General features: G+C 71.3%; 51 protein-coding genes (1 of these 51 running past the window's edge). 23 read left to right on the forward strand and 28 right to left on the reverse strand.

Translation table 11 applies throughout. The annotated features are described in order from the left end of the window. Positions 1–19: 19 nt before the first annotated feature. Positions 20–250: a CHRD domain-containing protein gene (locus tag E1286_RS10820; protein WP_281282654.1), complete on the forward strand. Its 231-nt coding sequence runs from the start codon at positions 20–22 to the stop codon at positions 248–250. A 53-nt stretch (positions 251–303) separates the two neighbouring features. On the opposite strand, the gene E1286_RS10825 is transcribed toward E1286_RS10820, so the two are convergent. After that, the gene (locus E1286_RS10825) at positions 304–3,258 is read right to left on the reverse strand and encodes a S8 family serine peptidase (RefSeq protein ID WP_132611284.1); all 2,955 of its coding nucleotides are present in this window, start codon (positions 3,256–3,258) and stop codon (positions 304–306) included. 191 nt (positions 3,259–3,449) lie between these two features. Here E1286_RS10825 and E1286_RS10830 point away from each other — a divergent pair, with 191 nt between their 5' ends. Further along, positions 3,450–4,436 carry a helix-turn-helix domain-containing protein gene (locus tag E1286_RS10830; protein ID WP_132611286.1) on the forward strand — a complete coding sequence of 329 codons (987 nt, stop codon included), beginning with the start codon at positions 3,450–3,452 and terminating at the stop codon, positions 4,434–4,436. A gap of 16 nt (positions 4,437–4,452) precedes the next feature. Here the strand turns inward: E1286_RS10830 and E1286_RS10835 are convergent, their stop codons facing one another. Beyond that, on the reverse strand, positions 4,453–5,922 hold the full coding sequence (locus tag E1286_RS10835) for a tetratricopeptide repeat protein (protein ID WP_132611288.1): 1,470 nt from the start codon (positions 5,920–5,922) through the stop codon (positions 4,453–4,455). A gap of 18 nt (positions 5,923–5,940) precedes the next feature. Continuing rightward, complete coding sequence (locus tag E1286_RS10840) at positions 5,941–7,206, reverse strand: hypothetical protein (protein ID WP_132611290.1); 1,266 nt, start codon at positions 7,204–7,206, stop codon at positions 5,941–5,943. Positions 7,207–7,383: 177 nt separating this feature from the next. Between E1286_RS10840 and E1286_RS10845 the strand changes: the two genes are divergently transcribed. Genes E1286_RS10845 through E1286_RS10855 form a run of 3 tightly spaced genes read left to right on the forward strand, consistent with a single transcriptional unit; the run spans position 7,384 to position 12,698 of the window. After that, complete coding sequence (locus E1286_RS10845) at positions 7,384–7,686, forward strand: WXG100 family type VII secretion target (RefSeq protein WP_165969683.1); 303 nt, start codon at positions 7,384–7,386, stop codon at positions 7,684–7,686. Positions 7,687–7,702: 16 nt separating this feature from the next. Beyond that, entirely contained in the window at positions 7,703–12,091 is a 4,389-nt protein-coding gene (locus E1286_RS10850) for a type VII secretion EssC family protein (RefSeq protein WP_223189804.1), read from the forward strand. Between the two features lie 4 nt (positions 12,092–12,095). After that, entirely contained in the window at positions 12,096–12,698 is a 603-nt protein-coding gene (locus E1286_RS10855; RefSeq protein WP_132611294.1) for a hypothetical protein, read from the forward strand. A 126-nt stretch (positions 12,699–12,824) separates the two neighbouring features. On the opposite strand, the gene E1286_RS10860 is transcribed toward E1286_RS10855, so the two are convergent. Further along, positions 12,825–13,406, reverse strand: a complete 582-nt coding sequence (locus E1286_RS10860; RefSeq protein WP_132611296.1) for a TetR/AcrR family transcriptional regulator — start codon at positions 13,404–13,406, stop codon at positions 12,825–12,827. Positions 13,407–13,577: 171 nt separating this feature from the next. Between E1286_RS10860 and E1286_RS10865 the strand changes: the two genes are divergently transcribed. Both E1286_RS10865 and E1286_RS10870 read left to right on the forward strand, forming a co-directional pair. Continuing rightward, positions 13,578–14,699, forward strand: coding sequence for an MFS transporter (locus E1286_RS10865; protein WP_246074705.1), 1,122 nt, complete (start codon positions 13,578–13,580; stop codon positions 14,697–14,699). A gap of 191 nt (positions 14,700–14,890) precedes the next feature. Then, positions 14,891–15,760: an LLM class F420-dependent oxidoreductase gene (locus E1286_RS10870; RefSeq protein WP_132611300.1), complete on the forward strand. Its 870-nt coding sequence runs from the start codon at positions 14,891–14,893 to the stop codon at positions 15,758–15,760. Positions 15,761–15,849: 89 nt separating this feature from the next. Here the strand turns inward: E1286_RS10870 and E1286_RS10875 are convergent, their stop codons facing one another. The 3 genes from E1286_RS10875 to E1286_RS10885 all read right to left on the reverse strand — a co-directional run bounded on the left by E1286_RS10875 (position 15,850) and on the right by E1286_RS10885 (position 17,876). Then, on the reverse strand, positions 15,850–16,764 hold the full coding sequence (locus E1286_RS10875) for a TIGR03620 family F420-dependent LLM class oxidoreductase (protein ID WP_132611302.1): 915 nt from the start codon (positions 16,762–16,764) through the stop codon (positions 15,850–15,852). A gap of 186 nt (positions 16,765–16,950) precedes the next feature. After that, complete coding sequence (locus tag E1286_RS10880; RefSeq protein ID WP_132611304.1) at positions 16,951–17,451, reverse strand: SET domain-containing protein; 501 nt, start codon at positions 17,449–17,451, stop codon at positions 16,951–16,953. Continuing rightward, positions 17,448–17,876, reverse strand: coding sequence for a hypothetical protein (locus E1286_RS10885; RefSeq protein WP_132611306.1), 429 nt, complete (start codon positions 17,874–17,876; stop codon positions 17,448–17,450). The genes E1286_RS10880 and E1286_RS10885 overlap by 4 nt, the downstream gene beginning before the upstream one ends. A gap of 578 nt (positions 17,877–18,454) precedes the next feature. Here E1286_RS10885 and E1286_RS10890 point away from each other — a divergent pair. Then, a complete protein-coding gene (locus E1286_RS10890; protein WP_165969684.1) occupies positions 18,455–20,221 on the forward strand; it encodes a serine/threonine-protein kinase in 1,767 nt (588 codons plus the stop codon). Positions 20,222–20,308: 87 nt separating this feature from the next. After that, entirely contained in the window at positions 20,309–20,914 is a 606-nt protein-coding gene (locus E1286_RS10895; protein WP_132611310.1) for a dihydrofolate reductase family protein, read from the forward strand. A 39-nt stretch (positions 20,915–20,953) separates the two neighbouring features. Here the strand turns inward: E1286_RS10895 and E1286_RS10900 are convergent, their stop codons facing one another. Both E1286_RS10900 and E1286_RS10905 read right to left on the reverse strand, forming a co-directional pair. Continuing rightward, on the reverse strand, positions 20,954–21,853 hold the full coding sequence (locus E1286_RS10900) for a sugar phosphate isomerase/epimerase family protein (RefSeq protein WP_132611312.1): 900 nt from the start codon (positions 21,851–21,853) through the stop codon (positions 20,954–20,956). A gap of 11 nt (positions 21,854–21,864) precedes the next feature. Further along, positions 21,865–23,964 carry a PQQ-dependent sugar dehydrogenase gene (locus tag E1286_RS10905; protein ID WP_132611314.1) on the reverse strand — a complete coding sequence of 700 codons (2,100 nt, stop codon included), beginning with the start codon at positions 23,962–23,964 and terminating at the stop codon, positions 21,865–21,867. Positions 23,965–24,231: 267 nt separating this feature from the next. Here E1286_RS10905 and E1286_RS10910 point away from each other — a divergent pair, with 267 nt between their 5' ends. Then, positions 24,232–24,615: an STAS domain-containing protein gene (locus tag E1286_RS10910; RefSeq protein ID WP_132611316.1), complete on the forward strand. Its 384-nt coding sequence runs from the start codon at positions 24,232–24,234 to the stop codon at positions 24,613–24,615. A gap of 6 nt (positions 24,616–24,621) precedes the next feature. Here E1286_RS10910 and E1286_RS10915 read toward each other — a convergent pair whose 3' ends face one another. From E1286_RS10915 to E1286_RS10925, 3 genes are read right to left on the reverse strand one after another with little or no spacing between them, the layout of a single operon-like run. Next, the gene (locus E1286_RS10915; protein WP_132611318.1) at positions 24,622–25,290 is read right to left on the reverse strand and encodes a response regulator; all 669 of its coding nucleotides are present in this window, start codon (positions 25,288–25,290) and stop codon (positions 24,622–24,624) included. After that, entirely contained in the window at positions 25,287–26,453 is a 1,167-nt protein-coding gene (locus tag E1286_RS10920; RefSeq protein ID WP_132611320.1) for a sensor histidine kinase, read from the reverse strand. The genes E1286_RS10915 and E1286_RS10920 overlap by 4 nt, the downstream gene beginning before the upstream one ends. Before the next feature lie 23 nt (positions 26,454–26,476). Beyond that, on the reverse strand, positions 26,477–27,064 hold the full coding sequence (locus E1286_RS10925; protein ID WP_132611322.1) for a hypothetical protein: 588 nt from the start codon (positions 27,062–27,064) through the stop codon (positions 26,477–26,479). Positions 27,065–27,228: 164 nt separating this feature from the next. Between E1286_RS10925 and E1286_RS10930 the strand changes: the two genes are divergently transcribed. Continuing rightward, positions 27,229–28,458 carry a serine hydrolase domain-containing protein gene (locus E1286_RS10930; protein ID WP_132611324.1) on the forward strand — a complete coding sequence of 410 codons (1,230 nt, stop codon included), beginning with the start codon at positions 27,229–27,231 and terminating at the stop codon, positions 28,456–28,458. A 373-nt stretch (positions 28,459–28,831) separates the two neighbouring features. Here the strand turns inward: E1286_RS10930 and E1286_RS10935 are convergent, their stop codons facing one another. Further along, positions 28,832–29,554, reverse strand: a complete 723-nt coding sequence (locus tag E1286_RS10935) for a hypothetical protein (RefSeq protein WP_132611326.1) — start codon at positions 29,552–29,554, stop codon at positions 28,832–28,834. 449 nt (positions 29,555–30,003) lie between these two features. On the opposite strand from E1286_RS10935, the gene E1286_RS10940 reads away from it, so the two are divergent. The 3 genes from E1286_RS10940 (at position 30,004) to E1286_RS10950 (ending at position 32,681) form a co-directional block, all read left to right on the forward strand. Beyond that, positions 30,004–31,059, forward strand: a complete 1,056-nt coding sequence (locus E1286_RS10940; RefSeq protein WP_132611328.1) for a trypsin-like serine peptidase — start codon at positions 30,004–30,006, stop codon at positions 31,057–31,059. Positions 31,060–31,149: 90 nt separating this feature from the next. Then, complete coding sequence (locus tag E1286_RS10945; RefSeq protein ID WP_132611330.1) at positions 31,150–32,040, forward strand: class I SAM-dependent methyltransferase; 891 nt, start codon at positions 31,150–31,152, stop codon at positions 32,038–32,040. Between the two features lie 65 nt (positions 32,041–32,105). Then, positions 32,106–32,681: a dienelactone hydrolase family protein gene (locus E1286_RS10950; RefSeq protein WP_132611332.1), complete on the forward strand. Its 576-nt coding sequence runs from the start codon at positions 32,106–32,108 to the stop codon at positions 32,679–32,681. On the opposite strand, the gene E1286_RS10955 is transcribed toward E1286_RS10950, so the two are convergent. Continuing rightward, positions 32,678–33,010: a chorismate mutase gene (locus E1286_RS10955; RefSeq protein WP_132611334.1), complete on the reverse strand. Its 333-nt coding sequence runs from the start codon at positions 33,008–33,010 to the stop codon at positions 32,678–32,680. The genes E1286_RS10950 and E1286_RS10955 overlap by 4 nt on opposite strands. Positions 33,011–33,273: 263 nt before the next feature. Here E1286_RS10955 and E1286_RS10960 point away from each other — a divergent pair, with 263 nt between their 5' ends. Further along, positions 33,274–33,681 (forward strand): DUF2267 domain-containing protein, encoded by a 408-nt coding sequence (locus E1286_RS10960; RefSeq protein ID WP_132611336.1) that lies wholly within the window; start codon positions 33,274–33,276, stop codon positions 33,679–33,681. 2 nt (positions 33,682–33,683) lie between these two features. Here the strand turns inward: E1286_RS10960 and E1286_RS10965 are convergent, their stop codons facing one another. From E1286_RS10965 to E1286_RS10975, 3 genes are all read right to left on the reverse strand, one after another. Then, positions 33,684–33,932, reverse strand: a complete 249-nt coding sequence (locus E1286_RS10965; protein WP_132611338.1) for a hypothetical protein — start codon at positions 33,930–33,932, stop codon at positions 33,684–33,686. A gap of 62 nt (positions 33,933–33,994) precedes the next feature. After that, positions 33,995–34,357 carry a hypothetical protein gene (locus E1286_RS10970; protein WP_132611340.1) on the reverse strand — a complete coding sequence of 121 codons (363 nt, stop codon included), beginning with the start codon at positions 34,355–34,357 and terminating at the stop codon, positions 33,995–33,997. 5 nt (positions 34,358–34,362) lie between these two features. Then, positions 34,363–35,313 (reverse strand): DUF6221 family protein, encoded by a 951-nt coding sequence (locus E1286_RS10975; protein WP_132611342.1) that lies wholly within the window; start codon positions 35,311–35,313, stop codon positions 34,363–34,365. A 229-nt stretch (positions 35,314–35,542) separates the two neighbouring features. On the opposite strand from E1286_RS10975, the gene E1286_RS10980 reads away from it, so the two are divergent. Then, entirely contained in the window at positions 35,543–36,877 is a 1,335-nt protein-coding gene (locus tag E1286_RS10980; RefSeq protein ID WP_132611344.1) for an esterase/lipase family protein, read from the forward strand. 55 nt (positions 36,878–36,932) lie between these two features. Here E1286_RS10980 and E1286_RS10985 read toward each other — a convergent pair whose 3' ends face one another. Then, positions 36,933–38,306, reverse strand: a complete 1,374-nt coding sequence (locus E1286_RS10985) for a PLL family lectin (RefSeq protein ID WP_132611346.1) — start codon at positions 38,304–38,306, stop codon at positions 36,933–36,935. 349 nt (positions 38,307–38,655) lie between these two features. On the opposite strand from E1286_RS10985, the gene E1286_RS10990 reads away from it, so the two are divergent. The 3 genes from E1286_RS10990 to E1286_RS11000 are packed head-to-tail and all read left to right on the forward strand — an operon-like array spanning position 38,656 to position 41,076. Then, a complete protein-coding gene (locus E1286_RS10990) occupies positions 38,656–39,228 on the forward strand; it encodes an NADPH-dependent FMN reductase (protein ID WP_132611348.1) in 573 nt (190 codons plus the stop codon). A gap of 19 nt (positions 39,229–39,247) precedes the next feature. After that, positions 39,248–40,237: an ATP-binding cassette domain-containing protein gene (locus tag E1286_RS10995; protein ID WP_132611350.1), complete on the forward strand. Its 990-nt coding sequence runs from the start codon at positions 39,248–39,250 to the stop codon at positions 40,235–40,237. Continuing rightward, positions 40,234–41,076, forward strand: a complete 843-nt coding sequence (locus E1286_RS11000; protein WP_132611352.1) for an ABC transporter permease — start codon at positions 40,234–40,236, stop codon at positions 41,074–41,076. The genes E1286_RS10995 and E1286_RS11000 overlap by 4 nt, the downstream gene beginning before the upstream one ends. Before the next feature lie 191 nt (positions 41,077–41,267). Here E1286_RS11000 and E1286_RS11005 read toward each other — a convergent pair whose 3' ends face one another. Further along, on the reverse strand, positions 41,268–41,462 hold the full coding sequence (locus E1286_RS11005; RefSeq protein WP_132611354.1) for a hypothetical protein: 195 nt from the start codon (positions 41,460–41,462) through the stop codon (positions 41,268–41,270). 409 nt (positions 41,463–41,871) lie between these two features. Here E1286_RS11005 and E1286_RS11010 point away from each other — a divergent pair, with 409 nt between their 5' ends. Together E1286_RS11010 and E1286_RS11015 are read left to right on the forward strand one after the other, a co-directional pair. After that, positions 41,872–42,759: a helix-turn-helix domain-containing protein gene (locus E1286_RS11010; RefSeq protein WP_132611356.1), complete on the forward strand. Its 888-nt coding sequence runs from the start codon at positions 41,872–41,874 to the stop codon at positions 42,757–42,759. A gap of 36 nt (positions 42,760–42,795) precedes the next feature. Next, a complete protein-coding gene (locus E1286_RS11015; protein WP_246074708.1) occupies positions 42,796–43,002 on the forward strand; it encodes a DUF397 domain-containing protein in 207 nt (68 codons plus the stop codon). A 132-nt stretch (positions 43,003–43,134) separates the two neighbouring features. Here E1286_RS11015 and E1286_RS11020 read toward each other — a convergent pair whose 3' ends face one another. The 3 genes from E1286_RS11020 to E1286_RS11030 all read right to left on the reverse strand — a co-directional run bounded on the left by E1286_RS11020 (position 43,135) and on the right by E1286_RS11030 (position 49,037). Further along, a complete protein-coding gene (locus E1286_RS11020) occupies positions 43,135–46,362 on the reverse strand; it encodes an ATP-binding protein (protein WP_132611358.1) in 3,228 nt (1,075 codons plus the stop codon). A 50-nt stretch (positions 46,363–46,412) separates the two neighbouring features. Next, positions 46,413–47,615, reverse strand: a complete 1,203-nt coding sequence (locus E1286_RS11025) for a cytochrome P450 (RefSeq protein ID WP_425464751.1) — start codon at positions 47,613–47,615, stop codon at positions 46,413–46,415. Positions 47,616–47,693: 78 nt separating this feature from the next. Continuing rightward, positions 47,694–49,037, reverse strand: a complete 1,344-nt coding sequence (locus E1286_RS11030) for a hypothetical protein (RefSeq protein WP_132611360.1) — start codon at positions 49,035–49,037, stop codon at positions 47,694–47,696. 120 nt (positions 49,038–49,157) lie between these two features. Between E1286_RS11030 and E1286_RS11035 the strand changes: the two genes are divergently transcribed. Further along, on the forward strand, positions 49,158–50,678 hold the full coding sequence (locus E1286_RS11035) for an FAD-dependent monooxygenase (RefSeq protein WP_132611362.1): 1,521 nt from the start codon (positions 49,158–49,160) through the stop codon (positions 50,676–50,678). Positions 50,679–50,688: 10 nt separating this feature from the next. Here the strand turns inward: E1286_RS11035 and E1286_RS11040 are convergent, their stop codons facing one another. After that, entirely contained in the window at positions 50,689–51,099 is a 411-nt protein-coding gene (locus E1286_RS11040; RefSeq protein ID WP_246074712.1) for an RpnC/YadD family protein, read from the reverse strand. 202 nt (positions 51,100–51,301) lie between these two features. Here E1286_RS11040 and E1286_RS11045 point away from each other — a divergent pair, with 202 nt between their 5' ends. Further along, positions 51,302–52,255 (forward strand): NAD-dependent epimerase/dehydratase family protein, encoded by a 954-nt coding sequence (locus tag E1286_RS11045; protein WP_132611364.1) that lies wholly within the window; start codon positions 51,302–51,304, stop codon positions 52,253–52,255. Positions 52,256–52,298: 43 nt separating this feature from the next. On the opposite strand, the gene E1286_RS11050 is transcribed toward E1286_RS11045, so the two are convergent. The 5 genes in view from E1286_RS11050 to E1286_RS11070 are tightly spaced (at most 5 nt apart) and all read right to left on the reverse strand, a layout consistent with a single transcriptional unit that may run on beyond the window. After that, positions 52,299–53,582: an ABC transporter substrate-binding protein gene (locus E1286_RS11050; RefSeq protein WP_132611366.1), complete on the reverse strand. Its 1,284-nt coding sequence runs from the start codon at positions 53,580–53,582 to the stop codon at positions 52,299–52,301. Positions 53,583–53,587: 5 nt separating this feature from the next. After that, positions 53,588–54,601, reverse strand: a complete 1,014-nt coding sequence (locus tag E1286_RS11055) for a branched-chain amino acid ABC transporter permease (RefSeq protein WP_132611368.1) — start codon at positions 54,599–54,601, stop codon at positions 53,588–53,590. After that, positions 54,598–55,479, reverse strand: coding sequence for a branched-chain amino acid ABC transporter permease (locus E1286_RS11060; RefSeq protein ID WP_132611370.1), 882 nt, complete (start codon positions 55,477–55,479; stop codon positions 54,598–54,600). Before E1286_RS11060 ends, E1286_RS11055 begins: the two co-directional genes overlap by 4 nt. A 4-nt stretch (positions 55,480–55,483) precedes the next feature. Further along, entirely contained in the window at positions 55,484–56,200 is a 717-nt protein-coding gene (locus E1286_RS11065) for an ABC transporter ATP-binding protein (RefSeq protein WP_132611372.1), read from the reverse strand. Beyond that, positions 56,197–56,414, reverse strand: partial view of an ABC transporter ATP-binding protein gene (locus E1286_RS11070; protein WP_132611374.1) — the 3' end only. Its footprint extends 541 nt past the window's final position; 218 of the gene's 759 nt are visible here — the last part of the coding sequence; its start codon lies beyond the right edge, outside the window; its stop codon occupies positions 56,197–56,199. The genes E1286_RS11065 and E1286_RS11070 overlap by 4 nt, the downstream gene beginning before the upstream one ends.

Genomic DNA, 56,414 nt, shown 5'->3' on the forward strand with positions numbered 1-56,414 from the left:
TATAAGAGACAGGGCCCACATCCACAGCGGCGCCAAGGGCAAGAACGGCCCGGTGGCGGTGGACCTGTTCGCCGACTCCAACGGCCTGCCCGCGGGCGTGAACGGCCTGGCCGGCACCGCCCCGATCAAGAAGGACACCGCCAAGGGCATCTCCAAGAACCCGAAGAACTGGTACGCCAACCTGCACACCGGCCAGTTCCCGGGCGGCGCCGTCCGCGGGCAGCTCTACTCCGCCAACGGCGCCTGGTAACCGCTCGAAGGGTCGCCGAGCGGGGGCCGGCGACCCTTCAGCGGTTCCGCGGTTCAGCCGACGGACACCACCGTGCCGGTGCCGTCGGGGTATTCGAGGTAGCCGGTGTGCCGCCCGGTGCCGGTCAGGCCGGACCAGGAGAGCGTGAGGTCCATCGGCGTCCCCGGCGTCACCTCGGGGTGCCGGGGCGAGAGCGTGAGGCTGCCGCCGCCGCCCTTGACGGGCACCGTGTTGACCTGCGTGGTGAACGACACATCCGCGGCTCCGAACGAGAAGACGGCGAGCGCGTACCGGCCGGGCTCCGGCTCCACCACGGTGATCGCGGGGTCGGCGGGGTCGTCCGCCGACGCGACGATGACGCCGCCGTCGAAGATGGAGGTCGCGTCCTCCGGCAGGCGGACGAGCAGCGGCAGCAGCGAGCCGGCCGGCGCGTCGGTCCGTACGACGGTCTGCAGCAGCTTGGTGTCCGGCTGCACCGTGAACGTCACGTCCTGCTCGCCGCCCGGCGCGACCGAACCGGCGACCGGCTCGGCGTGTTCCAGGCCGTAGACGTCGATCGGCAGCTTAGGCACGCCCGGGGTGATCTGGAACGTGATGCTCCCCGTGGCCCCGCTCCCGGTGAGCGTCTCCGGGGCGACGACGACCTGCGGCGTGACCACGATCGGGCTGCGCACGGCGGCGCCGGCGCCCGTCCAGGTGAGCGAGCCGCTGTGGGCCTGCCCCGGCGTGCCCTTGCCCAGGGCGAAGGTGACCGTGAACTCCTTGGTCTGCCCGGCCTCGTCGAACTTCAGCGTGGGCGGCTTCACCTTGGCCTCGATGCCCGGGAGGTCGATCTCCGCGTGGTAGACGCCGGGGGTCAGCGCGGTGACCTCGCGGCGGACGGACACCGTGCCCATGAGGTCGCCGACCGCGATGGACGGGTAGTTCAGCGCGTTCGGGGCGATGGCCGGCACGCCGGTGCCGGTGTCGACGCCGCGGCCCTCCAGGTAGCCGAGCCAGTCGTCCTCGCCGGAGTCGTACACCAGGCCGGGGGCGAGCATCTTCGACGGGTCGGCCTCGCCGGCGCCGTACGCGAAGACGTCGGTGCTGACCTCGCCGGTCGCGGTGCTGATCGGGCCCGCGGTGGTCATCAGCGCGGATTTGACCGCCATCGGCGACATGGTGGGGTGCTCGCCGAAGTAGAGAGCGGCGAGCCCGGCGACGTGCGGCGTGGCCATCGAGGTGCCGGAGAGGAAGTCGAAGTCGTGCCCCGCGTAGGCGGGCGGCGCCACCGCCGCGAGGATGGACACGCCGGGGGCGGCGATGTCCGGCTTGAGCAGGTCGCCGTCGTTGATCTCGGACGGCCCGCGCGAGGAGAAGACGGCGACCTGCGGGTACGGCATGTCATCCCCGCCGGGCACGAGGCTCGCCCGCGCGCCCTCGGTGGCCGCGTACGTCCGCACCGTCGTCGCGGCCGGGACGTTGAGGTGCACGGTCGGCACCGCGTGCAGGTCGGGGTCGGTCGTGTAGTCGTAGGTGTTGACCAGCACCATGCCGGCGCCCCCCGCCCGCGCGACCTCGGCGGACTTCCCCGCCCGCGGGCCGGCGTCGCGCTGGCACACGACGATCGTGCCGGCGGCCTTCGCCGGGTCGAGGGAGTCCGGCAGGCAGGCGGCCGCCGCGCCGTCCGCGGCGGCGGCGTTCTTCACCGCGGCGGCGAGCACCAGCGGCCTGTCCTTCACCTCCGCCGCGACCGTGGTGCTGACGCCCGTGAGGCTGCGGCCGTCGCCCAGCGCAACGGTGGCCGTGTACTGCCCGATCGTGGACGCCGCCACGGTGGTCTCCCACGGCGCGGTGTTGTCCAGGCTGCTCGCGTCCGGCCCGCTGTTGCCGCCCGCCGCCGAGACGAACACCCCGGCCGCGGCGGCGTTGAGGAACGCGAGCTGGACCGGGTCGGTGACGGCCGACTCGGCCACGGTGCCGACGGAGTAGTTGAGCACATCGACGCCGTCGGCGACGGCCTGGTCGATGGCGGCGACGATGTCCTGCTCCGTGCCGCCGGTGTCGTCGGACGTCCTGCCCTGGTAGAGGGCCTTGTAGACGGCGATCGCGGCCCCGGGGGCCACCCCGGAGATCTCGCCGAAGCCGACGCCCGCCACGTCCGCCTCGACCCCGGCGTTGCCGGCGGCCGTGGAGGCGGTGTGGGTGCCGTGGCCCTGGGCGTCGCGGGGCGACAGGTAGTCGGCCCGCTGCTCCGGCGGCACCGCGTGCGTCCAGCCGTCGCTGAAGTAGCGGGCGCTGATGATCTTCTCGTTGCACAGGGCGGCGGTGAACTGCTCGCCGGCCTGGCAGGTCCCGGTGAACGTGCCTCCGTCCGCCTTCCGCATGACGACCTCGCCGGCCCGCGCGTACGGCCGGTACGGGTCGTCGTCGCCGGGCGGGGTGGCGGTCAGCGCGGGCGCGGCGAACGAGGCGCTCTCCGGCCACACGCCGGTGTCGATGACGCCGACGACGACGCCCTTGCCCGCCTCATCCGTACCGCCCAGCGCCGACCACACGCCCTTGGGCCCGGAAAGCTTGAGGAAGTCGGCGGAGTTGCGGTCGTCGGCCGGCTTGAGGAGCCTGTTCGGGACGACGGACACGACGCCCCGCGACCTCATCAGGGTGAGCGCCTGGGCCCCGGTGAGGTCGGCGACGAAGGTGTTGGTCGCGACGGCGAAGTGCCGCACGGGCGTGACGCCCACGGCGGAGGCCACCTCCCGCTGCCGGGCGGTGAGGTGGGCGCGGTAGCGCTCGGCATCCGCGGAGCCGACGTCGAGCTTGCGGCCCCTGTCCGGTTTGGTGCGGCCGATGCCCGCCACGCCGCCCGCGTAGGTGGCGATCGGCTTCTCGGCGAGCGTGACGAGGTAGCGGCCGGCGGCGACCTGGGTGGTCGCCGCCTCGGGGGAGGTCGGGGGTGTTGGCGCCGCGAATGCGAGCGCCATGAGGACCACCGCGCCGTACGCGGCGGCGGTTCGATGTGACGTCAAGGCCACGTGGGGTGCTCCGGGGGCGAGGAGGGACATTGCGTGTTATGTAGGTAATCTTCTGCAACGGGTGGTTTTGGCAAGGAAAGTGAACTTCTCCCTGACTGTGGTTGTCGAGATACTGTCGTGACGACTTCTGCCACTGTGGCGAAAGTGGTCAGCCGGAAGAGGTTTAGCGGCCGGAAGGAGCGCCTGTGTTAGCGGCGCTGGGCATCAAGGAGTTCGCGGAAGACGTCTATCGAACCCTGCTCGACCAGGGCGAACAGGGCGTCGCCGAGCTCGCCGCCGCTCTGGGCGCGCCTTCCTCGCGGGTCCGGCACGCCCTGGCCCGGCTCACCGCGCTGGACCTCGTCCGCCGGATCGCGCCCGGCCGCTACCGCCCGGTCGAGCCCCTCACCGCGGTGCCGGCGCTGGTCAGCCGCCGCCGGGTGGAGATGGAGACCGCCCTCGGCAGGGTGCAGGAGGAGGTGGCGGATCTCGCCCACGCCTACCAGGTGGGGCGGCTGCGGTACGACCCCGGCCGGCTCGTCGAGGTGCTGTCCGGCCGGAACGCCGTCAACCAGCGGGTGGACGAACTCACCCGGGCGATCAGGACGCACCTGTGGGTGCTCGACCGGCCGCCCTACCTGGAGCGGCCGGACGGGGAGTCCGACACGAACGAGAGCGAGACGGCGGGCACCCGGGCGATGATCGAGCGGGGCGTGGAGGTCCGCTCGGTGTACTGCCCGGAGTCCATGCAGCGGTCCGGCCGGTTCGACACGGTGGTGAAGCTGGTGGCCCTCGGGGAGCAGGCCAGGCTGCTGCCTGACCTGCCGTTCAAGCTGCGCATCATGGATCGCAAGGTCGCGCTCGTGCCGCTGGTCGGCGGCAGCTACGACAGCCTCGTGGTCGTCCACCCGTCCGGCCTGCTGGACGCGCTCATCGAGCTGTTCGAGGCGTACTGGCGCCGCGCCACCCCCATCGCCCGGCCCGCCCGGGCGGAGAGCCGGGACGAGCCGAGCGAGGACGACCTGCTGCTGCTCCAGATGCTCAAGGCCGGCCTGAAGGACCAGGCCATCGCCCGCCAGCTGGGAGTGAGCGCGCGGACCGCCACCCGCCGGATCGCCACGATCATGGCCAGGCTCGGCACGGAGACCCGCTTCCAGGCCGGCGCCGAGGCGGCCGCCCGCGGCTGGATCTGACGGCGGGCGAGCCCGGCTAGCTCGTTGTCGTCACGCGGCGGCGGAACTCGGCGGTGGCGGTCTGCATGACGGCGTTCAGGTGTTCCAGCTCCTGCTCCGTAGGCTCGCGGCGCAGCTCGACGTTGACGGAGAAGTCTCCGTCGGCGATGGTCACGTCGAGCCCGGCGAGCAGGTCCTGCGGCAGCCGCCCGAGGACGAACTCGCGGAACGCCGCCGCCATCGCGCCCGGCATGTCGCCGCAGCCGCACGACCGGCCCTCCTTGATCGCGCCCAGGTGGCTGCGGCCGACGACCGCGTCGCGGTGTGCCACGTCGAGGGTGGCCAGCCCGGCCTCGACGACCTGACCCGCCTCGGCCAGGCGTTCCTGGTGCTGGAGGAACAGGCCGAGGGCGATCCGCGAGCGTCCGAGCAGCTCCGCGTCGCCGCTGAACTCGGCGGCGGCGACGGCCTCGCGCAGGCACGGCTCGGCCTCGCCCGTACGGCCGGCCTCCGACAGCGCGAGACCCCAGTTCCGCAGCACCTGCGCGGTCAGCTCCGGACGGCCGATGCGCTCCGCACGGGCCCGCGCCCGGGCGTACGTCACCAGAGCCCCGTCGAGGTCACCGGCGTCGCTCTGCGCCATCGCGAGGCCCAGCTCGGCCATGAGCGCGTCGTCGTGCCTGCCCTGCCGCTCGTACGAGGCGAGCACCTTCTGGATCGCCTCGACGCGGCCGCTCTCGTCGCCGCGGTCGCGACCGGCGTTGGCCAGCTGGGACAGCACGTTCAGCGTCATCTGGTGGTCGGGGCCGAGCCGCGCCTCCACGGCCTCGGCGAGGCGGGACAGCACGACTCCGTCCGAGTCGGGGTGCTCGCCGGTCCGGTTCAGCACGGCGCGGGCCAGCTCCTCGACGATCTCGTCCGGCAGCTGTTCCAGGGCGGGGAAGGCGGGTTCCTGGCCTCCGGCGGCCGTCACGATCCGCGCCCGCAGCGCCAGCGCGGTGGCGACCCTCTCGTGTCCGTCGCGCCAGAAGATGCCGATCGTCTCCTCGACGGCCGCGCGGGCTCCCCGCAGGTCGCCGCGCCGGAGCAGCACGTCGGCCAGCGGCTCCAGGCCGAAGGCGTAACCGGCGTGCTCGGGGCCGTAGAAGTCGAGGCGCTCCTGCAGGTTGCGGCGCAGCTCGGTCTCGGCCTCGTCCAGCCGCCCCGACATCGCCAGCACCATGCCGAGGTTGAGGCGGTAGGTCAGCAGATCCTTGGCCGCCTCCGGGTCCTGGGGCCGCGGGATCGAGCAGGCGGCGCGATAGCACTCCACAGCGCGCTCGGGCTGGTCGGAGTTGAGCAGGACGGTGCCGAGATCGCACTGGGCCGACGCCCACTGCGGGGTGTCACGGCCGTGCTGGAGCTCGGTGGTGCGCAGCTCACGCACCATGAGTTGTTCGGCGTCGACCAGGCGGCCCTCCCGGAGCAAGGCGAAGGCCAGATCGAGCGACGTGGGTGAGGTCGGCATGGCGCAGGAGCATATAGGTCAAGGCCGACAAGCCGGAGCCGTCACGGTGACGTTCAGGGTGGGGATGGTGACGTTGCCGTCGTCCGCCGCGTGCCAGCGCCAGTGCGCCCCGTCGACGTCCCCGCAGACCAGGCCCGTCCAGCCGAGCCCGCTCGCGGCGCACACGGCGTGCAGCCGCTCGGTCTCCGCCGCCGTGGGCGTGCCGGTCACCACCAGCAGCCCGCGCAGGTCGCGGCGGCGGGCCGTGGCGCGTACGGCGCCGCCGCCGCGACCGGACGGCCAGGGCGGGGCCTGGTGGAAGAGCTCGGCGGGGTTGACGAGCGTCGCGCCGGGCGGCAGCGCGGCGGGCGGGCCGCCCACGACGGCGACCGGCAGGCCGGGGTCGGTGCGCAGGACGTCGGCCATCAGCCCGTGGACGACGTCCCGGGCGACGTCCGCGTCCCCGGTGAGGCTGAGGATGCCGTCGAGGCGGCCGAGGTTCACGAAGACCTGGCCGCCGTCGTCGCGTACGCCGGCCCGCGCGAGCGGCGCGGCCACCGCCGGCCCGTTCAGCGTCGTACGGGCGGGCGTCTGCCGCGAGGCCAGCCGCCACCGGGCCCGGTCCACCGGCTCCCACGGGGCCGGGGGCCAGGCTGCGGTGTCGACCCAGGCCGTCACGTCCTCGCGGTCCACCACGACGGCGTGGACGGAGCCGCGTGTCGACGGCTCGCGCGCAGCCAGGTCCTGTACGGCGCGGGCGGCGCGGGCCGGGGTGTCCAGATCCTGGGCGAGGGCCGCCGTCAGGGACACCCGGTAGCGGCGCCGGCGTGAACGCCGTACGGGATCGCCGAGCCGGTACGCCCGGCGGCCCACCGCCAGGGCGGCGGCGCGCAGCCTGCGCCGGGCCAGCACCCCGGCCGTGACCAGGCCCAGCAGGACGGCCACCACCGCGGCGATCGCGGCGGGCAGGGGGATGCCGTAGCCGGCGACGGTCGTCGTCTCGCGGGCCATCCGGATCTCGGGGCCGCTCGCGTCCTTGGGCAGGCGTAGCAGCCACCCGGGGTGGAGGTCGGCCGGGTCGGTGAGGGCGCCGCCGTCGTCCTGCGGCCGGTTCTGGTTGAGGGCGAAGATCTCGCTCCACCGCCCGGCGTCGCCGAGGGTGCGCTGGGCGATCGAGCGCAGGTTCTCCGGCAGGCCGCCGTTCTGGTCAGGGCTCTTGACGACGTACACCTTCACGAGGTCGCCGTCGGGGGCGGCGAGCGCGGGCGACGCGGGCCAGAGCAGCGCGCACAACGCCAGCAGCACGGCGACCGTGAGCGGAACAGGCGGAACACGATGGCACACAGAAGTTTTCAGCCTCAAAATTCCCACCTGCTACCTTTCTTCCGGTGCGTCAGTGTACAAAGTGACGCCGGGGGCCGGAGAGGCGTCCCGCCCCCGGTGATCCGCCACCGTCTCGATCCCCCGACCAGAGGAGTCCCGATGCCCGACTTCACCGTTGATCTCAACCAGACCGCCCAGACGTCCGACGCGCTGAGCGCCGCCTTCACCGATCTGCAGGACCGGCTCAACGGCGTGCGCACCCAGGTGCAGGCGCTGCTCAGCGAGGGCTTCCAGACGCCCACCGCGCAGCAGGCCATGCAGGCGAAGTTCGACGAGTTCAGCAAGGGCTTCGAGCAGGTGACGCAGAGCCTGCAGGACATGAGCCAGGTGCTCAAGACCGCCGGCACCAGCTTCCAGGAGGCCGACCAGCAGATCGCCAGCCAGTTCACGGCCACCGCCTGACGAGGAAGTCCCGACCGTGCGCATCAACGTCAGCGTCCGCGACGCGCGGAGCCCGAAGACGCCGGCGGCCGTCGTCGTCGAGGCCGAGCCGTCCGCCCGCGTGGGGGAGCTCGCCGCGGAGTTGTCCCGGGTCCTGTCGCCCCACGGCGTGCCGGAGGTGCCCGCGCTCTACCTCGGCCCGCACCCCGCGGACCCGGCGGCGACGCTGGCGGAGTCAGGCGTACGGGACGGGCTCGACCTGGGCCTCGGCGTCCCGCCGCCCGTGGCGGAGTACGCCGAGGGCACGGTCGAGCTCCGGGTGGTGAGCGGCCCCGGCGCCGGGACGGTCTACCGCCTGCCGCCGGGCGAGTACGACATCGGGAGCGCTCCCACCTGCCGGGTCCGCCTCGACGGGGCCGCTCCCCCGGTGGCCGTCCGCGTCCTCGTCCGGGTGGACGCCTCCGTCGAGGTCACCCCGGTGGGCGGCGCGCTGCTGGACGGCGCGACCCTGTCGGGCGCCGCCGCCTGGCCGGAGGGCAGCCAGCTGGAGGCGGGCGCCAACCTGCTGGAGCTGTCCACGGCGACGCAGAACCGGGCCCCACTGACGCCCGACGGGCTGAGCCTGGAGTTCAACCGGCCGCCGCGCTTCGTCCCCGACTCTCCGGCGCCGCACTTCCAGCTGCCGGCGCCGCCGGACAAGCCGCAGCGGCGCGTCCTGCCGCTGCTGCCCATCCTGCTGGTGCCCGCGCTGGCCGCCGTCGTCGCGATCGTGGTGACCGGTACGTGGGCGTTCGTCTTCTTCGCGCTGCTCTCGCCGATCGGCGCGCTGCTGACCCAGTCCGGCAACCGCAAGCAGAGCCGGATCGGCTACGCGGACCAGCTCGCCGAGCACGAGAAGCGTGTGGCCCGCGTACGCACCGACGTCACCGCCGCCGTGCTGGCCGAGCAGCACAACCGGCGGCTGGCGATGCCCGACCCGGCCTCGCTGCTGCGGATGGCCGCGCTGCCGTCCGAGCGGCTGTGGGAGCGCCGCCGCCGCGACCCCGACTTCCTCACCGTCCGCGTCGGCACCGCCGACGTGCCCGCCGCGATCACCGTGGAGGACCGGGCGCTGGAGGAGTACCGGCGGCGGACCTCGCCGATGCTGAAGGACGTGCCGGTGCCGGTGTCCGTACGCGACGGCGGCGTGGTGGGCCTGGCCGGGGAGGCGGCCGTGTCCCTGGCCGGCTGGCTGGTGGCCCAGGCCGCCGTCCTGCACAGCCCGGCCGACCTGCGCATCTGCGTGCTGACCTCGGCCGCGGGCGAACAGGCGTGGTCGTGGACGCGCTGGCTGCCGCACACCCGGCCGCAGGGCGAGGACACGTACGCGTTCGTCGGCACCGGCGCGGAGTCCGTCGCGCGGCGGCTCGGTGAGCTGGGCAGGCTGGTGGCCGCCCGGCTCGCCGCGGGCGCCGACCCGTCCGCCCCGGCGGTGCTCGTCGTCATGGAGGACGCCCGCCGCGTGCGCACCCTGCCGGGCGTCGTGACGCTGCTGCGCGACGGCCCGTCCGTCGGCGTCCACACCGTCTGCCTGGCGGCCGAGGAGCGGCTGCTGCCCGAGGAGTGCGGCGCCGTCGTGGCCCCCGGCGAGGGCGGTCTCGCCGTACGGACCCGCGGCTCCGTCGCCATGACGCGAGTACGCCCCGATTCGCCCCGCCCCGACTGGTACGACGAGGTCGCCCGCGCCCTGGCTCCCCTGCGCGCGGCGGGCCGCTCGGAGGAGGCCGGGTCCACGCTGCCCGACGCCGTCCGGCTCCTGGACGTCCTGCGCGTCGAACCGCCCACCCCTGACGCGATCCTGGCCCGCTGGACAACCTCAGGACGCGGCACCCGGGCCGTCCTCGGCACCGGGCTCGACGGCGACTTCGCCGTGGACCTGGTACGCGACGGCCCCCACGCGCTGATCGCCGGGACGACCGGCTCCGGCAAGTCCGAGCTGCTCCAGACCCTGGTGGCCTCCCTCGCGGTGGCGAACCGGCCGGACGAGATGACGTTCGTGCTGGTCGACTACAAGGGCGGCAGCGCGTTCGCCGAATGCGCGGAGCTGCCGCACACGGTCGGCCTGGTGACCGACCTCGACACCCACCTCGTCGAACGCGCGCTGGTCTCGCTGGGCGCGGAGCTGCGCCGCCGCGAGCGGGTGCTGGCCGGGGCCGGCGCCAAGGACCTGCCCGACTACCAGGACAAACGCGCCCGTGACGGCTCGTTGGCGCCGTTGCCGCGGCTGCTGCTGGTCATCGACGAGTTCGCCTCGATGGTGCGGGAGCTGCCGGACTTCGTCAGCGGGCTGGTCAACATCGCGCAGCGCGGGCGCTCGCTCGGCATCCACCTCGTCCTCGCGACCCAGCGGCCCGCGGGCGCGGTGACGGCGGACATCCGGGCCAACACGAACCTGCGCATCGCGCTGCGCACCACCGACGTCAGCGAGAGCCGCGACATCATCGACGCGCCCGACGCGGGCGAGATCTCGACGCGTACGCCGGGGCGGGCGTACGCACGGCTCGGGCCCGCCGCCCTGCTGCCGTTCCAGGCCGGCCGGGTGGGCGGCAGGCGCCCGGCGTACGAGGTGAGCGCCGCAGGCGCCGCGCTGCGGGCGGTGCGGGTGGACTGGCGGGAGCTCGGCGGGCCGGTCACCCAGGCCCCGGCCCGTACGGTCGCCGCCGGCCAGGACACCGCCACCGACCTGGCCGTCCTCACCGAGGCAATCGCCGCGGCCGCCCGTACGGCGGGCATCCCCCGCCAGCCCAGCCCCTGGCTCCCGGCCCTGCCCGAGACCCTGCACCTGTCCGACCTGAGCCCGGTGAACGCGACCGCGACGGGACGACCCGCGCCCACCGGCGCCGCTGTGGGTGAGGCCGCGCTGCCGGCGGTCGGTTACGGGCTGGTGGACCTGCCCGGCGAGCAGCGCCGCGCCGAGCTCGTCCTCGACCTCGACCGCGCCGGCCACCTGCACGTCATCGGCTCGCCGCGCACCGGCAGGTCCCAGGTCCTGCGCACGCTCGCCGCCGCACTCGCCCGCGCACACGGCGCCACGGACCTCCACCTGTACGGCATCGACTGCGGCAACGGCGCGCTGAACGCCCTGACCGCGCTCCCCCACTGCGGGACGGTCGTCGACCGCACCGAGATCGAGCGCCTCGGAAGGCTGCTCGACCGGCTCGTGGCCGAGCTCACCGCCCGCCAGGCCCTGCTCGGCGGACGCGGCGTCGCCGACCTGGCCGAGCTGCGCCGCCTCCTGCCGCCGGGCGAACGGCCGCCGCACGTCGTCGTCCTGCTGGACCGGTTCGAGGTGTTCGAACGCGACTACGCCGTCCACGACAACGGCAGCTATCTGACGCGGCTGGTCCGCCTCATGCGCGACGGCGCCGCCGCCGGCATCCACCTCGTGCTCGCCGGTGACCGGCTGCTCGGCTCCAGCCGGTACGCCGGCACGACCGAGGACCGGATCGTGCTGCGGCTCAACGACCGCGGTGACTACAACGTGATCGGGCTCAGCACCAGGAACGTGCCCGAGCACATGCCACCCGGCCGCGGCATCAGGGCGCGGGACCTCAGCGAGGTCCAGATCGCCGTCCTCGGCCCCGACCTGACCGGCGCCGGCCAGGCCCGGGCGCTGGCGGCACTCGGACAGGAGCTGACCGCCCGCGAGAGCGGCGTGCCGCCCGAGCGGCGGCCGATGCGCCTGGACGTGCTGCCCGACCGGATCTCGTACGCCGAGGCCCGTGCGCTGCGCGGCCCCGGCGGGCTCTTCCCCACGCGGCCGATGGTCGCCGTCGGCGGCGACACGCTCACGGCGCTCGGCCCTGACCTGGCGGAGATCCCGACCTTCGTGGTCGCCGGGCCGCCCCGCTCGGGACGCAGCACCGCGCTGGCCGCCATCGCCTCGTCGCTGCTGGAGGCGGGCGCGGGGCTGATCGTCCTGACCCCGGCGCGCTCGCCGCTGCGGCGGCTCTCCGGGGCGTCGGGTGTCGCCGCCGTCCTCGCGGACGCGGAGATCACGCAGGCCGCCTTCCGCGAGACGCTGCGCAAGGTGCCCGAGGAGTACGGCGTCATCGTCGTGGACGACGCCGAGCTGCTCGCCCGTTCCGACCTCGAACCGGACCTGACGCTGCTCGCCCGGGGCGGCGCGGGCCCCGGCTGGGGCGTGGTCGCGGGCGGCAACGCCGAGGTGCTGTCCACGACCCTGGGCGGCTGGATCGCCCAGGTCAAGCGCAACCGGTCGGGCCTGCTGCTCTCGCCGCAGAACTTCGCCGAAGGAGAGCTGGTGGGCGTGCGGTTGTCCCGGGGCGTCATCGGCCGGCCGCCGCAGCCGGGACGCGGCCACCTGCACCTGGGCGACGGCACCCTGCGCACGGTCCAGGTCCCGGACACCCGTTTCGAGGAGTGACACGATGATCTTCACGTACGGCCGGCGCGTACGCGTGGGCCTGCTGGCCGCCTGCCTCCTGCTGGGCATGGCCGCCTGCGGGAAGACCCTCGTCCTCGTCGACTCCGGGCCCGCCGCCTCGGCCCCGTCCTCGCCCGTCTCGAACACCGGCCTGCAACTGGTCGGCGGCACGGCCGCGGAGCACGGCCTGACCGGCGACGGCGGGACCCCGGTGGGCGCGATACCGCAGCCGCAGCCGGCCAAGTGGGTGCAGCTCTCCGTCGCCTCGTCCGACGCGGTGGGCGCGTACCTGACCGATGTGAACGGCTCGACCCTCTACCGCACCGACCACGACGCCCCGGACGTGTCGAGCTGCGCCGACGCGTGCGCGCTGGTCTTCCCGCCGGTCACCATCCGGGAGGGCGGCAAGGTCTACCTCTCCCCGGGGGTCGACCCGTCCGCCGTCGGCGCCATCCGGCGCGCGGACGGGACCATCCAGCTCACCGTCGGCGGCCGGCCCGTCTACCGCCACACGGGCGACACACGACCAGGTGACATGCACGGCCAGGGCGCCGACGGCGCCTGGTACCCCATCGCCCCCACCGGAGCCAAGGCCACGCCTCACTGATCCCCCACTACGGTGACCGTCGTGGGAACAGGCTCCTCCGACACCGGCAGGCCCGGCTGTCAGAACCTGCCGAACGGCGGCGGGTGCGGCCGGTCCCTCATTGCTCCGCGACCGGGATGGGCGTGGTCAGGTCGCAGATGTCGCGAGCGTTTTGATCGTGAAGTCGATTGCTGTGGTGAGCCGTTGGGGGTCGTGTCCGGCGCGTTCGCGTACGCGCAGGCCAAGCACCGTCGTGAACAGCAGCTCCACTGCGGCGTCGATGTCCAACGCGGCGGGCAGGTCGCCGTCGCGGATCCCGCGGCGGAGCAGTGACGCCAGGGTTTTCCTGGTGACGTCGAACGCGGCCTCGGTTTTTCGCTGGACCTCAGGGTCGGTGGTGCCGAGTTCGGCAGCCGTATTGACCACGAAGCAGCCGCGACCAGCCTCGTGTGTGATCATCCAGATGAGCCACTCCCGCAGGATTTCGAGACTGGGGCCGGGGGCGCTGAGCTGTTCCTCGGCTTGTGTGGACTCCGTCGCCCGATAGTGATCCAGCGTCCGCAAGAACAGTGTGCGCTTGTCGTTGAAGGTGCGATACAGGCTGCTCTGCTTGAGTCTGAGCTCGGCGCCCAGATCGCGGACGGACGTGGCGTTGTAGCCGCGACGCCAGAACAGGTCGGTCGCCTTGGCGATCACGTCCTGCTCGTCGAACTCCCTGGGCCGTGCCATGCTCACCACTCTACCGACGTTGTGGAGCGATCGCTCCCGTATTAGGGTGTGCCGTCATATGGGAGCGATCGCTCCCGAATGAGAGAGGGGAGATTCGACGTGACGGCAACGGACCCTGCGATCACCGGGCGAGACGCGTCAGCGAGGAATCATTGGATCGCGGTGTCCGCCGTGGCCTTCGGCACATTTCTCCTGGTGACGGCCGAGCAGCTCCCCATCGGGCTGCTCACCCCTGTCGGATCGACACTGTCGGTCTCTGAGGGTGCGGCGGGCTTGATGGTCACGGTCCCCAGCATCGTCGCCGCCGTCGCGGCGCCATCGGTCCCGGTACTCGTCGGCAGGATGGATCGCCGGCTCTTGCTCGTCGCCTTGATGGGTCTCATGACGCTCGCCAACCTGGCCTCCGCCCTGGCCCCGAACTATCCGCTCCTGATCGTCGCCCGCGTGCTGGTCGGGGTGGCGATCGGCGGGTTCTGGGCCATCGCCGGCGGTCTGGCCGTCCGGCTCGTCCCCGCCCCGCTCGTGCCGCGGGCCACGGCGATCATCTTCGGCGGCGTCGGCGCGGCGAACGTCTTCGGCGTCCCCATCGGCACGATGATCGGCGGGCTGGCGAGCTGGCGGATCGCGTTCGGCGCGCTGAGCGCCCTCGCACTGGTCGTGCTGGTCGCCTTGCTGGCCGTGCTGCCACCGTTGACCGCCGCTCAACCCGTCGGCCTGCGGCGGCTCGCCGACCAGTTCCGCAACCAGGGCGTCCGGACCGGCATCGTGGCGACCTTCCTGATCGTGACCGGCCACTTCGCGGCCTACACGTTCATCAGCCCCGTGCTGCGGGATCTGTCCGGCATCGACGAGCAACTCGTCGGACCACTGCTGTTCGGATTCGGCATGGCGGGCGTCGCAGGGAACTTCATCGCGGGTGCCACCGTGGCGAAACGGCTCCATCGCACGGTCCTCACCATCGCCGCCACCTTGGGAGTGACCGTGCTGCTCTACCCCATGGCAGGGCTCACCGCCGCGGGCGGGGTGACGCTGCTCGTCATCTGGGGCCTGGCGTACGGCGGGGTCTCCACCAGCCTCCAGACATGGATGATCAAAGCCGCGCCACAAGCGGTCGAGGAAGCCTCCGCTCTATGGGTGGCGGTGTTCAACCTCTCGATCGGTCTCGGCGCGCTGGCCGGCGGCACAATCGTCGACGCCCTGCCACTCCAGGGCATCCTCTGGCTCGCCGGCGTCCTCATCCTGATGGCCGGGCCGGCAGTGTGGAAGGCACGCCGAAACGACAGCCTTGGATGACCCGTCTCGCCGATCCGCGGCGATCACGTTCGCCGCCATCGATTCCCCGAGGACGGCCGAGCCGTACGGCGTGTCCTCCACGAGGCCGCCCTGACCGCCGACCGGCCGTCCCGGAGCGTCGATGGGCGGTGACGCGTCGTCACGGGCGATGATGGTCGTTCATCGAGCAGGATCTTCGGGCGGAGCCATATATGCAGATCGGTGTTGTCTTTCCGCAGACCGAGATGGGCGGGGACGTCGGCGCGGTGCGCGCGTACGGGCAGCAGGTCGAGGAGCTGGGTTTCCGGCACATCATCGCCTACGACCACGTCGTCGGCGCCGACCCCGCCGTGCACAAGGGCTGGCAGGGCCCCTACGACGTGCGGTCCACGTTCCACGAGCCGATGGTGCTCTTCGGCTTTCTCGCCGCGATCACCTCGCTGGAGCTCGTCACCAGCATCATCATCCTGCCGCAGCGGCAGACGGCCCTGGTGGCCAAGCAGGCGGCCGAGATCGACCTGCTGACGTCCGGGCGGTTCAGGCTCGGCGTGGGGCTGGGGTGGAACGCGGTCGAGTACGAGGCACTCGGCCAGGACTTCGGCACCCGGGGCAGGCGCGTCGAGGAGCAGGTGGAGCTGCTGCGCCGGCTGTGGACGGAGGAGTCGATCACGTTCGAGGGCCACTTCGACCGGGTGACGGGCGCGGGGCTGGCGCCGCTGCCGGTGCAGCAGCCGATCCCGCTCTGGTTCGGCGGGCAGTCGCCCCGGGCGTACCGGCGGGCCGGGCGGCTGGCCGAGGGCTGGTTCCCGCAGATGGGGCCGGGCCCGGAGCTGGACGAGGCGAAGGCCATGGTCGAGCAGGCCGCCTCCGAGGCGGGGCGCGACCCGTCGGCGCTCGGCATGGAAGGCCGCCTGGCCTGGACGCGCGACGCGGACAAGCTGGCGGCCACGGCCCGCGAGTGGGAGGAGTCCGGTGCCACGCACCTCGCGATCAACACCATGAACGCCGGTCTGCGCTCCCCCGACGACCACCTCGCCGCCCTGGAAACCGCCGCCGAGGCACTGGGCCTGTCCACGAAGTGACGTCCCTCAGGCGACGCGAAGGGCTACCCCTGCGCGAGGGGTAGCCCTTCTGCGTGATCGGCCGCCGCCGGTGCGGCGAGCCGGTCGGGTCAGGAGGCGATGACGTCGGATTCGGCGAGGATGCGAAGGTGTTCGAGCACCTGCTGCGAGGTGTCGGCGAGGGGCTGGATGCAGACGTGGTCGGCCCCCGCGTCGAGGTGGGCCCGTACGCGCTCGATCACCTTCTCCGGCTCGCCCCACACCACGATGGCGTCCACCAGCGCGTCGCTGCCGCCGTCGATGAGGTCGGCGTCGTCCCAGCCGAGGGCGCGCAGGTTGTTCACGTAGTTGGGCAGGGCCAGGTAACGCGAGGTGAACCGGCGCGCCACGTCCCGCGCCCGCTCAGGGTCGGTCTCCAGCAACACCGTCTGCTCGGGAGCCAGCACGGGCTCGGGGCCGAGCGCCTCGCGGGCGCGGGCGGTGTGCTCGGGGGTGACGAAGTACGGGTGCGCCCCCTGCGCCCGCCGCGCCGCGAGCTCCAGCATGTTCGGCCGCAGCGCCGCCAGCAGCCGCGGCACCGGCTCCGGGAGCGGGCCCATGTACTCGGCCTGGTCCATGCCGTCGAGGTAGGCGCGCATCGCCGAGACGGGCTTGCCGTAGTCGTGCCCCCGGGTGTTCACCAACGGCGCGTGGCTCACGCCCAGGCCGAGCACGAACCGGCCGTCGTACGCCTCGGCCAGGGTGTTCGCGGCGTTCGCCGCGGCCACCGCGTCGCGGGACCAGATGCTGGCGATGCCGGTGGCGACCATCAGCGACCGCGTCCCGCTCAGCAGCACCGCCGCGTGCGTGAACGCCTCCTTGCCGGACGGCACCTCACCGATCCAGAGCGTGCCGTAGCCGAGGCTCTCGATCTCGGCGGCGGCGTCCCGCTCGAACGCCGCCGACTCCCCGCCCAGCGTGCCGTTCCAGACCCCGACCCGCCCCATGCGCCGCTTCAGCGCCGCGACGTCCACACTTCCGGCCATCCAACTCCACCCACCTTGCTCGTCGCCTGAGTCACAGCACTACACATCTGCCCCGACACAGCCAAGCACCGCCCCTGTTTAATCCCAGGGATGCTCAACGGATGATGCGGATGCGGATGCGGACGATGTCGGTGCGGTGGAGGGTGACGCCGTTGGAGAGGTTCCTCGTTCTCAGCCCGCTGAAGCTCAGCGGTCCTTGATGCGGGCGAGCAGCGGCGGGGACCAGTGCTCGGCGTACGCCGCCCGCAGGCGCGGCAGGCGCCAGTCGCGGCCCGACACGACGCCGCGGCACAGGCCGGCGCCGCAGCGGCACTCCATCGACCAGCTCTCCACGCCGGTGTGCGTGGCGTAGTCGATGGTCAGCTCCTCCCCCGGCTCGACGGCGCGCCGGGCCACCACCGTGGTCGCGTCACGGTGCCAGAGGTTGGGGTCGCAGGAGTGGTTGCCGTGGCTGACCGGGTGATCGACGTCGAGCAGCAGGTGGACGCCCTCCGCGACGGTCAGGCTGCTGTACGGCGTGGCCAGCCGGGCCAGGCTCGCGTCGTCGATGACCTGACCGCCGAAGCGCATCACGACCTCGTCGCGGCGGATCGGCGCGACGGCGAACAGCCCGGTGCCGTGGATCGTGGACGGTCCGCTCACGGCACTCGGCGTGAGCCGGCAGGTTGAGGCGTACGTTTCACTCATGGCCCGAGTGTGGCCTCTCTATTGAGCTGTCGATTGCCGGCGGCGCTGACCTGCCGTTCGCCAGTCGCATCCGGCTTGGTCACCGTAATGGGTATACCGCCGCAAGTTGTCCTGTCCGGGCGTACGTGGCGGTTGCGCGGCACCATCGACTTCAGGACAGAGCGGATGGAGACGTCTTCGAACGCACATCGCCGTAGTGCGCAGACGTAGCGCACCTTGAGCGGTTGACCATCCTCCGTCACGGTGAGCAGCACGATTTCGCCAGTGGGGAAGCTTTCCATGTCGGGGGCGTACTCGACATAGGAAATACGCAGCAGGTAAGCCGCCGCACCAGCGCCCACTACCACTCTCTCGCGTTTTTCCAGGACGACCTCGCGGTAAACGTCGCGGACGTACGTGAGATGCTCATCCACCGCTTCTTCCAACGAGGCTCCGTGCGGGAGCAGGGACACGTGACAGTCAGCCCACCAACCGAACGGCCACCATGGCGGCTCCGCCGTCATGACCATCGGCGGGCGCAAGTCAGCATCGACATCGACTCGCCAGCCTGCCGGATAGCCGACTCGAAGGCCTTGCCCGACGTGGTACCGCACCTGCGGCCCCAGCCTGTCGGCACCCGCCAGCAGACAGACCATGACGACCGCCAGGAGAATCCGCAGGACCCGTCGCGTTCTTACCGCCACCTCGGGGTTCTCAGAAGAAGAGCCGGGGAGATCGCACGCTCATCGGGCGCCTTCCTTTCTCACCCGATCATCTCGCCACATCAGATGAGAACTCGCCACCTGCTTCGCCGGATCGCCTGAGAACTCGCCACTTCGGAGGAGAACCCGCACCGAGCCTACGAGCGGCCGCCGACACCTGGTCGTTTTCTTTCTTTTCGGATCTACCTCCCAGTACGCGGCTAATCTGATCGCGACATGGAAAGATCGTCCGACCCTTGCGGAGTGGTGCTGTGACCGTCCATCGCGCGCCGGAACACGGGCAGCTCGGTGAACACCGAATCTTGAGTGTCCTGGGGGAGGGCGGTCAGGGCACGGTCTACCTGGGCGAGTCCCCCGGCGGCCTGCGCGTGGCGATCAAAGTCCTGCACCGCAAACTCGCGGCCGACCCCGAGACGCGGCGCCGGTTCCTGCGCGAGGCGGAGGTCGCGGCGCGCGTCGCCGCCTTCTGCACGGCCCGGATCATCGGCACCGGTCTGGTGGACGGGCAACCGTACATCGTCAGCGAATACGTCCCCGGCCCGTCCCTGGACGAGCTGGTCAGACGCGACGGGCCCCGGACGGGCAGCGGCCTGGAACGGCTGGCGGTCTCCACGCTGACCGCGCTCGCCTCGATCCACAACGCCGGCGTCGTGCACCGCGACATCAAGCCGGCCAACGTGATCCTCGGCCCGGAGGGGCCGGTCGTGATCGACTTCGGCATCGCCCGCGCGTTCGACCACGTGACCACCAACACGCAGGTGACCGGCACGCCGTCGTACATGTCGCCGGAGCAGTTCGCCGACCGGCCGCTCACCGCGGCCTCCGACATGTTCTCGTGGGCCGGGAGCATGGTCTTCGCCGCGACCGGGCACAGCGCCTTCCCCGGCTCGGCGATCCCCGTGGTCCTCCACGGCATCCTGAACGGCCGGCCCGACGTGTCGGGCGTGCCGGAGCCGCTGCGTCCCCTGGTGCTCGCCTGCCTGGCCAAGGACCCGGCGGCCCGCCCGTCCGCCGACCAGGTGCTGCGCGCCCTCACCGGCGGACCCCTGCCACGGCCGCACAGCGAGCACAGCATCACCAACGCTTCCGGGCTGTCGCGCCCGCGGCGTTCCAAGGGAGCGGTGCTCGCGGTGGCGGCCGGGGCCACGGCGCTGCTCGTGACCGCGGGTGTGCTGGTGGTGCCGCCCTGGCTCAGCGGCCGGGAGAAGCCGGCCCTCGCGCAGGCGAACCAGTCGTCGCCCGCGCAGCCGAGCCTGCCGGCGGTCGCGAAGCCGCTCTCGTCGTCGGTCGCGAAACCGCTCCGGTCGCCGGCCGCGGAGCCGAGCCGGCCGCCGACCGCGAAGCCGAGCCGATCGTCGGCCGCCAAGCCCAGCCGGTCACCGACCGCGAAGCCGAGCCGGTCGACCGCTGTGAAGTCGGTCCAGCCGGAGAGCCCGCCGGCCCGCGTGCGGCCGGGAGACACGCTCGATTTGGGAGCGCTCCCGCATGTCGCTCTCACCGACGGGTTCTCCGCGGACACCTCCGGCCGGTACGCCACCTACCGGCCGTTCCCCGGGGAGGAGCTGCCCGCGGTCACCGTCGGCGACGGGCGCTTCAGGGGGACCGGCACGGAGCCGTACTTCGGCCTGATGGCCGGGGGGAAGACGCTCGCCTCCGACCAGGCGCTCAGCGTGGTGACCATAGGCGCGTTCGCCGAGACCGGCCAGCGGGAGGACAGCGTCTTCGTCGGCTGGATCAAGGACGGCCGCGACTACGCCACCGCCTGGTACAACAACACCCGCGGGACCACCGGGTTCGACGTGCGCGTGAACGGCGAGTTCCTCGACGTGGCGGACCAGATCCCGGCCACCCTGGAGCCGGGAGACCGCCTCGCCGTGCTGCTGACCGGTGAAACGCTCACGTCGTACGCCCAGCACGCCGGCACGTGGCGCCGCCTGTACACCACCTCCATCGCCGGCGCGCTGACGACCGCCGAGATCCGCGGCCGTTTCCGCTACGGATTCGGCCTGCGCGCCACCACCGGGACGATCACCGTCACCAGGGCGGAGGGCCGGAGCACCCGACCGTAGGAAAGCCGTAAGAGATCCGTAAACCGCCCCCGCGAAGCTGGGGTCACCCAAGCGGGGCGAACAGCCCCCACCTGAGAGGAGTCGACGATGACGAGCAAACTGGTGGTCGCGGCGTTCGTGTCGCTGGACGGTGTGATGCAGGCCCCCGGGGGTGCGGGCGAGGACGACAGCAACGGCTTCCCCTACGGCGGCTGGCTGGCCCCGCACGTGGACGAGGGCTTCGGCGAGATCATGGGCGGGGTGTTCGCGAACGCGACCGGCATGCTCCTGGGCCACCGGTCGTACGACATCCTCGCCTCGCACTGGCCCAACGTCCCCGACGAGGAGGGCGGCTGGATCAACGACATGAACAAGTACGTCACCACGCGCAAGCCCATGACCGCCGAGTGGCGCAACACCGAGGTGCTGGTGGGCGAGGCCGCCGAGACGGTCGCCGAGCTGAAGAAGCGCACCGACGGCGAGATCGTCACCCAGGGCAGCAGCCGGCTCATCCACTCCCTGCAGCAGGCCGGCCTGGTCGACGAGTACCGCCTGCTGGTCTTCCCCGTCGTGCTCGGCGTGGGCAAGCGGATCTTCGCCGAGGGCACGGCCGCGGCCGGCCTGAAGCTGACCGGCACGCGGTCCACCGGCTCCGGGGTCGTCTACGTCACGTACGAGACGACGGGCGAGTTGCTCGTCGGAAGCGTCGCCTGAGGGTGCCGAGCCCGGCGCGGGGCCGGGCTCGGCGGGATCTCAGTAGCGCAGGTTACGCAGGTAGTCGTACCCCACCTCCGACGTACGCCGCGGCGTGACGTCGGGGGTGTCGTTCTCGACGATGTACTCCCGCACGCGGTGCGCCTCGAACACGCGCCGGAAGTCGATCGTCCCGGTGCCGAGGTCGGCCATGTCGCCGTCCAGGTGCCGGTCCTTGACGTGGTACTGCAGCACGCGCTGGGGCGCGTCGCGGATCACGTCGATGGCGAAGCCCACCGGGTCGGCGGCGCCGACGCCGACGCCGCCGGTGACCGCCCAGTAGATGTCGATCTCCAGGTGGACGAGCTTCGGGTCGAGCTCGCTCGTGAGTACGTCCCAGGGTGTCGTGCCGCCACCGAGGTCGGTGGTGAACTCGTGGGCGTGGTTGTGGTAGCCGTAGTGCAGCCCGGCCGCCCGTGCGGCCTCGGCCTCGACGTTCATCCGCTCGGCCCAGCCCTTCCAGTCGTCCAGGTTGCTGGAGTCGAGGTAGGGCACCACGATGTAGCTCTGGCCCAGGGTCAGCGCGTTGGAGATCTTCGCCTCCAGCGCCGCGTCGTCGGGGCTGATGCCGTCGTGGCTGGAGGTGGCGTGGACGCCGAGCCCGTCGAGGAACTCCCGCAGCTGCGCCGCTGTACGCCCGAAGTAGCCGAGCGCGAGCTCGACCTTCGGGTAGCCGATCTCGGCCAGGTAGGTGAGCGTGGCGTCGTAGTCCCTGGCCAGGTCGTCGCGGACGCTGTAGATCTGGATGCTGATCTGGCCCGGGGGCACGCGCCTGCCCTTCGGCTTGGGGCCGGACGCGGCGGCGGCCGGTGACATCGAGGTGGCGGCGAACGCGGCCGCGCCGAGCCCGAGCCCCGCGGCGAGCAGGCCGCGCCTGGTCGGACGGTAGCCGTAGCACATGGGTGGATCTCCTATTCGCTGGGCCGGAGCACGACCTGGTCGCTGCCGCTCAGCTCCGGCAGGTCGCCGGTTCCCTGGTCGGTGTACTCGGCGATGAAGACGGCGCTGAGGTTGTCGGTCTCCGGGTCGTGGCCGCCGGCAGTGGTCTGGAAGCTGCCGGTGCAGCCGCGGGCCATGCTCAGGTTGTGGCTGTGATCGTCGTGGCCGAGGTTGTAGTTGACCACCACGTTGTCGCAGTTCACCGGCTGGTCATCGGTGACCCGGACCTCGAACTGGACGACGTCGCCGAACTCGAACGGCTGGCCGGTGACCGGCTGGACGAGTTCCACGACCGGCGCGTTGTTGCCGATCACGATCCGCACCGACGTCGCCGCCGACTTGCCGGCGCTGTCGCTGACCCGCAACGTGGCGTCGTAGACGCCGTTCTCACTGAACGTGAACGATGCCGCGGGCTCACGCGAGTCGACCTTGCCATCGGCGTTGAAGTCCCAGGCGTACCTGAGCCGGTCACCGTCGGGGTCGCTCGTGCCCTCGCTGGTGAAACTGACGGCGAGCGGGGCCTGGCCGGCCGTCACCGACGCCTGTGCGGCCGGGATCGGGCTGTGGTTGCCCGTGTGGCCGATGTAGTCGATACGGGAGAGCTGGGCCGTATCGTTCACCTCGAAGTAGTCGTTGCCGTATTCGAGCACGTAGAGCGCCCCATCGGGGCCGAACTCCATGTCCATCGGGGCGTCGAAGAAGACCGAGGGCAGCACGTCCTCGATCCGCCCGTCAGGGTGGAACGCCTTGATGTAGTCGCGGGTCCACTCGTAGAAGAGGGGCACACCGTCGTAGTACTCCGGCCAGGCCACGGGATTCTTGCCGCGCGCGTCACGCGGGTCGTAGTCGTACACCGGCCCGGCCATCGGCCCGATGCCGCCGGTCTCCAGCCCGGGGAACTTCTCCGACAGCGCATACCCGTACCACACGTCCGGCTGCACGACCGGGGGCAGCTCGCGCAGGCCGGTGTTGTGCGGCGACTCGTTCACGGGCGCGGCGCAGTCGAACGGTTCACCCGACTCGCCGGTCGCGAAGTCGTAGTCGACGTACGGGAGCTCCGCCGTCGCGCAGTACGGCCAGCCGTAGTTTGCGGGCTTGCGGATGATCGTCCACTTGCCCTGCCCCGCCGGGCCGCGCTCGGGATCGGGCTGGCGCGCGTCGGGCGAGTAGTCGGCGACGTACAGGTCGCCGTTGGTCCGGTTGAGCTCGATGCGGAACGGGTTGCGCAGACCCATCGCGTAGATCTCAGGCCGGGTCTTCTCCGTGCCGGGCGCGAAGAGGTTGCCGTCCGGGATCGTGTACGAGCCGTCCGCGCCGACCTCGATGCGCAGGATCTTGCCGCGCAGGTCGTTGGTGTTGGCGGAGCTGCGCTGGGCGTCGAACGCCGGGTTGCGGTCGGCGCGCTCGTCGATCGGCGCGAAGCTGTCCGAGGCGAACGGGTTGGTGTCGTCGCCGGTCGCCAGGTAGAGCAGGCCCTTGGCGTCGAAGACGATGTCGCCGCCGACGTGGCAGCAGATGCCGCGGTCCACCGGGACCTCGAGGATCTGCTGCTCGGTGCCGAGGTCGATGGTCGAGCCGGTGAAGCGGAAGCGCGACAACCGGATCAGGCCCTTGAAGGGTTCGAAGTCCTCCGGAGTACCGGTCTCCGGGGCGTCGCCCTCGTTGACGTCCGGCGTGGACGGGTCGTCCTCCGGGGTGTCGAGCGGCGGGGAGTAGTAGAGGTAGACCCAGTCGTCCTTCTTGGAGCCCTTGCCGAAACCGGGGCTCAGGGCGATGCTCTGCAGCCCCTCCTCGTCGTGCTGGTAGACGTCCATCTCCGCGGCCAGGGTGTTGAGCCCCGTCTTCGGGTCGTGCAGCCAGACCTCGCCCTGCCTGGTGGTGTGCAGGACGCGGGAATCCGGCAGGACCGCGATGTCCATGGGCTCGCCGGGATGGTCGTTGAGCGTGACCTTCTGGAACTGGTCGTCGGGGGGCGGTGCCACGGCGGTGGTGGCCCCGGCGGCCTGCGCCACCGTGGCCGGCAGGAGGAATGCCGCGGCCGTCAGCGCCGCGATCACGGTTTTCGCTCTCACGCCTCTCCTTCGGTCTACTCGGGGGATAAGAGAGGGCAAAACAACGTGAATGTAACCCGGCTTACGCCGATCGAGTAGGGCCTAATTGCGGTTGATCGCCCAACTTCCGCCTTCGATCGACCGAAGGGTCCCGCACAAGGGAAGATCCACTACCGAAAAACTATTCCGGTATTCTCGTGAGGGCGTTACTCTGAAAGAGCCAGATGTGTCCGGTCCGGCACTGTTTGACCGACCCCGACCGAAGGACCGCCCCGATGGGCTGAGGTGATGACCACAAGCCACGACGCCGCACTCGAACCCCGCCGCCTCGCCGACCCGGCGACCGGCCCGGCCCCCACCTGGGTCCCGCCCGAACAGGTGCTGTACGTCGACCACACCCTGCGGGTCACCTGCGCGGTGATGCCCGGCCCGTCGGTCATCAGGCTGTCCGGCGAGATCGACGGCGGCAACAGCGACGAGCTGCGGCGTACGCTGGAGCGGGCCCGGCTCATCGACGACGAGCTGATCGTCGACCTGGCCGGGGTGACCTTCGCCGACGTCGCCGCGGTCCGCGCGCTGCGCGACTTCGCCGCCGGCGGCGACGTGGAGGTGCGCAACGTCCCCCACCAGATGCGGAGGTTGATGAGCCTGATCGGCCTGGCGTCGCTCTGATCGCGCTCAGTGCCCGCCGGGGACGGTGAGCCCTGTCTCGTACGCGGCGATCACCGCCTGCACGCGGTCGCGCAGTCCAAGCTTGGTGAGCACGTTGCTGACGTGCGTCTTCACGGTGTGCTCGCTGACCACCAGCTCCCGCGCGATCTCCGCGTTCGACAGGCCGCGCGCGATGAGCCGCAGCGTCTCCCGCTCGCGGGCGGTGAGCGCTGCCAGCCGCTCCGGCGGCGGCCCGGCCGGGCGCGGGGCCGCCGCCCTGGAGGTGAACTCGGCGATCAGCTTCGTGGTGATCGACGGCGCGAGCAGCGACTCTCCGGCGGCCACCACCCGGACGGCGTGCACGAGGTCGTCGCGGCGCACGTCCTTGAGCAGGAACCCGCTCGCCCCGGCGCGCAGCGCGTCGTAGACGTAGTCGTCCAGGTCGAACGTGGTGAGCATGAGCACGCGGCAGTCGCCCTCGCCGCACACGACGCGGGCCGCCTCGATGCCGTCCATGACCGGCATGCGGATGTCGAGCAGCAGCACGTCGGGACGGTGCTCCCGGACGGCGGCGACCGCCTGCGCGCCGTCGCCCGCCTCGGCGACGACCTCGATGTCCGGCTGGGCGTCGAGGATCATGCCGAACCCGGCGCGGACGAGCTCCTGGTCGTCGGCCACCACCACGCGCACGGTCACGCCGTCACCCCCTGCACCGGCAGCCGGACGCTCACCCGGAACCCTCTCCCGTCGGCGCGCGGCCCGGCCTGCGCGCTGCCGCCGCACGCGGCTGCCCGCTCGCGGATGCCGATCAGCCCGTTGCCGCCCGAGGGCAGGCCCGGGTCGCGGCCCCGGCCGTCGTCCGTGATGTCGATCATGAGTTCGCGTTCCTGCCAGGTGAGTGCGATGCCGGCGCGGGCGCCGCCCGCGTGCTTGACGACGTTGGTGAGAGCTTCCTGAGTGATCCGGTACGCGGCCACCTCGGCGTCGGGTGACATCGGCCGCGGCTCGCCCGCCGTGGAGTATGTCACCTCCAGCCCGGTCGCCCGGACCTGGTCGGCCAGCCCGGGCAGGGCGGCGATCGTCGGCTGCGGTGCGCGCGGGCCCTCGCCCTCCTTGAGGACGTTGAGCATGCGGCGCAGCTGCTCCATCGCGTCGCGCCCGGCGGCGGCGATGGCGTCGAAGGCGGCCACGGCTCGCGCCGGGTCGCCCTCCACCGCCAGCGGCCCGGCCTCGGCCTGGACCACCATGACGCTGACGGCGTGGGCGAGGATGTCGTGCATGTCGCGGGCGATCCTGGCCCGCTCCCGTTCGGCGGCGCGCTCGGCCTCGATCTCGCGCTCGCGGGCGAGCTGGGCGGCCCGCTCCTCCAGCACCGCAGCCCGGGCGCGGGAGGCCGCCGCGGCCCGACCGATGGCATACGCGGCCACGAAGAGCACGATTCCGCGCATCGCGGTCTCCCACGAGCCGACCATCAGCAGTCCGCCGCCGATCGTCACGGTGAACATGGCCACCCGCGTCACCCGCCCGGAGTAGGCGGCCACCGTGTAGAGCGCCACCAGCCCGCCATACCAGATGGGCTGGGCGGCCACCTCGTCGACCAGGTCGTAGCTCTCGCCCAGGACGAGCGAGACGATCAGGACGACCGCGGGCGCGCGCCGCCGCCAGGCCAGCGGCACCGTGGCGGCGATCACGGAGGCGTACCCCCACCAGTCCCAGGGCCCGCCGTACGGGTTGTCGCGGAACAGCAGCGGCCACAGCTGGGCGACCAGCGCCGCGGCCGCGAGCGCGGAGTCCACCCCGATCGGCGGCAGCGCGTTCGCCCATCGGCGCAGCCGCGCGAGAACCCGTAACTCGGACATGGCATCCCATGGTGCCGGGTGGGTCATGCGAGCGCCGCGGCGGGTCGCGCCGCCGCCTCGGTCGTCCGCCGGGCGAGCGGCAGGAACGAGACGAGCAGGAAGACGGCGCCGAGCGGGATGAGGTCTTTGTCGGCGAACGGGAGGGCGAGGTCGATCAGGACGAGCACGGGCGTCCACGCCTTGATCCGGCGCATGACGGCGAGCTGGACGACCAGGCCGAGCTGGGCCAGGTAGAACAGGAACGGCCCGCCGTCGTAGATCGCGAGCTGCACGCCCGGGACGCTCTGCACCTGGTCGAACAGCGGCCCCATGGCGTCGTGGTCGGCGGCCATGAACCCGACCACGATGTCGATGCCGAACTGCGCGAGCAGCGTCGCGATGCCGACGGTGCCGGCCGCCGCGGTGACGGTGGCGAGCCCGTTCCGCCCCGCCATCGCCCGCAGCCGCCAGAAGATCTGGACGAACAGGACGAGCGCCGCCATGAACGCGAGATGCCCGGCGGTCCAGGCGAGACCGGGGCCGCGGCTGCCGTCCAGCCCGTCGAGGATCCGGATGACGCCGTAGGCGAGCACGAGCAGCGGCGCGGCGACGAAGGAGATGCGGGAGTTCATGGCCAAGATCCTCACCGTCCGGAGCCCTACGGCACATCGCCGGTACGAGGGATTACGAGCCTCCCTCACGCGAGCGAGCGGAAATCCCCCGCGGCGGCGATCCGCCCGGGGCCCGGCGACGGGCACGATGGCCGAACTGATCACCCTCGTGACCTGGAGTCATCGTGAAGAAGACCGCAGTCGCCTGCCTGGCCCTGGCCACCCTCCTCGTGGCGGCACCCGCCCAGGCGACCGGCCGCACGGGCCCCCAGCCGGTCGCCACCTCGCCTGCGTGCCCGCCACCGGCCGACGTCCGGCCCGATCCGGACGCCGAGATCCCGCCCGTCAACCGGGCCGCGCTGGAGCGGGCCATCGCCGGGCTGCCGGCCGCCGACGCCACCGCCGCGATCGTCCGGGTGGGCGGCGCCAAGGGCTCGTGGCAGGGCGTGAGCGGCGTGGCCGACCTCGCGGGCAAGCGCAAGGCGTCGGCGAACGCCCGCTTCCGTGCGGGCAGCGTGACGAAGACGTTCACCACGGCGGTCGTGCTGCAACTGGTGGCCGAGGGCAGGGTGTCGCTCGACGGGACGGTCCAGGAGTACCTTCCTGGGCTGCTGCCGGAGACGTACCCCGAGGTGCGCGTGGGCCAGTTGCTCGACCACACGAGCGGGCTGCCCGCGCCCGACCTGCCCGGGTCCCTGGAGTGGGTGTACCGGACCAGGTTCCGTACGTGGACGCCGCACGAGTACGTCGCGCTGGCCGTACGCAACCCGATCGAGTTCACCCCCGGCACCCGCCAGCACTACCTCAACGTCAACACGTTCGTGGCGGGCCTGCTGATCGAGCAGATCACCGGCAACTCGTACGAGCACGAGGTGACCAGGAGGATCCTGCGGCCGGTCGGGATGCGCGACAGCCACCTGCCCGGCGCCTCGCCCCGGATCCGGGGGCCGCACCACACGGGCTACCAGGTGGTCCCGGAGGGCTTCCCCGACGCGGTTCCGTACGGCTCGGCGCATGTTGTGGACATGACCGAGATGAGCGCCACCCTGACCTGGGCCTCGGGCGACCTGATCACGACCGCCGCGGACCTGGAGAAGTTCGTCAGGGCGCTGTTCTCGGGCCAGATCGTGCCGCCCGCCCAGCTGGAGCCGATGTTCACGGTGCCCGGCGTCACGACGTACGGCACGTGCGAGCCGGCCGCGTACACCTCCGGAATGTCGAGAATGGTGCTGCCGGGCGGGATCGTCGCGTACGGCAAGACCGGCGCCCGCTACGGCTACGCGGCCGGGATCGGCGCGACGCGCGACCTGAGCCGCACCCTCGTCTACTCGGTGAACTCCACCGACGCCAAGGCGTCCGGCCAGAACCAGCGGACGCTGGGCATCGCGCTGGCGTCGTTCGCGGAGCCGTCCTGAGAAAGGGGCCTTACATGCCGGCTGCGGGCGCGCCCGGGGAGGAGGGCTGCGTCCGCGGCCGGTGCAGCGCGGAAGGATCCTGATGTTCCCCGCGCTGCGCTTGGGTGGTCGTCTGAGCCGCGTCAGAAGCGGCGGTGCCGGCGCCGGCGGCGCCGGGAGCGGCTGGAGCTCTGGCCGCCGGGATCGGGCGGCGGGATCCTGAGCGGCGTGATGGCCAGATGTCGAGCGACGGCCATGGTGTCCTCCTCACGGAAGGCAGGGGAGGCGCCAACCTGACGTCTGCGCGTCACGGGAGGCGCTCCCTGAGCTCGTCCCCTACCCGGGAATTCGTTACGAGAACCCCTTCACCCCACCATTGACCTGCGGTGACGTGCTACTTCTTCCAGGGAAGCCGCTTGCCCTTGAACATCGGACGCTTGGTCTCCCAGTAGCGCCAGCCCTCCACCCGGGAGGGGACGTTCACCAGGCCGCGCGCGACCGGCACGTGGCGGCACGTGCCGAGCACCCGCCAGGCCGAGTAGCCGATGCGGTAGCCGAAGACCCGGTACCACATGTTGCCGTACTTCTTCTCGCTGATCTCGCGGGTGTACTCGTGTCCGGCGAAGACCATGTGCCGCTCTTCCAGGTGCGGCAGGCCGAGCTTGCGCAGCTGGTGGACGACGTTCGCGACGTTGAGGTTCTCGAAGGTGTCGTCGGTGCGGCGGCGCTCGAAGAAGTTCCGCGTACGGGACCACGTGCGCTCGTTCTCGGTTTCGAGGAACGCCGTCACCTCGTGCTCACGCGTGACCGTCACCGTCATCGAGCCGCCGGGGCCGTCGATGAACCTGGTCCGCGGCAGGAAGAAGTTCCTGGGCGACAGGCTGTGGACGCGCCAGAAGGTGTGCGGCGAGCAGCGGCCGTGCTCCCGGTGGATGTGGACATGATGGCGGCGCCGGCGGCGGTCGTCGTCGAACACCGTCTCGGTGGGTGAGGGCGACGCCGTCGGTGTCGGCGTCGGTGTCGGCGTCGGCGTCGGCGTCGCAGGCGGCATCTCGTCGCCGATGTCGAACGGGTCAGCGGCCAGCGCCGCGGGGGCGATCGTGGCGACCAGCGCCATCGCGAGGGCACCGTGTTTGGCCAGTCCCGCCGCTTTCCTCAGCGAGTGGCGCACCCTCGGCCGCGCCGAGTCGGCTGTAACTTTTGTCCGATTATCCCGGGTGAACATATACCGTTACCTTTCGGAATGCGACCCATGGTCGCGTGAGTCGCAGGCCGGAGTGCAGCCCGATTGGCCTGCCGAAACGGCCAGGCACGAGAACCATCAACGATGGTTACAGTTACGGACAGCGACCCTGTAACGCCACGCCGTATCCGAATTTCCCCTCCGGGGAAAGAAGCCGGAAAGAGCATCACCATCCGGCCCCGGGCTGCCTTTTCCCTCACGCTCGGTGTCGGCACTCATTCACTCCGTAATAGTGCTATATCGGCATGAGCGGGAATTGAGGAATACGGCGGTGGCCGTACGTACCTCCGAGCGGCAGATTCCGCGTTTCGGGAGGTACGTCAATGCACCGCAGAGCCGCCCTGCTCACCGCCGCCGCGCTCGCCCTGACCTGCGCGCCGGCGCTCGCGGGCACCGCTCAGGCCGCCGCAGGCCCCGACCCCAGGCCCGCCCGATGGAGCGCCACGGATTCCTCGTCGGAACGCAGGACCGTGCTGCAGTACTGGACCTCGCAGCGCATGCGGGCGGCGCGGCCGTTGGACGCGCCGCCCGCCCGGCGGGCGGCCTCGTCGAACGGGCCGTCCCGCGGCACGCCCTGGGCGTCCAGGAGCACGGCGGCCACCACGACCCGCCACACGCCCTGGACGTACCGGAACTCCCCGGCCGGCAGGGCGTCGTACGGCGGCACGGCCCTCACCGCCGCGGTGCCGAACAGCCCCGGGCTCACCTGGGAGGACGGCGGCGCCGTCGTGCGCACCGTGGGGCGGGTCTTCTTCACCACCGCCGACGGCCGCAACTCCTCCTGCTCCGGCACGGCCGTGACCAGCGCCAACGAGAGCGTCGTGATGACCGCCGGGCACTGCGTGAAGCTCAACGGCGCCGCCCACCGCAACTGGGTGTTCGTCCCGGCCTTCGACGACGGCCGGCGTCCGTTCGGGACGTGGGCGGCCTCACGCATGCTGACCACCCGGCAGTGGAACGACCAGGAGGACATCAACTTCGACGTGGCCGCCGTCGTCGTCGCGCCGCTGGACGGCCGGACGCTGACCGACGTCGTCGGAGGCCAGGGCGTGGCGTTCAACCAGCCGCGCGGCCGGCAGAACTTCGCCTTCGGCTATCCGGCGGCCGAGCCGTTCGACGGGTCCGACCTGACCTACTGCAGCGGGCAGGCCTTCGACGACACCGTGCAGACACGCGACCAGGGGCTGCGCTGCGGCATGACCGGCGGGTCCAGCGGCGGGCCGTGGTTCCAGGGCTTCGACGAGTCCACGGGGCAGGGCTGGCTCAACTCGGTCAACAGCTTCACCTACACCTTCGCCCCGGACTTCATGTTCGGCCCCTTCTTCGGGAACGAGGCGATGGCGGTCTACCAGGCGGCCCAGAACGCCGACGCCACCTGAGCCGAACGACCGGGCCCGGACGGCCCTCGCCGGCCGTCCGGACCGATATTCGCTGGCATCCGGCCGGTGCGCCCGATTAGCGTGCGGGTGATGAGGTATGAGCATCCGCTGGCGTACGTGCTGGGCCTGCAGGGCATGGCCCTGATGCGATCGTTCACCGGGGAGCACGGGCGTGCGTTCGTCGAGACGCGCGTCGCGGAGATCCGCGAACTGCTCGACGACGAGTCGCTGGCCGACGCGGGCGTGGACGTCGCCCGCGTGGAGACGGTCGACGGCTACCGCATCTGGTCGCAGACGTACGACGGGCCGAACTCGGCGTTCGACTACGACGAGCCCATCGTGAACGAGATCGTGGCGGAGCTGCCCGCGGGCGTCGCGCTCGACGCGGCGTGCGGCACGGGCCGGTTCGCGGCGGCGCTGGCCGCGCGGGGTCATCGGGTGCTCGGCGTGGACAGCTCGCCCGACATGCTGGAGCGGGCCCGCGTACGCGTGCCGGACGGCGACTTCCGCCTCGGCGACCTGCGCCGCCTGCCGGTGGACGACGACTCGGTGGACCTGGTGGTCTGCCCGCTGGCGCTGGCCCACGTGCCCGACCTCGACCCGGTGCTGGCCGAGTTCGGCAGGGTACTGCGGCCGGGCGGTCACGTGATCACCTCCGACATCCATCCCGAGGGGGTGGCGCGCGGCATCGTCCCGCCCGTACGGCTGGCCGACGGGTCGCCGGGGCGGGTGGCGACGTACCGGCACCTGACCGGTGACTACGTGCGCGCGGCGCTGCGGGCGGGGCTGGAGGTGCGGCGCTGCGAGGAGCCTTCGCCGGCGTCCGGGCCGGACGACGACCGGCCCGAGCGCGGGCCCGCGAGTCTCGAACCGTGGGAGCTGTGGCCGTGGTCCCTGGTCGACTTCGCGCCGGAGGCGGCGCGGGCGGCCGTCGAGGGCTCGCCGGCGCTCCTCGTCTGGCACTTTCAGCTCCCCGCGTAGGGGGCGTACGCCCGAACCCGGCCGTGGCATACTCTTCGAAAACCTGATCGAAACGAGGAGGCGGCATGGCCGAGGTGCTGCTGTTCCATCACGCGTACGGGCTCACGCCAGGGGTGCGCGCGTTCGCCGACACGCTGCGGGCGGCCGGCCACACCGTGCATCTGCCCGACCTGTACGACGGGCGGGTGTTCGACACGCTGGCGGGCGGCATCGCCCACGCCCAGGAGGTGGGCTTCGGCACGTTGATCGAGCGTGGCCGGGCCGCCGCCGAGGGGTTGCCCGCCGGGCTGGTCCTGGCCGGCTACTCCCTCGGCGTGATGTCCGCGCAGATGCTGGCCCAGACGCGCGCCGGGGCGAAGGGCGCGCTGCTGATCGAGGGCTGCGCGCCCGTCTCCGAGTTCGGTGACGCGTGGCCCGGCGAGGTCCCGGTGCAGGTGCACGGCATGGAGTCCGATCCGGTCTTCGCCGGCGAGGGCGACCTCGACGCGGCCCGCGCCCTGGTCGAGTCGGCTCCCGATGCCCAGCTGTTCCTCTACGCCGGAGACCGCCACGTCTTCGCCGACCCGAGCCTGCCCGACTACGACGAGCGGGCCGCCGCGCTGCTCACCGAGCGCGTGCTCGCCTTCCTCGGCCGCGTTTAATTGCCGCGGGCGGCGGCCGCTATCAGCTCGTGGTGCCTGACCACCTCGGCGATGATGAAATTCAGGAAGCGCTCGGCGAAGACGGGGTCGAGTTTCGACTCCTCCGCGAGCGTGCGCAGGCGGCGAATTTGCGATGCCTCACGCTCGGGGTCGGCGGGAGGGAGCTGATAGCGGGCCTTGAGCCGGCCGACCTCTTGGGTGCACTTGAACCGCTCGGCCAGCAGGTGGACGAGGGCGGCGTCGAGGTTGTCGATGCTGTCGCGCAGCCGCTGCAGCTCCTGCTGCACGTAGACGTCCTGATCTACCTGACCTTCAGTGCCATTTTCCACAAAATACCCCTTGAGACGCTACACGGCTCAATAAGGGGCCATTTTATCATAAAGATGGACATTGCGCCTGGCGTGGGTGTGGAATCAGTAAAGCACCGCGCCGGAAAAGGCCGCCGGGCGAGCGCGTCGGAGGAGTCGTTTCCGTATAGTCGCGGCGGGTATGCGCGGCTGGAGGAGCCGCCCGCCGCAGAGGGCGGAGACGGTCGATCCTCGTCTCAGGGAAATCCACGCACAGGGCAGACATCAAGCCGTGTGGAGGAATCGTGCAACACGACGAATTCATCGGAAAGGTACAGGCACGCGCACACCTCGGCGCTCGTGACCAGGCCGAGCGGGCGTGCAGGGCGACGTTGGAGACGCTCGGCGAGCGCATCACCGAAGGGCTCGCCGACCACCTGGCCGCCCAGCTGCCACACGAGATCGGCGAGCACCTCCGGCGTACGGAGGTCATGGGCGGCCTCGGCTCGGGGCAACATTTCGGTCGGGAGGAGTTCGTGCAACGAGTAGCCGACCGCGCCGGTGTCGACACGGCGCGGGCCACCTACCTCGCGCGGGTGGTGCTGGAGGTGACCGAGGAGGCGACGCAGGGCAAGATCATGGACAAGGTTCGCGACAGCCTGTCACAGGACCTGCGCCAGCTGGCGTCGGCCGGCAGCCGCGGTCACCTCTGAGGTCAGCCACCCAGGTCGCGGACGACGTTGTCCAGCCGATGGGCCAGGTCGTCGAGCACCTGGTCCGTCGGGGCGCCGTCCGGCACGTGGGCCAGCATGTCGTCACGCCGGGCGATCACGAGCCCCTTGTGGGCGTCGTCCACGTCCCCGGCCGGCAGGACGACGCAGTCGCCCCGCACGAACACCAGCGTGGCGTCCGGGTCTTCCGACTCCAGCAGTCGCCGTACGCATTCACGATCGATCAGCGGCATCGCGGGCTCCTTGTCTTGTGCCGTCCAGCAGGGCGAATACCCAGCCGCAGGGGGTGAAACCTCTAGCCGAAGGTGGGCGGCCCGCCGTTCGAGCGGGTGCGCCGCAGCCCGTACGCGACCAGGCCGAAAGCGGCCGCCAGCGCGACCACGGCGGGCACGATCGCCAGCAGCGGGCGTCCGGCGATCAGCGCCAGCACGGTCAGCACCACCCCCACGAGCAGCACCAGGCCCGTCACGAGCAGGCCCACGCTGAGCTTGTTGGAGGGCGGGGGCGATTCGTCCCAGTCTCCCCGGCCCGCGCCGGGCACGTCCGGCACGCCGGTGTCGCTCACCTGCCCCGTCTCGCTGACCTCCTCGGGAGCCGGCGGCTCCCTCAGCACGGGAGCGAAGAACTCGTCATCGGGATGCTCGTCCCGTCGCGTCATGCCTGTCATCCCCTCGTCGGTTCGTCACCGGGCGGCAGCGCCCACTCGTCGCGCCAGCCGGGACGGCGCCGGTAGCCGGTCGCGAGGAGCCGCACGGACCGGCAGGGCGTCTCTGACCAGCATTCCGCGCAGTCGCGGCCGTGAAGGGCCAGCAGCGCCAGCGCGGCCTCACAGCGGGCGATCACGTCGGCCGGGTCGTGCAGCGCGATGTGGATGGCCTCGACGGGCCGCAGCAGGTCGCCCTCGTGGAACCCGATCGCCTCGACACCGCGCTGCTCGTCGAACTCCAGCCGGTTGCCCGTGTGGGCGGCCACGTACCGCCAGGCGCCTGCGCCGGCGGTCTCGGCCGTCGCCTTGTCGGCCTCGATCTGGGTGCGCAGCCACTCCGGCATCGCACCGGCGTCGCCGCCGCCCTCCAACTCGCGCAGGAACGGCGCGACAACCGTGTTCAGCTCGGTCACGAGCGCTTCCAGCGAGGCTTGGGCGTCGTCCAGGTTGGGCAGCCCCGCGGCCCTGGCGTGCGTGGGCGTGGGCAGCCGGTCGGCCGGCACCGGCACGCGCAGCTCCAGCGTGGTGAGCGCGGTCTGCCGCTCGTACGGTGGCGGCGCGTACGTCCGGTCGTCACCGCTCTCACGCTGCCAGCCTGCCCAGCCGGCGGGCACCCGCACAGGGGCCGGCACGGCCAGCTCGACCACGGCCAGCAGGCCCTTGGCCTCCTCAGGCCGGCGGCAGGCCGCGTCGAGCACGCGGGAGTGGCGCCGTACGTACGGGGACTCGGCGGCCGGGCGGGTGGCGGCCTCCCATGCGGCCGCGGCGAAGTGCGCCGGGTCGAGCGTGACGCCGCCCGCGTCCGGCTCCCCTTCCACGACCGCGAACGCGTGCCGCCACCTGCGCAGCTCCTCGCCGTAGCGCTCCTGCGTCCCTTCGTGGGTGGCGTCGATCCAGAACGCCTGCATGGACTCCCCCGAGCTGCTCGCTACCGCTGTCCCTCCTGCCCCCTGCCCCCTGTCGGCGGGGTGTCACGCGTCGGCCCGCGAAACGGCGAATACCTCATCTGACCTGCGAAAACACGATACGGGAAGATGACCGTGCCACTGCATTCCGTCCCAGGTTCGTCACTTACCGTAACCGTATGGTGGCGTCAGTGGCCCCAGTCGGCCGCGCAGCTTAGCGAGAGGATCGATCATGGCGCAGGAACCGAGAATCGACGTCGAGACCAGAGCCCAGGGCATCAGGAGCAGCCTGAGCGACGAGCAGGGCGAGCAGATCGCGGACGCGTTCGGCTGGCAAGGAGTCTGGTTCTCCGCCGAGCAGGACGGTGACGCCGACACCCGCAGGCCCGAGACGACCTGGGAGCTGGTCGCCGACCGCCCGCACCAGGGCGTCACCGCCAAGGGGCGGGCCGCCGTCCACCTGGCCGAGGGCCACCGCACGCTCACCCGGCCACTGATCCTGGCGGACGGCTTCGGCTACGGCCCGAGCGACCTGGACGCCCTCTGGGGGCACTTCAACACGCCGTACCAGGACGGCAAGCCCGGCTTCCTGGACCAGCTCCGCTCGATGGGCATCGACGTCGTCCTGCTGGGCTTCAACCAGCGGCACACCTACCTGCAGGCCAACGCCGCCGTCGCGGTCACCTGCGTGCAGCGCGTCCTCGCCGAGCGGACGGGCGAAGCCCCGCTGGTCGTCGGCGGCGTCAGCATGGGCGGCATGGTCACCCGGTACGCCCTGGCCCGCATGGAGGCCGACGGTCTCGACCACCAGACCGACAAGTACTTCTCCTACGACACGCCGCACCTCGGCGCCTGGATCCCGCTGGTGCTCCAGCAGCTGGCGTACCTGCACGAGGCGCTGCAGCCGCCGGAGGGCGGCGAGCCCGGTCAGGCGGAGCTGATCCGCAGTCCGGCCGCACAGCAGCTGCTGTGGGGCTGGGTCGACAGCGCCGACTTCTCCGGGCCGGTGACCGCGAACCCGCTGCGCCAGGAGTTCCTGGACGACCTACGCCGGGTCGGCTGGTTCCCGATGCGGCCGTACAAGCTGGGGCTGGCCAACGGGCTCGGCACCGGCATCGGCCTGGACCTCGGGCCTGGCACGCCGGTCTTCGACCTGCAGTCCGCCGATCTCCAGCTCACCGCCCGCATCCAGCCGGACGGGGGCACCCTGGAGAACGTCGGCACGATCAAGCTCGGCCCGCCGGTGTGGACGAGCGCCACCTCCCACGTCGCCGCGTGGGACGGCGCCCCCGGCGGCACGCTCGACTCGTGGGGGCGGATCGCCGACGCGATGGGGCTGCCGATCCACGAGCGGCTGCGCAACAGCTGCTTCGTCCCGACCGTCAGCGCGATCGCGCTGACCCGCGACCCGTACCAGTGGCAGCCCGACCTCTACAAGGATCTCCGGGACCTGCCGAAGGACGAGACGCTGCTGGACGCGTTCTGCTGCGACACCGCCAACCGCGAGCACAGCGCCGTGTCCAAGCCACTGATCGAGTGGTTCCTGGAGCAGCTCGCCGGCTGGTAAGCCACCGACACGAAAGTGCCGGCTCGCGTGCGCGCGAGCCGGCACTTTCGGTGTTTCAGCCGCGGTGGACGCAGAGAAGCTGGTCGTGGGTCGCGTTCCTGTCGCGGTAGGCGACGACCGCGGGGCGCTCCGCTGTGCGGTGCCCGGGCACCTGCTCGTCGGCGGTCCAGGCGGCGCCGTCGAAGGCGGCCCACCACAGGTTGTGGTCGAAGGCGCCGCGGTGCATGCAGAACAACCGGTCCTTGAAGACGGTCAGGGCCGGAGCCTCGGCGGTGTGGTGGCGCGGCAGCTTCTGGTCGGGGCTCCACTCCGTGCCGTCCCAGCGGGCCCACCACAGCGACGCGTCGGTGCCCGCGCCGCGGTGCACGCAGTAGAGGTGGCCGCGGTAGACCGCCAGCGCCGGGGCCTTCGAGGTGTGGTGGCCGGGCAGCTTCTGGTCAGGAGTCCAGGCGGAGCCGTCCCAGCGGGTCCACCACAGCGACGTGTCGTCACCGGCGCCGCGGTGCACGCAGTAGAGCTGCCCGTCGTACGCGGCCAGGGCCGGGGCCTCGTCGGTGAGGTGGCCGGGGAACCGCTCGTCCGGCGTCCAGGCGGACCCGTCCCAGCGGGTCCACCACAGGGCCGCGTCGCCGCCGGCGCCGCGGTGCACGCAGTAGAGCTGCCCGTCGTACGCCGTCAGCGACGGAGCCGCGTCGGTGAGGTGGCTCGGGAACCGTTCGTCCTCGCGCCAGCCCTCCTCGGCGTCGTAGACCGTCCACCGCAGGGCGGCGTCGCCGCGGTGGACGAGGTGGAGCCGGTCCTGGAACACCGCGAGCGCCGCGCCCGACACGTCGACGTGCTCGACGAACCGCTGCGCCGGGCTCCAGCCCTCCCCCGGCTCGTGAACGGTCCAGTAGAGCCGGGCTTCGGTCGGGGTGCGGCCGTCCTGGCGGGCGGGGACGAGCATGCTGGGAGCGGTCCAGGGGGAGACCAGCTTCGCTCCGTACGGGCGGGCGATGGAGGCGATCCAGTCGGCCTTGGCGCGTACGCTGCGCTCGACCAGGGGGGCCACCCACGCGCCGAGCATGATGCCCGCCATCTCGCCGACGAGCTGCGGGATCTCGGCCGACAGCAGCGCGGCCGACTCGTTGAGGCGGATCTCGTAGCCCCACCATCGGGAGACCGGCCACACCTCGGCGCCCATGGTGCGCAGCTCCTGCTGGAGCCGCTGCACGCGAGCCCGCTCCTCATCCGGGAGCCCGATGATGCGGCGCTCGGCCTCGCGCCGGGCCTCCACCGCCTCGCGGGCGGGGGCGTTGTCCAGCAGCTCGGTCTCGACCGCCACGTCGACGGCCGCAGCGGCCACGGGGTCGTCCTGAACGTGCAGCAGCGCGGCCTCGTCGTCCAGTGTGTCGATCCGTACCTCGTCGGCCCGGGTCTCGTCAGTCATTCCAGCCCCCCTGGAGCGATAGATGCGCGAACTTCCGCCATCGTAACTTTGGGTAGTGGTTCGATTACTCTAAGGCTGGATTGTTCCGGGTAAAGCCCAGGCGTAGCCACCCGTCGTATTTGCGCTCCCCGCTCAGGCGACCAGATCCCGCCGGGTGAACGCGGCCGTGCCGACGGCGACGAGCCCGGCGGCCGGCACGCGTGTACCCGATCGGGGCCGCGAGTCCGGCCGTGACGCCGGGATGGCCGTACCCGAACCCGCACCCGCGTCCGGCCCCTGCCGCCAGGCGCCCCGCTAGATCCGATCTAGCGGGACGTCTGGCGCCTCATGGGTGAGGGGAGGTGGCGCGATGAGGAGTGAGCGGCTCGGCGTCGCGGTGATCATCGGCAGCACCCGGGTGGGCCGGGTGTGCGACGCGGTGGGCGCCTGGTTCGCCGAGCGGGCCGGGCAGCGCGACGACCTCGCCGTCGACGTGCTCGACCTGGCCGGTTACGCCTTCCCGGCGTGCTACCCGCAGCGCCCGACGCCGTCCATGCGGCGTTTCGCCGGGGCCGTCGGCCGCGCCGACGCCTTCGTCGTGGTCACCCCCGAGTACAACCGCAGCTTCCCCGCCTCGCTCAAGCAGGCCGTCGATTCCGCGTACGACGAGTGGCAGGCCAAGCCCGTGGGCATCGTCTCGTACGGCTCCGGCTCGGCCGGTCACTACGCGGTCGAGCAGCTCCGCACGGTCTTCACCGCCCTGCACGCGGTGACCATGCGCGACTGGGTCGGGGTCGATCTGCTGGGCCCGGCCGTCGACGGCCACGGCCGGCCCCACGACACCGACGACCGGCTGCGCGCCATCGAGGCCATGCTCGACCAGCTCACCTGGTGGGGCCGCACGCTGCGGGAGGGCCGTCGCGCCCAGCCGTACGTCTCATGAGTTTCACGAAAGGAATCCCATGCCAGATCTGGCGATACAGACCTCCGGCCTGGTCAAGGTCTTCGGCAAGACGCGCGCCGTGGACGGCCTCGACCTCGCCGTGCCGGCCGGCGCCGTGTACGGCGTGCTCGGGCCCAACGGCGCGGGGAAGACGACCGCCGTCCGCATCCTCGCCACGCTGCTGCGTCCCGACGGCGGCGAGGCGACCGTGTTCGGGCGCGACGTGGTACGCGAGGCCGACGCCGTACGCTCCCGGGTGAGTCTGACCGGCCAGTACGCCTCCGTCGACGAGGACATGACCGGCACCGAGAACCTGATCCTGCTCGCCCGCCTGCTCGGCCACCGCAAACCGGCCGCGCGCGAGCGGGCGGCGGAGTTGCTGGAGGCGTTCGGGCTGACGGACGCCGGGCGGCGGCGGGTCAAGACGTACTCCGGCGGCATGCGGCGGCGGATCGACATCGCGGCCAGCATCCTCAACACGCCCGACCTGCTCTTCCTCGACGAGCCGACGACCGGCCTCGACCCGCGCAGCCGCAATCAGGTCTGGGACATCATCCGCGTCGTCGTCGCCCACGGCACCACGGTGCTGCTGACCACCCAGTACCTCGATGAGGCCGACCGGCTGGCCGCCCGCATCGCGGTCATCGACAGCGGCAAGGTGATCGCGGAGGGCACGCCCGGTCAGCTGAAGTCGTCCGTCGGGGCGGGGTCCGTCCACGTACGACTGCGCGACCCCGCCACCCGGCCCGTCGCCGAGCGTCTGCTGGCCGAGTCCCTCGACGCGGCCGTCTACCTGGAGGCCGACCCGGTGGCGCTCACCGCGCGCCTCAAGGGCGGCCCCACCGGCGCGAGCCGGGACTCGGCGGCGGCCGAGCAGGCCTCGCGCGCGCTCGGCCGGCTGGCCGAGGCCGGCATCGTCGTCGACGACTTCTCCCTCGGCCAGCCCAGCCTGGACGAGGTCTTCCTGGCCCTCACCGACCACCGCGCCACCGAGGAGGCGGCAGCATGAGCACCACCACCGAGACCGGCACCACCTACGCACCGGCGCCCGACGCCCTGGCCGGGGTCCTCGCCCCAGGGGTGAGACCGCCGCGACCGAGCGCGTGGTCGGCGTCGATCACGTTCGGCTGGCGGGCGATGTTGAAGATCAAGCACGTGCCCGAGCAGCTCTTCGACGTGACGGCGTTCCCGCTCATCATGACGCTGATGTTCACGTACCTGTTCGGGGGTGCGCTGGCCGGGTCTCCCACGGAGTACCTGCAGTTCCTCCTGCCGGGCATCCTGACGACCAGCATCGTGATGATCACCATGTACACCGGTGTGGAGGTGAACAAGGACATCGAGAAGGGCGTCTTCGACCGCTTCCGCACGCTTCCCATCTGGCGGCCGTCGACCCTGATCGGCTACCTCCTGGGCGACCTGCTGCGCTACACGCTCGCGTCGATCGTCATCCTGGTGGTCGGCCTGGCGCTGGGCTTCCGGCCGCAGGGCGGGGTGACCGGGGTGGTCGGCGGGATCCTGCTGGTGCTGGTGTTCTCGTTCGCGTTCTCCTGGCTGTGGACGATGTTCGGGCTGCTGCTGCGCAGCGAGAAAGCGGTCATGGGCATGAGCATGATGCTGCTCATGCCGCTCACCTTCCTGAGCAACGTCTACGTCGATCCGTCGACCATGCCGGGCTGGCTGCAGATCTTCGTGAACGCCAGCCCGATCACGCACCTGGTGAGCGCCGTACGGTCGCTGATGGCCGGCACGCCCGACATGGGCGAGGTCACCTGGGTCCTGGTGTGCTCGGCGGCCTTCGTCGTCATCTTCGGCGCCCTCACCATGCGCCTCTACAACCGCAAGTAGTAACGCTGAGCTTCCAGCGGCGCGAACACGCTGGACGGTTCCGCGAGCGAGCCGGACCGGGCGCTACGAAGGCATCAACGGCTTCTGCGCCTGATCCGGTACATCGACATACTGCCTCCGGTGTCTATAGCGGATTTGTGGTCACCCACAACAGCTCGAACAGGCCTCAACGAGAGGGAAAGCCATAGCGGTTAGCTTTCCGAAGTCTTGCTGGTGCCCTCTGTGGCGGGTGGTGGGTCCGGCAGCTTCACCGCTCCGGTAGCAGCAAAGTAGGCGGCGAATCCCATCAGGATGGCCATGAACGCCCCTCCCGCCGCCCCGAGTGCTCCGAGAGCTTCCGCGCCGAGTTCTCTTGTGACGCAGAAGCCGAACAGCCCGCCGACCATTGCCGTCTCCAACGCATGGGCAAGCCAGTGCGCTATGCGCCTCTCCGGTGTCATGTGGACGAACGCCCTTCCCGGTTGAGTGACAGGGCCCGGAAGCTCGAGATCGGCACGAATCGGAAAAAAGTATATCTATGAGGACGTTCGTTCATGAACCACGCATCCCTTCCTAAAATGGTCTTGTGAAGGACGAGTAGGGGCAGGAGCCCCAGGATGGCGGAGTCGTACCACTTCTTGGCTTTATCCCTCCCTACGCCTGGATGAACTACCCTTAGGATATCTCGTAGAGAATCTGGGCGAAATTCCCGGCGTGACACTTCAGGGGAAGCTCGCCGATAGGAGAGCTGGACATCCCGGTGAGGATTGCGCAACGATTCCCTGGGTACCGTCTTCGGTTCAGGGGAGGCACTAGATGGCTCTTGGCAGCCCCACGGTCTTCAGGCGACGCCTAGTCGCGGAGTTACGGCGGAGACGTGAGGCTGTCGGCTTCAGCGGACCACAAGTGGCCAAAGCGCTCACCTGGTCCACTTCAAAGATCTCAAGGCTGGAGAACGGGCAGATCCTGCCCAACTCCACGGACGTTGAGAACCTGCTCGATCTTTACGAGATGCCGGAACCGGACCGATCACAACTCTTGGCCCTGGTTCCGCAGTGTTCGGCCCCAGAATGGTGGGAGAAATATTCTGATGCCATTTCTGAGGACTATGTAGGCTTTCTCGGCTTCGAAAGCGGAGCCATTGAACGATGGGACTGGCAGTCCTTGGTAATCCCAGGGCAGTTGCAAACGGAAGCCTACGCACGTGCGATAATAGGTACCGGATATTTTGGCGAGCTCACCCCTCGCCAAATCAGACGGCGAACCGAGCTCCGAATTGAGCGGAAGGAGAAGTACATCAACAATCCTTCGCTCACTTCAAAGATCATCATTGATGAATCTGTTCTGGCGCGAAAGATCGGCGACGAATCTCTCATGGCGGAGCAGCTACATCATTTGCAGGAGTTGTCTGAACGTCCCAACATTGAACTTCAAGTTCTACTGAACGACCAAGGGCTTCCGGTACCGGTTGCCAATTTCATTCTTCTCAGGTTTCCCATGTTGGAAAACCTGGGCGAGCTCTACCCCGACGTCCTGTACGTAGAGAACGAGGCAGGTGGCGGCGTCGACGAGGATGAGATTCGAACACACCGGTATCACCTGGCGTTCGCAAGGCTATCTGAAGTTGCCTTGAGTCCCGCGGAGTCCATGGATTTCCTCGCCGAGCGAGAAACAAAATGGGCCAGCCGACCAGTCTCAGGCTAGTGCCTCCCGCTTTTATTTGAAAAGAGGTGGGAGCAAGTGAGTGAACCCGTCATCGACCCCAGATGGGGAGGGTGGCGCAAGAGTCGTCACAGCCTCGCGAACGGAGACTGTGTCGAAGTAGCGCTATTCACAGACGGCCGTGTCGGATTGCGGGATTCGAAGAACCCGTCGAACGGCATGCTCTTGCTGGCTGCGGAAGAGTTTCAGGATCTTCTGACCAGAATAAAACTAGCGGCTGTCTAAGAAGCTTCCGGGTGCCCTGAGTCGAGGTCACCCGGAAGCTCGGCCCCTCGTTCACCGCTGCCCCGGTCCACAGCTTTCTTCGGCGCATCGCGGCATTCTCTACTGCCGACTGCGTGCGCGACTTCGACGCCGTCACAGGTGCCAGGTGATGGGGTCCTGGGGCTGGTAGCGGCAGGTGGAGCCGGTGGAGATGGTGGCGCGCAGGTGGGCGGCCAGCTCGGGGTGGGCGCGGTCGAGTTTACGCAGCGAGTCGCGGATGCGGGCGGTGACGGTCTTGCGGGCGCGTTCGGCCTCGTCGCCCAGCCGTCGGGTACGGCCGCCGAGCCCCGCCGCGGCCCGCAGCTCGCCCAGCAGCGCCGCCCGCTCCCGGTCGAACGCCGCCGCCCGCTCGTCGTCGCCCAGCTCGGCCGCGCGGTCGATCTCGTCGTCCAGCTGTGACAGGCGGCGGCGGTAGCGGCTCCTGGCCTCGTCGTCCAGCACCTCGTCGCCGCCCATGCGGTGGGCCGCGACGACCACCTCACCGCCCTCCGGGGCGAGCAGGACCACGGCGGGCACGTCGTCGCCCGGCCGGCTCAGCAGCGTGTGCAGGTCGCGCAGCCCCTTGGCGTCGGGCACATGCGCCGCCCGCCCCGCGAACCGCAACGCCCACACCGCACCGTCTCTCCGGAACTCCCCGCCGCCGGGCGCGACCTCCCCGGACGGGGGCGTCCCGCCGTCGGAGGCCGACGATACGTGGTGATCGACCGGCGGCCGCTCGCCCGATGCAGAGGCCGCACCACCGGGGGCGGGCCGCGCATGTGGATCGCCGGCAGGCCGAGTGTCCTCCGGCGGGAGGCGATGCGCGGTGTCGGGGAGGCGGCGCATGCCGAGTTCGGCGGCCTCGCGGCGTACCCCCTCGAGCAGGGCCTGTGCCGTCCGCGCGTCGCCCGGTGCGCCGCGGGACAGCAGCGTCTCGGCGAGGTGGGCGCGCGCCAGCACCGACCACGGCCGCGCTCGCATGCGGTCGGCCGAGCGGTACGCCGCGGTGAGCTCCTCGACCGCCTCATCCCACCGCTCCTCGGCGGCGTCCACCAGGCCGAGCCAGAAGTCGTACGGCCCGGAGACCTCCCAGCCGAACAGCGACACCAGCCACCGCCCCCGGTGCGGCGCCAGCAGCGCCCGCGCCCTGGCGCACAGCTCGGCGTCCTGGGTGGCCACCGCCAGCTCGGCCTGCAGGCGCAGCCAGATCGGTTGGATCATGCCGGACGCGGGTTGTTCGTCGGCGGCGTGGCGGAGGGCGGCGTCGAGGTCGCCGGCGTGCACGGCGGTCAGCGCCTCGAGCAGCGGGACGCAGGGGTGAGCGGTGCCCCTGAGCTCGCGCAGCACCGCCTCCTGCTCCTCGATTTTGCCCTGCAGCGCCATCAGCGCCCAGCGGTGGTGTTCGAGCATGAAGACGAAACGGTCGTGCCACCCTCCGCGCGGAATACGCGCGAGCACCTCCTCGGCCTCGGCGAACCGCCCCGCGAGGCCCGCGATGATGCTCACGTCGACGTCGGTGGTCACGACGTGGTGGGGACGGTCGCTGCGCCGGCCTCTGTTGGCGTAGCGGCTGAACTCCTCCAGGTAGCGGGGGTCGCCCTGCTCGATCATCGCCCCCCAGCGCAGGGCGGTGGCGAAGTGTTCGAGGTTGTCGTCGGAGGTGCGCCGGGCCAGCTCGACCAGCTCGCTGGTCAGCGCCAGCCGCTCGGCGGCCGTGCCGGGACCCCAGATGATGTCGTGGTGGGCCCACAGGCTGAACGACAGCGCGTCGTCGTCACCGCCCTGTTTGGCCAGCGAGACGAGGTGGAGGACCAGGTCGAGCGGGAGACGTTCGTCGGGCACGGGGCCGCCGCCGATCAGCCGCCGGTGGGCCTCCCTGAGGTGGCCGAGGGCGGTGGCCAGGCCGTAGTGACTGTGGAAGATCAGCGCGACGCGGGCGGGCAGCTCGGGGTCGTCGGTGGTGCGGGCGATGCGGGCCACCTCGTCGAGGATCCGTCTCGCCTCGTCGAGGTGGCCCCGGTGGTGCAGCTCCACGCCGAGGTCGACCGCGGCCATGCCGCGCCGGCGCGGGCTCGCCGCGGCGCCCACGGCATAGGCCCTGCGCAGGTGGACGAGCTGCTCGTCGCCCGCGAACCGCCCGCCGGCCTCGCGTGCGGCGGCCAGCAGGAGCTCGACCGCCCGCTCCGGGTCGACGCGGTCACCGGCGAGGTAGGCGTGCCGCGCCAGCTCGCTGGGCAGGGCCGAGGCCTCCAGCGCGGCCAGGGCCGCGGCGTGCAGGTCGCGCGGGTCATCGAGGGAGTCGTAGAGGGTCTCACGCACCAGGCCGTGGGCGAACGCGAACACCCCGCCGCCACCGGCCACCACCAGCTTGGCCACGACGGCCAGCTCCAGCAGCCGGTCGACGTGGGCGACCGGCGCCCCGACGGCGGCGGCGAGCGCCTGCCGGTGGAACTCGCGGCCCAGCACGGCGGCGGCGGGCAACAGCTCGGCCACCGGCTGCGGCAGCAGGGACAGCCGGCGCAGCAGCGCGTCGCGCACGCCCGGGGCGATGACGTCGGCCGAGCCGCCGCTGCGCCACAGCCGCGCGGTCTGCTCGATGAAGAACGGGTTGCCGCCCGTGCGCAGATGAACCTGCTCGACCAGCTCCGACGGCGGGTCGAGGCCGGCGGTGCGGGTCATGAGGGCGGCGACGCCGGGCCGGTCGAGCCCGGTGAGCGTGATCGTGGTGGCCTTGGCGACGAGCGGCGACAGCAGGTCGCTCAGCGGGTGGTCGACCGGCTCGACCTCGGCGTCGCGGTAGGTGCCGACCAGCAGCAGCCGCTCGAACCAGGTCTGCCGCGCCGCGAACTCCAGCAGCCGCAGCGAGGCCGGGTCGGACGCGTGCAGGTCCTCGATGACGATCACGACCGGGCGGCGCTGGGCCAGCGCGACGAGGGCCGAGGTGACCGCGTCGAACAGCCGGAAGTCGTCGGCGGGAGCCTCCCCCAGCGGCGGCGCCTTCGCCTCGCCGAGCAGCGCGGCCAGGCTGTCGCCGCCCTCTGCCGTGGCCACCGCCCACTCCTCGGGGTCGGCGGCCCGCCGCAGCGCCCTGATGACCTGCACCCACGGCCAGTAGCCCGGCGCGCCGTCGGACTCCCAGCACGCGCCGCCGACCACGAGCGCGCCCCGCTGCCTGGCCTCGCCGGCTGCGCTGGTGACGAGCGTGGTCTTGCCGATGCCGGCCTCGCCGGTGACCAGCACCAGGCCGCCGTGGCTGACGACGACCCGGCTGATCTCGGCACGCAGGAGCGCGGCGGGGTGCTCCCTGCCGATCAGCTCGTGTGCCGCGAGGTCGATGGGCATGACCTTCGCACGCTATCCGGCGGGAACGACAATTCCCATCGACGCGGGCTCTACCAGGCCACCTTCAGCGACGACAGCCCGTACACGATGCTGAACGTGCGGAAGTCGGCGCCGTCCTCGACCGCGTGCAGGTCGGGGAAGCGCCGGAAGAGGGCCGGGAACGCGATCCGCATCTCCATGCGGGCCAGCGGGGCGCCGATGCAGTGGTGCACGCCGTGGCCGAACGCGAGGTGGCCCGGGGCGCCGCGGGTGAGGTCGAAACGGTCGGCGTCCGGCAGGAAGCCGGGGTCGCGGTTCGCGGCGGGCAGGGAGCAGATGACCAGCTCGCCGGCCGGGATGACCTGGCCGCCGACCTCGACCTCCTCGGTCGTGAGCTTGGTGGTGCCGTTGTTCACGATGCTGAGCCAGCGCAGCAGCTCCTCCACCGTGGCGTCGATCCGTTCGGGCTCCTGCTTCAGCAGGGCGAGCTGCTCGGGGTGGCGCAGCAGGGCGAGCGTGCCGAGGGAGAGCATGTTGGAGGTGGTCTCGTGGCCGGCGAACAGCAGCAGGCCGCCGATCCCGACCAGCTCGTCGGCGGACAGGTCGTCGCCGTGCTCGCGGACGAGCATGCCGAGCAGGTCGTCGCCGGGGTCGGCCTGGAGGCGGGCGACCAGGTCCACCATGTACGCGCGCTGCTCGAACTGGGCCTTCAGGCGGTCCTCACCAGGCGCCGTCATGTCGAGCATCCGGCCGGTACGGCGCTGGAACCCCTCCCGGTCCTCGTACGGCACCCCGAGCAGCTCGCAGATCACCAGCGACGGGATCGGCAGTGCGAACGCCGGCACCAGGTCGGTGGGCGACCCGGCGGCCTCCATGGCGTCCAGGTGGTCGTCGACGATGCTCTGGATCCGCGGCTCCAGGCGGCGCATCCGGCGGATGGTGAACTCGGCGGTCAGCATCCGCCGGAGCCGCGTGTGCTCGGGCGGGTCGACGCCGAGCAGGTTGCCCGCGCGGACCTGGGCCTTCTGCTCCTCGGTCATCGGGGGCGATCCGGGCAGCCGGGCGACGCCCTGCGGGGCGACCTTGAAGCGTTCGTGGTCGCCGAGCACCTCCCGGATGTCGGCGAAGCGGGTCACCAGCCAGGCGTCGTCGCCGAACACCGTCTTGATCCGCTTGACCCGCTCCTCGTCACGCGCCGCAGCCAGCTCGGGCGCGGGATCGAACTCCACCCGCCGCATGTGCAGCGGCATCGTGGTCTCGCTCAATGCAATCACCTGGATCCCGGGTTTTTGCGTAGCACGCTACTGATCCAGGCGTTGATCCACTAGTGCGATCTTCGACCGAAATGCGCCTCAGGCGGCCGCGTCCCACACGAGGAGGCGGTCCCACCATTGGCCGAGACGGTCGAGCAGGGCCGCGTCACGTCCGCCGCTCTCGACGTAGCCCACGACGGCGAGGCGGGAGTAGACCGCCGACATCGTGCCGCGCCCGGACCCGTCGAACCAGCCGCCGCGGCGGAAGTCCTCACCGCCCGTCGAGGGGAACGCGGCGCGTTCGAGGTCGATCCACGGGAAGCCGGCCGGCACGGGCAGCTGCACGGCCTCGATGAAGTCGTGGGTGTAGCGGATCTTGGCGTCCAGCCCTTCCCAGAACCTGGCCGGGTTCAGGACCTCCGGGCGGGGCGTGCCGGTCCAGTAGGCCTCGGCCCACGACGACGACCTCGGGACGGTCACCCGGTTGTCGCGTACGGCGCGGAGCACGCTGCCGAGCTGGGCGATCGCGTTCGGCGACCAGCCGTACGTGATGAGGTAGGGCTGCTCGCCGCCCTCGTCGCCGATGACGTACTCGGCCCCGTCGAGCGGGAAGCCGGCCGGGGCGCCCGCGTACACCAGGGCGGGGTCGATGGCGGTGGTGCCGAGCAGCTGCCGGGCGCCCGCGGCGGCGGCGTCGTTGTACGCGCCGTCGTGGAAGCGCCCGAAGCCCTTGGCCAGGGCTCTGATGGACTCGTACTGGTCGAGGGAGAGCATCGCGAGCGCCCAGGTGGAGATGTCCCAGGTGCCCATGCTGCCGTCGTCGCCGGTGATCAGATGGGGGAACGCGCCGGTGAAGCGCTCGGCCCCGAACCTGCCGGCCGCCTCCTGACGGGTGAACTGCAGCTGGACGAGCCGGTCGAGCAGCACGCGGGCGGCGGCGTCGAAACGCGCCGGATCGGCCTCGCCGCGTTCGAGCCGTCCCGCGTAGTCGACCAGGAGCTCGGCGCGGCCGGCGAGCGTGCGGATGTCGCCCGCCCGCAGCACGGCGTCGGGATCGGCGTCGAGCCGGTCCACGACGGACGCGGCGAACGTGTCCAGGTTGTCGCGCAGCTGGGCGTTCTTCCTGAGGAACGGGCTCTGCAGCAGCTGCTTGCCGATGTTCGCGCCCATGTACGCGGGCCGGCGGCCGAGCACGTACCGCAGGAGCGCCTCGGCGGTCTGGCGGTATCTGTCGTCACGTGTCACGTCGTAGATGGCGGTGTAGGCGGCGAGCGCGTGCTCGGCCCCCTCGAAACCGGCCTCGAGGAGGCGGCCGTCGGCGGCGATCTGGTTGTAGGCCCCCCTGACCTGCGGTGACGCGGTCGCGTGGGCGATGCCGGGAAGTGCCGCCCCGGCGGCGGCGAGAAGGGGTAACTGGAGAGCGTGGCGGCGAGACAGATGCACGGCCAATTCCTCATTTCCGGTCTGGTCCGAAATAGGAGGTTAGTGGGCCGTCGGTCCCGTCGGCAAGGGGTCGTCGCAGGCCCTACGACAGCGGGAACATGCCTGCCATCATGGGCGACCATGAACCTGGATACCCCGATTCCCACCTCGGTGCCCGTGTTGGTCGCCGGAGGAGGTCCCGTCGGTCTGGCGACCGCCGTGGAGCTGCGCCATCACGGCGTACGCTGCCTGGTGGTCGAGCCGCGCGCATCGGTGTCATGGCTGCGTCCGCGCGCGAAGACCACCTCGGCCCGCACCATGGAGCTGCTGCGCAGATGGGGGCTGGCGGAGACCTTACGCTCGCGGGCGCCGCTGCCGGTGTCGTGGTCTCAGGAGGCGGTCTTCGTCACCAACCTGCTCGGGCGGGAGATCACCCGGATCGGCGCCTGCTTCGGCCTCGACCTGGCGGGCTCCGACCTGGCCGCCGAGCCCGGCCAGCAGGCGCCGCAGCCGCTGGTTGAGGAGGTGCTGCGCGAGGCCGTCGGCGACGCGCTGCTGACGGGCTGGCAGGTGAGCGGCCTCAGCGAGGACGCCGACGGGGTCACCGTACGCGTCGCGCCTGCCGGGGGTGGTGAGGAGCGCGAGATCCGGGCCGAGTACGTCGTCGGCTGCGACGGCCCGCGCAGCGTGAGCCGGGCCGCCATCGGCGCCCGCTACGAGGGCCGCCAGGACGAGCGGCCCAACTTCAACATCGTCTTCCGCGCCCCCGGGCTCGCCGAGCGCATCCCGCACGGGCCCGCCGTGCACTACTGGGTGCTCGACCCGGCCCAGCCCGGCATCGTCGGCCGCCTCGACCTCAAGGAGACGTGGTGGTGTATCGCGCAGGGCGTGCGGGCGGAGAACGCCGACCCCGTACGGTTGCTGCGCACCCTGGCCGGCGCCGACATCGACGTGGAGATCCTGGCCACCGACCCGTGGACCGCGCGGATGTTGCTGGCGGACCGGTACGCGAGCGAGCGGGTGTTCCTGGCCGGCGACGCGGCCCACCAGAACCCGCCCTTCGGCGGCCACGGCTTCAACACCGGCGTCGGGGACGCGGTCAACATCGGCTGGAAGCTGGCCGCCGTGCTCAAGGGCTGGGCGCCGGCCCGGCTGCTGGCGACGTACGAGAGCGAGCGCCGCCCGATCGCCGCCGACACCATCGAGGCCGCGGCCCTCAACATGGCCACGGGCGCTCCCGAGCTGGCCGACCCTTCGCTGATGGGCGACGCGGCGGAGTTCGAGAAGGTCCGTCCGGCCGTCGCGGAGGCCGTGCTCCGGACCAAGGACAGCGAGTTCCACAGCCTCGAGCTGGTGCTCGGCTACGCGTACGTGAACTCGCCGATCGTCTTCCCGGGCGCGGGCGAACGTCTCCCCCACCGCTGGCTCGCCCCCGGCGCCTCCCTGTACGACCACCTCGGCCCCGGCTTCACCCTGCTCGGCGACCAGAACTCATCGGAAGCCGCCGTGGTGACCGCCGAGGCCCGCGCCCTGGGCGTCCCCCTCCACGTCGCCGACCTTCCGGACGAACCTCTCACCCTCGTCCGCCCCGACCAGCACGTCGCCTGCCGCGGCTCCGTACCAGCAGGCGCCCTCCGCCACTCCCTCGCCCACGACCTCTGACAGCGGGAGATCAGCCCGCGTCGTCGAACAACTCCTCAAGACCCTGAACGGTGGCGGCGCGGGCGATCCACGTCTCCAGCTGCGCGAGATCCGCGCACGAGGTGATCCGCGCCCGCGCCTCCTCCGGCACGTCGATCCCACGAGCACCGAGCACCAGCAGCAGCGCCTTGGCCTCGCCTTCCGCCTTGCCTTCCGCCTTGCCTTCCGCCTTGCCTTGACCGTAGTGCTCACGAGCGAAGGGGCTGTAGACCGGCCAGGCAGTGGACGTCATGATTTCCTCCATGAGGCGGCGGATCTCGGGCGAGGACATGCTGTACGCGTATTCATAGTACTTCGGAGAGTGTTCGTCGGGACTGTCGGAGAGCGCTACGGCGAACGCTTCGATCACCTTGCGGTTGCGGCCGTGAACCATGACCGACATGGCCGACAGCCCCAGCTGGGTGGCACCTGCTGCGCTCCCCGGGCCAATGCGCGCCGGCTCATCGCCTCCTACCAGAAGGCCCTGGAGGGCCGGCCACGAGATCCGTGGCCTCATCGACCCCGACGAGCGTCGTAGAACCGTTCTTCATTCCTGAGGGCTGGGAGGAGTCTCTCCGGCCGGTGGGGCGGTTTACGCTGGCGGCATGCGTGTTGTGGTGATTGGCGGTAGTGGGCATATCGGGACGTACCTCATCCCCAGGTTGGTCGAGGCGGGGCATGACGTCGTCAACGTGAGCCGGGGGAAGCGGGAGCCGTACAGTCCGCATGGGGCCTGGCAGCGGGTCGCGACGGTGACGGCCGATCGGGAGGCCGAGGAGGGTGACGGGACGTTCGGGCGGCGGATCGCCGAACTGGAGGGCGACGTCGTCATCGATCTGATCTGTTTCACGGAGGACAGTGCGCGGGCGCTGGCCGAGGCGTTGAGCGGGAAAGTCCGGCACTTCTTGCATTGCGGGACGATCTGGACGCATGGCCCGAGCACGCAGGTGCCGACGCCGGAAGACCGCAGGAAGCGGCCCTTCGGTGAGTACGGGATTCGGAAGACGGCCATCGAGGCGTACCTGCTGGACCGGGCCCACCGCGACGGTTTCCCGGTCACGATCATCCATCCGGGGCACATCACCGGTCCGGGCTGGGTGCCGGTCAACCCGGCCGGCAACGTGAACCCGGCCGTCTTCCAGACGCTGGCCGACGGCGAGGAGCTGGCGCTGCCCAACTTCGGCATGGAGACCGTCCAGCACGTGCACGCCGACGACGTGGCCAGGCTGTTCATGGACGCCATGGCGAGCCGCTCGGCCGCGGTCGGCGAGAGCTTCCACTCCGTCGCCACCACCGCCCTGACGCTGCGCGGGTACGCCGAGGCGGTGGCGGGCTGGTTCGGCCGCGAGGCGAACCTGACGTTCCTGCCCTGGGAGCAGTGGCGGGCCACGGTGTCCGAGCGGGACGCGGAGATCACCTACGACCACATCGCCCACAGCCCTAACTGCTCGATGGAGAAGGCCGAGCGGCTGCTGGGCCACCGGCCCAGGTACACGCCGCTCGAAGCCATCTCCGAAGCCGTCGACTGGCTGGTCAGGGCCGGCGAGATCACTCGGTAGTGGGGGCCGAGCTCCTTCGACCGGCTGGTCAGGGCCGAGGTGATCACTCGGTCGTAGGCGGGCCGAACTCAGCGCGGGTGTCGATCACCTCGCCGAACAGCTCCCACCGCTCGCCCTTGAACTCCATGAGCTGCATCGACTCGATCGGGAAGCCGTCGTCGGGCCCGGTCTTCATGGTGATGCCGGGCAGCAGCATGGGCACCTCGACGTTGTTCAGGTTGCGCACGGAGTCGCGCAGGCCCTCACGGGTCGGGCAGGCCACCGCGTCCATGGCCTTGTGGAAGCTGCTCGCCGCCGCCCAGCCGAAGGCGTGGTAGGGGATGTTCGGGTCCTTGCCGGCGGCGTACTGCTGCATCTTCTGCTTGTACAGCTTCATCTCCGCGTCGTCGTCCCACGTCGGGTCGTTCGGGTCCTTGTAGTACGTGGCGGACATGACGCCCTGGACGTTCTCGAAGCCGACGGGTTCGAGGACGGTGCGGGAGGCGGCGACGTTGTTGACGATGTGCAGCGGGTTCCACTTGGTGTTCTTGGCGTCCGCGGCCAGCGCCAGCGCGCCGAACTTGGGCGTGGTGATGTTCAGGAAGACGTCCGCGCCCGACCCGGCGAGGTTGCCCATCTGGGCGTCGACGGTGGGGTCGGCGACCTCGTAGCTCTCCTCGGCCACGACCTGGATCCCGGTGCCCTCGATGGCCTTCTTGAAGCCGCCGAGCAGGTCCTTGCCGAAGTCGTCGTTCTGGTAGAGCGCGGCGACCTTGGCGTCGGGCCTCTCCTCCTTGAGGTACTGCGCGTACACGCGGGCCTCGGAGACGTAGTCGGGCTGCCAGCCGATGGTCCACGGGTGCTCGGTGTTGGAGCCCCACTGGGAGGCGCCGGTGGCGACGAAGACCTGCGGCACCTTGCGCTGGTTGGTGTAGTCCCAGACCGCCGTGGTCGACGGGGTGCCCAGCGTCTGGAACAGGGCGAAGACCTGCTCCTGCTCGACGAGCCTGCGGGCCTCCTCGACGGCCTTGGGCGGGCTGTAGCCGTCGTCGCGCACGACGAACTCGACCTTGCGCCCGTCGATGCCGCCCTGCTCGGCGTTGACGTAGTCGAAGTAGGCCTTGATGCCCGTCGGGATGTCGCCGTAGGCCGAGGCGGGGCCGGACAGGGGGTAGATGCCGCCCAGCTTGATGCTGGTGTCGGTGGTGCCGGTGGTCTGCTGGCCCGCGCACTGGCCCGCCGCGGCCGTTCCCCCTCCGGTCGCGGTCTCACCGCCGCTGTCCCGTCCCCCGCAGGCCGCGACGGCGAGCAGGAGCAGCGCCGTGCAGCCGATCGCAGATACTCGCATCCCTTTTACTCCTTCTTCCGGGGAATCTTCTTGATCAGGCGGCCGGCGAGACCGGCCAGGCCCGTCGGGGCGACGTACATCACCGCGATGATCAGCAGGCCGAAGATGACGCCGGGCGCGGCGTCGTTGATGTCCTGCGAGATGCTCGGTACGAACATCACGAACAGACCCCCGAGCACCGGTCCCGACAGCGAGCCGAGCCCGCCGACGACGATGCCGGCCAGCAGGTTGATCGACAGGTTCACCGTGAACGAGTCAGGCGAGACGAATCCGATCACCCACGTGTAGACGGAGCCCGCGACGCCGGCGAGCATGGCACTCCAGGCGAAGGCGAGCGTCTTGTAGAACGAGAGCCGCACGCCCATGACCTCGGCGGCGATCTCGTTGTCCCTGACGGCGTGCAGCGCCCGCCCGACGCGCGACCGCAGCAGGCTGGCGACCAGCAGGAACGTGCCGACGGCGACGATCAGCGCGATGAAGTAGAGCCACTGGTCCTCGGCCAGCCCGGTCCAGGCGGGCGGCTGCGGCTTGGCCAGGGTCAGGCCCATGGACCCGCCGGTCAGCTCCTCGAACCGCTTGAGCAGCGGCACCAGGAAGATCGCGATGGCGAGCGTGACGAGCGCCAGGTAGAGGCCGCGCAGCCGCATGGCCGGCACGCCGAGCCCCAGCCCGATCAGGAACGCCACCGCGGCCGCGACAGGCAGGGTCAGCGGGTACGGCAGCGCCGCCCGTTCCATGAGGATGGCCGCGGTGTAGGCGCCGATGGCGAAGAAGGCGCCGTGGCCGAGCGAGATCTGACCGGCGTGGCCGACCAGGAGGTTGAGCCCGAGCAGCGCCACCGCGTACACCAGCACCATGGTGAGCTGGAAGACGTAGAAGGGGGCGAGCTGGAACGGCGCGTAGACCGCCAGCACGAGGAGCACGGCGAGCGCGCCCCACCGCCACCGGGTGGCGGCCGGCGTCTTGACCGTCGCGGGGGGCGCCGAGGTCTTCTCGTCCGTCTTCGTGGATTCGGTCATGCGCGTTCCACCGCCGCTCGTCCGAAGAGTCCCTGGGGCCGCAGCAGCAGGACGGCGAGAATGATCAGCAGGGGGACGCCGATCTTGAGGTCGGATCCGATGAAGCCGACGTACGCCCCGGCGAGAGTCTCGGCGACGCCCACGATGAGCCCGCCGATGACGGCTCCCACAGGGCTGTCGAAGCCGCCGAGCGTGGCCGCGGCGAAGGCGTAGATGAGGACGCCCGCCATCATGTTGGGTTCGAGGAAGAGCAGCGGCGCGACCAGCACTCCTGACACGGCGCCGACGGTGGCGGCCAGGCCCCAGCCGAGCGCTAGCGTCCAGCCGACGCGGATGCCGACCAGCCGCGCAGAGGCGGGGTTGGTGGCCACCGCCCGCATCCCGAGCCCGATCTTGGTGTGCTGGAAGAGCAGGTAGAGCAGGCCCATGACCAGCCCCACCACGCCGAGCACGCCGAGCGTGGAGAAGTTCACGGTAACGGCGCCCAGTTCGAGCGCGCCGCCGGGGAAGGGGTTCGGGAAGTCCTTGATGAGGAAGGTCCAGATCCAGCCGGCGGCGGCGTTGACGAAGATGAACAGCCCGACGGTGACGATCACGATGGTGAGCTCGGGCGCTCCCTCGACCGGCCGGATGACGATCCGTTCGATGAGCATCCCGCCGGCGAACGAGACGACCAGCGTGATGACGAGCGCCAGCCAGAACGACACCCCGGCGGCCACCAGCGTCCAGGCGATGTACGTGGAGAACATGGCCAGCTCGCCCTGGGCGAAGTTGACGATCCCGGTGAACTGATAGATGAGCACCAGGGCCAGCGCCAGGCTTGCGTAGATGGCGCCCGCGCCCAGCCCGGTGACGATCTGCTGGAGGAATCCGGCCATCGCGCTACACCCGGTACCCGAGGTAGGACTGCGCGACCTGCTCGTCGGCCCTGATCTCCTCGGCCGTCCCGGACAGGACGATCCGCCCGGTCTCCAGGACGTGCGCCTGCTGGGCGATGCCGAGAGCGAGATGGGCGTTCTGCTCGACGACGACCACGGTGGTCTGCTCCTCTGCGTTGATGGCCTGGACGATGCGGAACAGCTCCCGGGTGACCAGCGGGGCCAGGCCGAGCGACGGCTCGTCGAGCAGCAGCAGCCGGGGCCGCAGCATGAGCGCCCGGCCGAGGGCCAGCATCTGCTGCTCGCCGCCGCTGAGACTGCCGGCCTCCTGCTTGAGCCGGGTCTTCAGTACCGGGAAGTACGTGAAGATGCGGTCGAGGTCGGCCTCGATCTCGGCCCGCCCGCGCCGGACGAACGCGCCCAGCCGCAGGTTGTCCTCGACGGTCAGCGGCATGAACGTGCCGCGCCCCTCGGGCACGTGGGCGACGCCGAGCCGGGCGACGGTGTCGGGCGAGCGCCCGGCCAGCTCCGTGCCGCCGAGCGTGGCCGTGCCGCGCGTCCTGACCATGCCGGACAGGGCCCGCAGCAGTGTCGTCTTGCCGGCGCCGTTGGGGCCGAGGATCGCGCAGACCTCGCCTTGCTTGACGCCGAAGCTCACGCCGTGCAACACGCGGACGTCGCCGTACCCGGCGACCAGGCCGTCCACCACGAGGTCGCTCATGCCGCCGTCCCCAGGTACGCCTCGATGACGGCCGGGTCGCGCTGGACCTCGGCCGGCGGCCCTTCGGCGATCTTCCGGCCGAAGTCGAGGCACACGATGCGCTCGCAGATGCCCATGACGAACCCCATGTGGTGCTCCACCACGACCACCGTCAGGTCGTACTCGGTGCGGATGGCGCCGAGCGTGCCGGCGAACTCCTCGACCTCGGAGGAGT

Source organism: Nonomuraea terrae (genome assembly GCF_004348995.1).
Lineage (GTDB): Bacteria > Actinomycetota > Actinomycetes > Streptosporangiales > Streptosporangiaceae > Nonomuraea > Nonomuraea terrae.

What these genes read in the sequence shown, in the direction of transcription:
- E1286_RS10835 (WP_132611288.1), bottom strand. Translation starts at nt 5,922, where the DNA reads ATGCCGACCTCACCCACGTCGCTCGATCTGGCCTTCGCCTTGCTCCGG.
- E1286_RS10845 (WP_165969683.1), top strand. Translation starts at nt 7,384, where the DNA reads ATGCCCGACTTCACCGTTGATCTCAACCAGACCGCCCAGACGTCCGAC.
- E1286_RS10855 (WP_132611294.1), top strand. Translation starts at nt 12,096, where the DNA reads ATGATCTTCACGTACGGCCGGCGCGTACGCGTGGGCCTGCTGGCCGCC.
- E1286_RS10860 (WP_132611296.1), bottom strand. Translation starts at nt 13,406, where the DNA reads ATGGCACGGCCCAGGGAGTTCGACGAGCAGGACGTGATCGCCAAGGCG.
- E1286_RS10870 (WP_132611300.1), top strand. Translation starts at nt 14,891, where the DNA reads ATGCAGATCGGTGTTGTCTTTCCGCAGACCGAGATGGGCGGGGACGTC.
- E1286_RS10875 (WP_132611302.1), bottom strand. Translation starts at nt 16,764, where the DNA reads ATGGCCGGAAGTGTGGACGTCGCGGCGCTGAAGCGGCGCATGGGGCGG.
- E1286_RS10880 (WP_132611304.1), bottom strand. Translation starts at nt 17,451, where the DNA reads ATGAGTGAAACGTACGCCTCAACCTGCCGGCTCACGCCGAGTGCCGTG.
- E1286_RS10895 (WP_132611310.1), top strand. Translation starts at nt 20,309, where the DNA reads ATGACGAGCAAACTGGTGGTCGCGGCGTTCGTGTCGCTGGACGGTGTG.
- E1286_RS10900 (WP_132611312.1), bottom strand. Translation starts at nt 21,853, where the DNA reads ATGTGCTACGGCTACCGTCCGACCAGGCGCGGCCTGCTCGCCGCGGGG.
- E1286_RS10910 (WP_132611316.1), top strand. Translation starts at nt 24,232, where the DNA reads ATGACCACAAGCCACGACGCCGCACTCGAACCCCGCCGCCTCGCCGAC.
- E1286_RS10920 (WP_132611320.1), bottom strand. Translation starts at nt 26,453, where the DNA reads ATGTCCGAGTTACGGGTTCTCGCGCGGCTGCGCCGATGGGCGAACGCG.
- E1286_RS10925 (WP_132611322.1), bottom strand. Translation starts at nt 27,064, where the DNA reads ATGAACTCCCGCATCTCCTTCGTCGCCGCGCCGCTGCTCGTGCTCGCC.
- E1286_RS10935 (WP_132611326.1), bottom strand. Translation starts at nt 29,554, where the DNA reads ATGGCGCTGGTCGCCACGATCGCCCCCGCGGCGCTGGCCGCTGACCCG.
- E1286_RS10940 (WP_132611328.1), top strand. Translation starts at nt 30,004, where the DNA reads ATGCACCGCAGAGCCGCCCTGCTCACCGCCGCCGCGCTCGCCCTGACC.
- E1286_RS10945 (WP_132611330.1), top strand. Translation starts at nt 31,150, where the DNA reads ATGAGGTATGAGCATCCGCTGGCGTACGTGCTGGGCCTGCAGGGCATG.
- E1286_RS10950 (WP_132611332.1), top strand. Translation starts at nt 32,106, where the DNA reads ATGGCCGAGGTGCTGCTGTTCCATCACGCGTACGGGCTCACGCCAGGG.
- E1286_RS10965 (WP_132611338.1), bottom strand. Translation starts at nt 33,932, where the DNA reads ATGCCGCTGATCGATCGTGAATGCGTACGGCGACTGCTGGAGTCGGAA.
- E1286_RS10970 (WP_132611340.1), bottom strand. Translation starts at nt 34,357, where the DNA reads ATGACGCGACGGGACGAGCATCCCGATGACGAGTTCTTCGCTCCCGTG.
- E1286_RS10975 (WP_132611342.1), bottom strand. Translation starts at nt 35,313, where the DNA reads ATGCAGGCGTTCTGGATCGACGCCACCCACGAAGGGACGCAGGAGCGC.
- E1286_RS10980 (WP_132611344.1), top strand. Translation starts at nt 35,543, where the DNA reads ATGGCGCAGGAACCGAGAATCGACGTCGAGACCAGAGCCCAGGGCATC.
- E1286_RS10985 (WP_132611346.1), bottom strand. Translation starts at nt 38,306, where the DNA reads ATGACTGACGAGACCCGGGCCGACGAGGTACGGATCGACACACTGGAC.
- E1286_RS10990 (WP_132611348.1), top strand. Translation starts at nt 38,656, where the DNA reads ATGAGGAGTGAGCGGCTCGGCGTCGCGGTGATCATCGGCAGCACCCGG.
- E1286_RS10995 (WP_132611350.1), top strand. Translation starts at nt 39,248, where the DNA reads ATGCCAGATCTGGCGATACAGACCTCCGGCCTGGTCAAGGTCTTCGGC.
- E1286_RS11000 (WP_132611352.1), top strand. Translation starts at nt 40,234, where the DNA reads ATGAGCACCACCACCGAGACCGGCACCACCTACGCACCGGCGCCCGAC.
- E1286_RS11005 (WP_132611354.1), bottom strand. Translation starts at nt 41,462, where the DNA reads ATGGTCGGCGGGCTGTTCGGCTTCTGCGTCACAAGAGAACTCGGCGCG.
- E1286_RS11010 (WP_132611356.1), top strand. Translation starts at nt 41,872, where the DNA reads ATGGCTCTTGGCAGCCCCACGGTCTTCAGGCGACGCCTAGTCGCGGAG.
- E1286_RS11020 (WP_132611358.1), bottom strand. Translation starts at nt 46,362, where the DNA reads ATGCCCATCGACCTCGCGGCACACGAGCTGATCGGCAGGGAGCACCCC.
- E1286_RS11035 (WP_132611362.1), top strand. Translation starts at nt 49,158, where the DNA reads ATGAACCTGGATACCCCGATTCCCACCTCGGTGCCCGTGTTGGTCGCC.
- E1286_RS11040 (WP_246074712.1), bottom strand. Translation starts at nt 51,099, where the DNA reads ATGTCGGTCATGGTTCACGGCCGCAACCGCAAGGTGATCGAAGCGTTC.
- E1286_RS11045 (WP_132611364.1), top strand. Translation starts at nt 51,302, where the DNA reads ATGCGTGTTGTGGTGATTGGCGGTAGTGGGCATATCGGGACGTACCTC.
- E1286_RS11050 (WP_132611366.1), bottom strand. Translation starts at nt 53,582, where the DNA reads ATGCGAGTATCTGCGATCGGCTGCACGGCGCTGCTCCTGCTCGCCGTC.
- E1286_RS11055 (WP_132611368.1), bottom strand. Translation starts at nt 54,601, where the DNA reads ATGACCGAATCCACGAAGACGGACGAGAAGACCTCGGCGCCCCCCGCG.
- E1286_RS11060 (WP_132611370.1), bottom strand. Translation starts at nt 55,479, where the DNA reads ATGGCCGGATTCCTCCAGCAGATCGTCACCGGGCTGGGCGCGGGCGCC.
- E1286_RS11065 (WP_132611372.1), bottom strand. Translation starts at nt 56,200, where the DNA reads ATGAGCGACCTCGTGGTGGACGGCCTGGTCGCCGGGTACGGCGACGTC.